Raw genomic sequence first — 56,311 nt, forward strand, 5'->3', positions numbered from 1 at the left:
CGGCAGGCCCTAACCAGCCCGAACACAAAAAAACTGATACTCCCTTTAGAAACCTCAACCCCGAGAATTCTGCGCGCCAACGCAGGCCTGCCCTCCTCCCCTTACAAGATAAATAATGCGAAATCGAAGCTTCGGCGGCCTGGGCTGTAGGTCGTTCGCTCTCTCGCACAATATTTGACTACTCCTTGCCTACTGCGCAGATACTCCCTCGATCAAATAGACGTCTGTCTTGGCCGAACGCTGTCGGATTTTTCTCAATTCGGTGTACTCGGCAGAGTTGTACCAGGCTTGAGCTTTTTCTACGCTCGCAAACTCAATGACAACGCGTCGACGTTTTGGCGCCGTACCTTCGAGTGAAATAGTCTTGCCGCCACGTACGATGAAGTGACCTCCGTAGGGTTTGAAGGTTGACTCGACCTGAGCACTGTAAGGCTTCATTCCCTCTGCATCGGTAATCTCAAATTCCGCAACATAATAGGCCGGGGGCGTTGCCGCCTTTGCTTCTGATGCGATCACCAGGTCACTACCTGGCGCAAAAAAAACCAGGCCCGCCACTGCAAACGCTACACCCATCAAGTTTCTCATCACTTCTCTCCATTAAAAATCGGACTGATCGGTCGGTTAGTCCCTGCCAACCAGCCTCCAACATAAAATCGATTATCTTCCGGTATGAGTGCTGAGTTGAACCGGTTCGGTTTGAATCAACACTCTGGACATGAGCAGATCAGATAACTTTTATGAACCATCAGCACGTCGTGAGCAAGGTCATCCTGATTGGCATCGGGGCTGTAAAAGTGCGTCATTGCAGCGCGGTGACGAAACTCCGGGGGCATTGCTGAGCCCCACTCATGGCTTCATCCTGAAAAACCCGGTTATCAGCCGGAGCCCAGTGCCATAGGCTCCAACCTTAAGAGGTCCAACAAAAAATTTTCAAGCAGTGCATTGGCAGTTAGAGCGATGCGCCAGGAAGAAATCATGCGATTGCATCCGGCTTCAGCCATCCGAGCCGTTAATGGAGACGTTGATGAACCCTAGAAAGCCCACTACACCCGACGCTGGAATAGAGCTGTCCCGGCGACAAGTTCTGATCGGTACTGCGGGTACCGCAGTTACAGCAGTATTCGCGAAGGTCGATGATGTTCAAGCGGTTGCCAGGATAGAGTCTGCACCTCAGAGCCCGCCGGGAAGTCATGTAACGTTCACCCTCAACGGCCGCCGATTCGCTCTGGATGTCGACAACCGCACCACTCTTCTGGACGTTCTTCGAGAAAAGCTCCATTTGACCGGCACCAAGAAGGGCTGCGACCACGGCCAGTGCGGCGCCTGTACGGTGATCGTAGAAGGTAGAAGAATCAACTCATGCCTTACGCTTGCGGTGATGCACGAAGGCGACAGCATCACCACCATTGAAGGGCTTGGCACGCCGGACAATCTGCATCCGCTGCAATCTGCCTTCATTAAACATGACGGCTATCAATGCGGTTACTGCACGTCTGGCCAGATTTGCTCGGCAGTTGCAATGCTTGAAGAGATAACGGCCGGAATACCCAGTCACGTAAGCAGCGACTTGATCGCCAAGAGCCCGGTAAGCGCTGCTGAAATCCGGGAACGCATGAGTGGCAATATCTGCCGATGCGGCGCGTACTCCAACATCGTCGATGCCATTTATGAAGTGGCCGGAGGTCAGGCATGAAATCCTTCACTTACGAGCGGGTGACATCTGTTCAACATGCGGTTAACGCCGCCGCCAGTAATCCGGGGTATCGATTCATCGCCGGCGGTACCAACTTGCTAGATCTGATGAAATTGGAAATCGAGACCCCTGCGCACCTGATTGATGTGAACGGGCTGGCGCTCGACAAAATCACGCAGACCGAGGACGGCGGGCTAAGGATCGGCGCGATGGTGCGCAACACAGACCTGGCCGCTGCGCCTCAGGTTCGTCGAGACTACGCCATATTATCTAAAGCGCTGCTCGCGGGAGCATCAGGGCAACTGCGTAACAAAGCCACAACGGCAGGCAATTTATTGCAACGTACCCGGTGCGCTTACTTTTACGATACCAATCAGCCGTGCAACAAGCGGCGCCCGGGTGCTGGCTGTGCCGCGATTGGCGGCGCCAGTCGGCAGCAAGCGATCATCGGCGTCAGCAATGCCTGCATTGCCAGCCATCCCAGTGATATGGCCGTGGCGATGCGCGCATTGGGCGCGTCGGTGGAGACGCTTAACTCGGAAGGCCAGGTCAGGACGATTGCAATCGACGATCTTTACCGTGCTCCCGGAAATACTCCGCATATAGAAAATACTTTAGGTAACGCCGAACTGATTACTGCTGTGACCCTGCCTAAACCTATAGGAGGCAAGCATATCTACTACAAGGTTCGTGACCGTGCGTCCTACGCATTTGCGCTGGTTTCTATCGCAGCGATCGTGCTGCCAGAGCAGGCGGGGCGGCTAGCCCTGGGGGGAGTGGCCTATAAGCCTTGGCGAAGCGAAGATGCCGAAGTGTACTTCCCTGACGGTGCGAAGGCCGTAGCGACACGTTTGCTGGCCGGCGCTAATCCTACCGCGCAGAACGCTTTCAAAATCAAACTGGCAGAACGGACGATTGGTCTTGCTCTTTCCAGTGCGTCTTCTTAAGAAATCACCGGCAGTGCACGGCTGCGGTCGACTGACCAGGAGTAAGCCTCATGAAGTTTGATACGCCTGCGAGCACAAATCCAATCGATCAAATGAAGGTGATTGGTCAATCCAAAGATCGCGTTGAAGGCAGACTGAAAACAACCGGCACGGCAATCTATGCTTACGAACAACAGGCCACTGTCAGCCCCCCTGCTTACGGCTATATAGTAGGTTCTTCAATCAGCAAAGGACGCATCTCCTCCATTGATTTGAGCGAAGCGCACCAAGCCAGCGGCGTCATCGCAATCGTCACCCACGAGAATGCAGGTCAACTGAACAGGGGCGAATTCTACGTTGATCGTGCACTTGCCGGCCCTCAGGTGGACCATTATCACCAGGCAGTAGCAATCGTCGTCGCGCAGACGTTCGAACAAGCCAGGGCCGCTTCGGCTTTGCTGCGTGTCTATTACGTCAGAGAGCCTGGCACCTACGACCTGGCAGCACAGCGAGAGTCTGCCACAACACCCCCGCCGGGTGCATTTGGCCCTCCTCCGCATACCGCCATCGGCGATTTTGAGGGCGCATTCAAGCAGGCAGCGTTCACGCTCGACGGCCACTACACCACCCCGGACCATGCGCACGCGATGATGGAGCCCCACGCGACCATCGCTCAGTGGCAGGGAGAGAAACTGACGTTATGGACGTCTATTCAGCAAATGAACTGGGGCGTCAGAGACCTTGCCAAGACACTGGGTATCCCCAAAGACAACATTCACTTGATCTCGCCTTACATCGGTGGCGGCTTTGGCGGCAAAGGCACCATTTTGTGTGACGCCGTATTGGCGGCTCTTGCGGCTAGAGCCGCCGGGCGGCCGGTTAAAGTCGCACTTCCCCGCCCGCTCATGTTTAACAACCTGACGCACAGGCCCGCGACGATTCAAAGAATACGGCTCGGTGCCAATCCGGACGGCACACTGACTGCCATCGGCCACGAGAGTTGGTCGGGCAACCTGCGCGGTGGTCGCACTGAGGCGGCTACCGCATCGACCCGAACGTTGTATGCGGGCGCGAACCGTATGACACGTTTGTACCTTGCCGAACTCGACCTTGCTGAAGGCAGCGCCATGCGTGCGCCAGGTGAAGCGCCGGGCATGATGGCGCTGGAAATTGCCATGGACGAAATGGCTGAAAAACTGGATATGGATCCCGTGAAGTTTCGCGTTATCAACGACACCCAGGTAGACCCGGAGCAGCCTGACCGCACCTTTTCCAAACGCCAATTGGTCGAATGTCTGAACACTGGAGCTGATCGTTTCGGCTGGGCTCGTCGCAATCCCCTTCCCGGTAAGAAACTGCATGACGGCTGGTGGATAGGAGTCGGAATGGCCTCCGCGATTCGAGGCGCACCCACGACGAAATCTGCGGCCCGCGTCCGGCTTGACCGCAAAGGCCGGGTCACCGTCGAAACAGATATGACCGATATTGGAACCGGCTCATACACGATCATTGCCCAGACTGCTGCTGAGATGATGGGCGTTGAAATGGATAAGGTGAACGTCTATCTGGGGGATTCAAGATTTCCTGAGTCTTCAGGTTCCGGCGGCCAATGGGGTGCAGCCTCATCCACGGCGGGCGTCTATGCTGCCTGCGTGAAACTCAGGGAACTCATCGCTGCGAAGTTGGGCCTTGATCCAACAAAAACAGAATTTATCGCTGGCCACGTTCGTGAAGGTTCGAAAAACCTGCCATTGGAAGAGGCGACAAAGGATGCCGACCTGTCGGCCGAAGACGTCATGGAGTACGGCGACTTGGCAAAGCGGTATGCCCAACAAACCTTTGGCGCTCACTTCGTCGAGGTTGGCGTAAACGCCGCAACAGGGGAAATTCGCATTCGGCGTCAGTTGGCGGTGTGCGCAGCAGGTAGAATCCTCAACCCCAAAACAGCTCGCAGTCAGATCATCGGGGGAATGACCATGGGCGCAGGTGCAGCGCTTATGGAGGAAATGATAGTGGATCATCGTTTGGGTTTTTTTGTTAACCACGATCTGGCGGGCTACGAAGTACCGGTGCATGCCGACATCCCTCATCAGGAGGTCATTTTTCTGGATGAAGTAGACCCCTATGCGACGCCTCTCAAAGCTAAAGGCGTCGGCGAGCTCGGGATTTCCGGCGCAGCAGCGGCAATTGCCAACGCTGTTTACAATGCTACCGGCATCAGGGTTCGCGATTATCCCATCACGCTCGATAAGCTCATAGACCATTTGCCCGCTCTGGGCTGACCTTCCTCACAACTGTATTGGCTTCGGAGCAACAGATGCAGCTAAGCCGCACGAATCTGGCAGATATTGTTTATTTCCTCGCCATCGCTCGGCATCAAAGCTTCAGAAAGGCAGGTCTGGAGGTGGGTATCAGTGCATCAGCGCTGAGCCATGCGATGAAAGGACTTGAGACGCGGCTTGGCGTTCGATTGCTCAATCGCACAACTCGAAGCGTGACCCTGACGGCCGCTGGCGAGGAGTTGCAGGGCCTCATCAGCGCTCCGGTCAATGATATCGGCCAAGCGCTAGAGACTCTGAACCGGCTACGCGATGAGCCCGCCGGGCGCATCCGTCTGAATGTTTTGAGCGACGGCGCAAAACTGCTGTTAGGCCCCGTTCTCCCGGTTTTTATTGATCGCTATCCGGACATAGAGGTCGACCTCACCGTGACCAATAAAATGGTCGATATTATCGGTGACGGTCATGATGCAGGCATTCGTTTTGGTGGGACGGTTCCCGAAGACATGATCGCTCAACGACTCTCTCCCGATGTAGCCTGGGCAGTCGTTGGCGCGCCAGATTACCTTCAGCGATTCGGTACGCCTGAACACCCGGAAGATCTGCACCAACATCGTTGTTTACGCGTGCGCCTGGGTAATGCGCACATCTACCATTGGCAATTCTCGAAAGATGGTCAACAGATTGAGATTGACGTTCCCGGAGCCATCACGATCGATGAAGCACGCGTTGGTGTAACGATGGCGATGCGCGGCGCTGGATTGATGTACGTTCTTGCCTCTGTAGTCGAACGACAGATTAGGGAAGGCTCACTGCAGCGAGTGCTTGAAGACTGGACTCACTACGACCCGGGGTTTCACATCTATTATTCAAGCTTCAGACAGGTTCCTGTAGGCTTGCGCCTGCTCATTGACCTCATCCGCGAACTTGAACCTCTAGGGCCACTCCCATAACGAATCTAGCTAGCTCGCCTGCCGCTTGGTGAAAACATCGCTAAAGACCGGCACTGCCGAAAATGCGTTAGGCCAGCCAGCGTAGAAAGCGAGGTGTGACAGCAGCTCGGATGCCTCGGTCTGCGTCAGGCCATTGTCCATCGCACGATTGAGGTGGTAACCGATCTGAGCAACCTGACCATTGGCCACTAACGCCGTGACCGTGATCAGGCTACGGTCTCTGGGCGCAAGACCAGGTCGCAGCCACAGATCATTGAATAACGCGCTGGTGGTGTACTTCACTAAACTAGGCGAAACCGGGCCAACCGATTTGTCGACACTCGCTACGCGTGCATCTTCGGCGGCCTGATCAATAGGCAGAAAAACGGGCGATACTGGAGCCAATTGATCAGGTGATATGCCGTTCCTGCTAAAGACCTCCTTGGCGATCGGAGCTGCTCCAGCGGCATTGCCCCAACCCGAGTAAAACGCGAGATGGTTGATTGCCTCGGACACCTCCAAAGGGGTCACACCATTCTTCAGCGCTAGGTCGAGGTGATTGGCCAGCTCTGCTGTCTGACCTCGCGCAATCAGCACGGTCACGGTCGCCAGGCTTCGATCACGGGGAGACAATTCTGAACGTTTCCAGACCTCACCAAGGAGTAATGTCTCGGTGTTGTGAGCCATTACCGGTGAAATGGCGCGCATATCGGCTGAAGTGGGCATATGGGAAGTTTCCTTGGTCATTGCCGCTTTGGGGGCGGTGCACGCAGACAAGCATATCGTCAGGCTTGTTACTGCAAACAGGCGAATAATCATAATGAAGCGCCATACTGGGCTTCGGTGACAGGCTCAAGCCACTCGACGCTTTTGCCATCAAGCATCTCTTGAATAGCCATATGCGTCACACCAGTCGTGCTCGTTGCGCCATGCCAGTGCTTGACGCCGGGGGCCGTCCATATCACGTCTCCAGGCTTGATAACCTGTTTGTCGGCACCCTCTTGTTGAACCCATCCAGTACCCGCTGTGACCACCAGCATTTGTCCCAGCGGGTGCGCGTGCCAATTGGATCGCGCGCCTAGCTGAAAGGTTACATAACCTGCAGAGACCTTCGACGGTGTTCGTGCTGCAAAGAGAGGATCTATTCGTGCGTTGCCCACGAAATGAGCGGGTGCGCCTATTATTGATGCCTGCTCGCCATTTCTAACGATCGTCATGGTTTGCGCAGAGGTGCCATCAGTAGCGTGGGCGTCGAATGCGATGGTTGCCAACAGACCGATTACAGGCATGGCTGCTCTTTGACGCATCGGTAGCTCCTTGCTGAGTGAATAGAGTTGCGACCAACCTAATTCATGTCTCTGCATTCAACTACCGGCGTTTTGATTCATGCACCGATGAGCAGCGCTCAATAATGCGCATCTGCTGAGGAAGAACTGTCCCTTTGGGCAGTTCTTCCTCTGGGCTCATTCACGCTTATTCATAATCTCGAACATGGCGTCTCCCATCTGGCGGGTTTTAACGGAAACGCCAACCAGAATCTCATCTTTACCCGCCACGAGCTGCTCAATGGTTTCATTGGCAAAGTCATCGGCTGACACCATCATTTGTCTTGCTGTGCCCGCACTACGAGTACCGCCACCGAGTCCGGTATCGACCAATGGCGGAGCAATTTCAATGACGCGGATATTAGAAGATTTCAGTTGGTGCCTCAGGCTCAGCGTAAAGGAGTGAATAGCTGCCTTGGTTGCGCAATACACCGGCACGTCAGCCATAGGCGAGAATGCTAGGCCAGAGCTGACGTTTATAATGTAAGCTTTTTCTTGCTGCTTCAGGCTTGGCAGCAGCTCCGCAATCAGGTGGACAGGTGCCGTGAAGTTAACAGCGACTTCTGTATCGAGCGTATCCATATTCGGGTCGCTGTTGAAATCACGTTGGTGTTGAACACCTGCATTGTTGATCACAACGTTGAGGCTTGGGTGGTTGCCCTTCAGCCATCTCACCAGCGCACGACGACTGTCCGTATCGGTCACATCGCAAGCATGTGTGATCAACGTTGAAACATCGTTTTTAGCGCGATCCAACATGGCCTCATTGCGGCCACAAATGATCACATCATTGTTTTCAGCGAGGCGCTTGGCGAGAGAGAAACCGATGCCGGTGGCACCGCCTGTGATCAGAATGGTATTGCCATTGAGTTTCATGAGGGCTTCCTACTTTTAGTAAGAAGGTGCGCTGCACAAAGAGAGGAATCCGCAGACACACCTTCACAACCGGCAAGCCGGGCAAGGTGTCGCGGATACCCTTTCGGGAAGAGTTGACGTTCCAGTGGACGCTGGCCGGGCTACCATCCGGCCTGCACTCTTTCGACAGGCAATTTTTAACAAGCTTTCGTGCGGATCACAACCCGTTTCGCAGCCACTGGCGAAATATCAACGATCAGGAAGATGGGGCTGGATTTTCTCAAGCTTGATCCGCTCGTTCAGGGTCACTCGCCTGCGTTGGTATCTGGCTGTTCGGCGCCTGGCTTTGGAGGATCTTTGGAAGTTCGGCTGCCAGCAAATCGATAACCAGGCGCGATCGTAATGGAAGGTGCTGAGCGTCAGGCCACACGACGTTACACTCCATCTCTGCACGAGGTCGGTCACCCCACATCTCGATTAGCTCACCGCGTTGAATACGTGCGCGGACCAACCAGTACGGAAGCCACGCAATCCCCATGTCTGCGACGGCCGCCTCGGCGACCATTTCGAGATCATCCAAACGCACGCGGGGAGACACGGAAACCTCGACCAATGCACCATTTGCCTCGGGAAGCCGCCAGGGAAGCGCCTGACCGTTGCGGCAGTAAGGCAGTAGTTCATGGCTCGACAGATCTGCCACTGACTCCGGAGTACCACGCTGATCAAGGTATGAAGGGGATGCACACAGTAGCTTGGGCTGGCTGACCAATCGGCGCGCACGCAGAGTGGCCCCATTACCAAGGGCGCCACTGCGCACTGCCAGGTCGAACCCGTCAGATACTAGATCTATCTGACGATCACTAAAGCTGAGTTCGAGCTCCAGCCCGGGGTGGTCACGAGCAAACTTCAGCAAAATCGGCGCAACGCAGTACCGCCCAAACAGCACTGGAAGCGACACTCTTAACTTGCCGACAACCTCCCGACGGCCTGTCTCCAGCATGATCTCGCCGGCACGCAATTCATCTATGGCTCGAAGGCACCGCTCGTAATACTGTTGGCCATCTTCGGTAATGCATTGCGTCCTTGTGGTGCGCTTGAAAAGCTGGACACCCAAGCGCTCCTCCAGGCGCGCAATTGATTTTCCGACGGCTGATCGTGTCAGCGACAACCGATCGCCAGCTTTGGCAAATCCACCGGCTTCGACAACCTCAACAAATAGCTGAACACCATCGAACATATCCCGCATCGCCCACCCTCACCCCGACTCGAACTGTAGAATTTTTGGAACCACTGATGAGAAAAACAGCCGCCAATGGTTATTAAAACTCTACTTTATAGTAACTGAAGACGAGCGAAACATGGGTTTTGATAGAGACGCGCCGCCGGTGCGCTTGTCGGGCTGTGCGTGTCGTGCGAGCAAGGGCGGCAGATGATTATTACAATTGTGTATGACAGCGGTTATGGACATACCCAACGCGTGGCGGAGTGCATTGCTCAAGGCGCGATGGAAGTAGAAGGGAGTGATGTCAAGGCCATGCCTGTCGGCGATGGCTTCACCGACTGGGAGCGTCTCGAAAAAAGTGATGCAATTATCTTTGGCTCTCCGACTTACAACGGCCTTATCAGCGCAAAGCTGAAACAGTTTTTCGAAGACTCCACCAAAACAGCATGGGCGCAACAGACGTGGCGTAACAAGATCGCCGCCGGCTTTACAAACTCTGGTGCCCAGCATGGGGACAAACTCAACTCTTTGGTATCGATGGCTCTGTTTGCCGCGCAGCACGGGATGATCTGGGTTGGACTCGACCTCATGCCAGGCAATAGCAGCAGCACAGGCTCCGATTCCGACTTGAATAGGCTAGGGAGTTGGTTGGGCGTGATGACCCAGGCCAATACAGACGAGCCACCCGAACTCTCTCCACCCGACAGCGACCTGCGTACGGCCAAATACTTCGGGCAACGTGTTGCGCAAATCGCCGCTCGATTTCTACCCGCTTGATTCCTCCCTATCGCTAAAGGAAAAAGATCATGAAATTACTCTGTCTAGACGTTCCCCAGCCTGGGGTCACCTTGGCTCACTATGCGCCCTATATGAAAGACGAAGTCCGTCACAGTTGGGAGCTTTACAAGAACGGTGCTATCCGTGACATCTATTTCCGCCAGGATCGACCAGGGGTTGCGATCATTGCCGAATTTGAAACCATCGAGGCAGCCAAGGCTGCGCTCGCCGAGTTTCCTCTTGTGCTCGCTGGTTTGATTGACTGGGAAGTGATACCGCTGGGCCCGTTCACGAATTGGGAAACGTTGTTCGCCCCGACACTCGATTGATTGCCTACCGAACAGGATTATCAACATGAACGTATTGGGCTTCGCAGCTCACTCGGCCACCGCTTCGCTTGAGCCGTTTTCCTTTGAAAGACGCGCCCCGCGAGAAGACGATGTTGTCATCGACATTTTATATTGCGGCGTGTGCCACACCGACTTGCATCTGGCACGCGATCATGGCGGCTATACAACCTATCCCATCGTCCCAGGTCACGAAATAATTGGTCGTATACGGCAAGTCGGCGCGCAGGTAACGCGCTTTCGCACCGATCAGTTGGTCGGCGTTGGATGCATGGTCGACTCGTGCCAACAATGCCAGCACTGCCAGCACGGGTGGGAACAGAATTGCCTGAAGCGATCTACCTTCACTTACAACAGTAAAGACAGACGCGACGGTAGCGTGACCTTTGGAGGCTATTCGCAAACCATCGTAGTACGGGAGGAGTTCGTGCTCTCCCTTCCCGTCGGCCTTGACCCTGCCGGGGCGGCACCACTGCTTTGTGCTGGCGTCACCACGTGGTCACCGCTGCTGCATTGGGGTGTCGGTGCTGGCAGCAAGGTCGCTGTCATTGGCCTTGGCGGTCTCGGTCATATGGCATTGAAGCTGGCAAAAGCATTGGGTGCAGATGTCAGCCTGTTCACACGGTCTGAGGGGAAATCGGAAGATGCACTTCGACTGGGCGCCGACCATGTGGTGATATCGAGCGATTCGCAACAGATGAGCGCTGTGAACGGCCAATTCGATGTGATCATCGATACCGTGCCTTACGATCACGACATCAATCCTTACGTGCCTACACTCGCGCTGGAAGGTGTGCTGGTTCTAGTGGGTTACATGGGGCCACTTTCTACACCGGTAAACGCGGGCCTGCTGGTAAGCGGTCGAAAGGCTGTCACAGGTTCCTTCATCGGAGGGATAAAAGAAACCCAGCAAATGCTCGATTTCTGCGGTGAAAAAGGCATCGTCTCCGACGTCGAAATAATCTCGATTCAAGAGATAAATGAGGCCTACGACAGGATGTCGAGGAGCGACGTCAAATATCGCTTCGTCATCGACATGGCTTCCTTGAGCGCTTGAGAAACATGCACCTGGGTAATGCCACGCGCATACCCAGGCAGCCTGGATAGGGTGCGGTCAACGGAAGCCGCACCGTCAGGTCAAAGGTTTAATGGCTTCGTCGCAATCGCCACAACGTTTACATCAATCAGCTCCAGAGACTGGACGATACCTCCGACCGTCGTTTTGTAGCGCCGGAACGACTCGGTCTCTAGATGTGACTGATAGGCTTGATCATCGCGATAAATCTCGACAACGAAGAAACTACCCGGCAGATCGCGTCGCTCCAATGCGTAAAAGGCCAGAACGCCCGGCTCTTGGGTGACCGACTCTTCTACAATATGCTTTGAAGCATCCCGGTACTGCTCCAACTGATTGGGATCTACCTGAATTTGCGCAATACGAATAAGCGGCGTCCGTCTTTTGTTGCCAGGACCCGCTTGAGACATTGGTTCTGTGGCATACGATTTGTCAGGCATTTTGAACCTCGATGATTTCGGGCGCTGGTTTGCACTTGGACAATTCCGGATTCAAATCCTGAATAACCTCTCGGCATTGCCGTGGGCAATCAACGCTTTCTCGGCGTCATTGATTGGCAGGTTTTCAATAAATGTTCGCGCCCCGTCCAGGCTCTGATACGGATAGTCGATGGAATACAGGATGCGCTCTGCTCCCATTAGCGAATAAATAAACTGAAAATGTGGGGCGGTCAGCATTCCGCTCGGCGAAACATAGACATGTTCACGATAGGTCTGGACGATAGGCCGGCGAAGACCCGACGCTTCCTGCGGAATCGAATCCTCAAGTCGCTGCAGGAAAAAGGGCACCATTTCCCCCCAATGCCCACTGATCACTTGCAGTGAGGGATAGCGATCAAATACCCCCGCCAAGAGCATACGCACTACCTGGATTCCCGCTTCGTTATGCCAGCCCCATGCAAACATGGATAGCCGAGCACTCAGTTCATGATCGAAGCCACCATAGTAAGGGGCTTGTACGGCAGGCAGAGGTAAACCTGGATGCACATACAACGCAACATTCAGCTCATTCAAAGCATTCAGTATCGGGGAATATTGCGCGTCGTCCAGAAAGGTATCGCCAGGGCGGCCGTTAATCAAAGCGCCCTTCAGGCCCAACTGCGTAACTGCCCTATCCAACTCGATAGCTGCCGCCTCCGGAACTTGCCACGGCAGAGTGGCAAACCCTGAAAAACGAGCGGGATAGGCATGTGCCGCTTCGGCCAGTCTATCGTTCGCTGCGCGGCACAAATCGACGGCTTTCTCCGCTGAAAGCATTTGAGGGAAACCACCATAGGAGAGCACTTGCATACTGATGCCTGCAGCGTCCATATCAGCAAGCCGTGATGTACCTAGGTCCAGGCCTTTGCGAGCTGATTCAGCAGGAGCAATGACATGCGGTCTACTCGTATCAGTCCTCGCCCTTACGCCATCTACAACACGGCTGCCCCAGCCTGAAAGGTAAGGAGCTTCCATACCCACAAGCGCTTGACCTGCCGCACCCATAGCGGGATCCAGAACGTGTTCTTCGACACAAATCAGTTTCATGTGTACCGTCCTCTGTTGCCATTGATGCTTATGACGCCAGCAATGCGTCTCTGAGGGCTTCTCCCAGGCTTGCAGCAGACTGCGGGTTCTGACCGGTGATAAGTCGACCATCCACAACTACGTTATCTGCCCAGTTGGGAGCACTTTGATGAAGCGCACCTCGCGAAGTCAGCGTGGCAGTCAGCAAGAAAGGTACGACGTGAGTGGACTGCACCTCATCTTCCTCGGCGTCAGTAAATGCAGCCAGGCGTTTGCCTGCCACCAGCAAGGTGCCGTCTGCGCGACGCGCGTTTACCAAAGCCGCCGGGCCATGGCACACCGCAGAAACAATACCGCCCGCCTCGTCAATCTCGCGTATGACTTTTTGTATCGTCAGGTTGTCGGGGAAATCCCACATGGTGCCGTGTCCGCCGGCGAAAAAGACGGCGCAGTAGCGCGAAGGATCTACGTCTTCGATACTCAAGGTATTGGCCAGTGCATGCCGAAAATCACTGTCAGCCCAGTATCGAGCAATTACCGGATCAGCCATATCCTCCATGCCGTCCAGAGGCGCGGTGCCTCCCGATACCGACGCAAGTTCAACGCTGATACCTGCTGCCTGTAGCTTCTCCAATGGGTGAGTGACCTCAGCCAAATTGAACCCGGTAGGAATACCAGTGGTGCCCTTCACCGAATTACTGGTGACCACAAAAAGTACCGGTTTGAGATATGTCGTTTGCTGGGTCATATCCTTAAAGCCTCAAGATAATGATTTGAACACTCTGTCCGCTGGGTACTGCGGACTAACACTCCCACTATCTTAATGTGGAAACAACGACGACATTGAATAATAATAATCCCGTCTGTGTATCCTGTAGGGAATCAATAGTATTGTTAATGCGGCTGAAATGTTGGATGTAAAAACCTCGACCGAAAGGCGGCACAGACATCGGCGTAGATACAACTTACTTTCTCTGCGCGTTAACCAGCGTGTTGCCTACTGCATAGACTGTACAAGGCAACCCTTTTTTTGCGAGTGCCATCTTCTCGCAGCGAGTTAGCGCTTTTTTGCCTGCTTGATCCTGACTGCGATGACCCCCGCTCCAGGCCCAGACACCTGCTCCATTGGTCGCGAAAGCTTTTTCATACACCTGGCTGTTCAGATATTTTTGAAAAGACGCTTTCCCTGATGTGGCCAAGCCCCCGGGCGGTTCCAGATCCGAGACAGGTGCAGAAATGATCTCATCACTCGGCAGCCTGTTCTTATCCAGAAAATCAGCCACCCTGCCCCACCATATTTCTTCAGGCGCCCATTCAAAGAACGTGTGACCATCCTCACCAAATGCCGGAGCCTGGAAAAACTCCCCACGTCCTCCATGATCGATGTAGCTTGCAAAAAACTCTTCGCCGAGTGGCAGTGGAAATACTTTATCGTTGGTGGCGTACATCCATAAGGTAGGCAGTCGCGAGAGGCTCCCGTAAGTTTTAATAGCCGTTAGAAGTTGCTCCTTGCCGCAAACATTGCCGTCTCCCTTGGCCCCGCGCCCACCGTCGAAATTTATTATCGCCCGTACGCCCGGTGGGTTGGACGCGCCCGCCGCCAGCACCGAGAATCCTCCGGACGATACGCCAATCAATACGGCCTCATCCGGTAACGACCATGATGCCCGCTGAATGGCTTGCAATGCTGCAATGAGATCATCAGCTGCAATCCTGCCGGCCCTGGCATGATGGGGACTGAGGCATGTTCCATCACGCTTTTCGCTGACACCTGACGATTGTCCATATCCCTGACGCATTACCACTACCGCAGCATAACCATGACGGGCAAATACGGTCGCCGCGGACGAAAAAAGATTGGGGCTTTTGGTGCGGTCGCTCGAATCACCGTTAGTGCCATGAGTGATCAGAGCAACTGGCCAGCGCCCGGGCCTCTCCGGTCGTGTGACAAAAGCATCGAGAAGCGCACTTGAACCATCGGGCAAGCGGACGCTGAGCAGCAAAGGCTCCCTGATCAAACCATCAATGTGCGCATTGGCTATTAATGATAACGCTTCCCCTTGTTGCACTTCATTCACCAGGAGGAAAGTTCCGACGCCAGCCGCCAATACCAGTAACAGCAAAGCGATCGATGCATTTTTCAACGCCATGCCAGAATCTCCCCGCAGAATGCGCGCCTCACTGGCGCACTATGCCCGCATTGATGCAAAAAAAAACGCCCCCTTCGCAAAATTGGTTCACAGACCTGCGAACCAATCCTCTTCCATGCCTGCAACCGATCAGCCGAACCTTTGAACATTGGCGCGCCAGGCTTGATCGCCTGCAATTGGGAGGCGTCCTGCAACTGGAAGTTGGTCGAACCAATTTTCATTGGCATCGCTCTTGCACCGGTCCCTTTGCCCTGAATGTCTGCTTATAAGCAGCTCAGGGCATCTTTTTCTGGTCTGGTGTGAGTACCACGATGCAAAGGTTCGATCCTGACGTCTCTATCGACAACTCTTCGAAACTGGCACTGGATGCCTTGCGGCAGATCGTTGCTCAGCATGCAGCCTTCCCCCAGCGGGCATTGCCTACCGAGCGGGATCTGGCGGCCGATTTCGGGGTTAGCCGACGCGCAGTTCGTCGCGCCCTGTCGGTGCTGGAAGCCGAAGGCCAAGTCTGGCGGCGGCAAGGTAAAGGAACCTTTGTCGGACCTACACCACCCAGCGCCGCCATGAGTTTCGCCCGGCTTTCTGGCCGGACCAATTTCAGCGAGGTCATGGAAGCGCGTCTGCATCTGGAACCGGCACTTGCCTCATTGGCAGCGGTGCGGGCCAATGGTGAGCAGATGGCAATTTTACGCCGCCTTGCCGAGCGCACCACTCGCCAGCAGGTCGCCGAGCAGACTGATGCTGAAGGTATTGAACTGTGGGACAGCGCCCTGCACCGCGCCATTGCCGAAGCCGCGGGTAATCGGCTGATGCTGGACATCTTCGAAATGCTCGATGCGATCCGTCTGGACACCGCTTGGCGCGACTTGCGTCACCGGGCGCGCAATGCCGACCGCCTCGACACTTACAGCCACGATCACGACGACATTGTCAGCGCCATTGAAAGCCGAGATCCGATCAAAGCCGCCACGGCCATGCGCGGCCATTTACGTGCGCTGCAACAGGCCCTGAACACCGTCATCAACCAAGACCTGGAGGCCAGCCTATGAGCGCCACTGCCCACCTCACAGAAAACGGCGACGGCACGGTGCTCAGCATCAGCGACCTGACCGTCCGCTTTGCCGGTGCGCCCGCCAATGTTGTCGACGGCGTGTCGTTTTCCGTCAAGCGCGGCAAGACGCTGGCCATCGTCGGCGAGTCCGGCTGCGGCAAGAGCGTGACCTCAATGGGCCTGATGGGCCTGTTGCCGACGACGGCCAGGGTAGACGCCAGCGACTCGCTGCTGATCGATGAAGCCTTGCTGGGCATGTCCGAAGAGCGCCTGCTCGACGTGCGCGGCAACCGCATGGCGATGATCTTCCAGGAGCCGATGACCTCCCTCAATCCGGTCTTCACCATCGGTGAGCAGATCGCTGAAAGCGTGATGCGTCATCAGGGCCTTTCAGACAAGGCTGCCCGCCAGCGGGCTCTGGACATGCTGGAAAAGGTCCGCGTGCCGGACGCTCGCCAGCGGCTGGACGCCTACCCACATGAACTCTCGGGTGGCATGCGGCAACGGGCCATGATTGCCATGGCGCTGGCCAATGACCCGGCGCTGATCATCGCGGATGAACCGACGACTGCGCTGGACGTGACCATTCAAGCACAAATCCTCTCGCTGATCGCCAACCTGCAGACCGAGACCGGCACAGCGATGATTCTGATCACCCACGATCTGGGTGTAGTCGCCGAAGTCGCCGATGACGTCATGGTCATGTACGCCGGGCGTGTCGTGGAAAGCGGCCCGGTGAAAACCCTGTTCGACGATCCGCAGCATCCGTACACCATCGGCCTGATGGGTTCGATGCCCTCTATCGGCCCTCGTGAAGGTCGTTTGGCGACCATTAACGGCCGGGTGCCGACGCCGGCAGAAATGCCGGGCGGTTGCCGTTTCGCCGGGCGTTGCCCGTTCGTGATCCAGCAATGCCGAGACGAACGCCCGCCGCTGCTTGAGTTGTCTCCCGGACACTTCGCCGCGTGCATCCGTGCGCCTTTGGAACAGCATGTGGGAGTCAGTGCGTGAACCTTTCCAGACCAGATATCGCCGGGCGCGTCAGCCCCGACAGCAACGCGCAGAAACCCATTCTGGAAGGCATCGGCCTGAGCAAGCACTTTGCCGTGGAAAGCGGCCTTTTGCAGCCGAAGAAGCCACCGGTACAGGCCGTCAATCAGGTCAACCTGTCAGTCCGCAAGGGCGAGACACTGGCGTTGGTAGGCGAGTCCGGCTCGGGTAAATCCACTCTTGGCCGCTTGCTGCTCAACCTGCTGCAACCGACTGCGGGTGACGTGATTTACGAGGGCCGCAACCTGGCCAACCTGACACCGGAAAAGCTGCGTCAGGTACGCCGTGACTTACAGATCATCTTTCAGGACCCGTTCGCCTCGCTGAACCCACGCATGACCGTGGAATCCATCGTTGGCGAACCGATCTGGCTGCACAGCCAGGCCAGTCGCAGCGACCGTCAGGCTAAAGTCGCCGAGTTGTTGCGCACGGTAGGTCTTGCTCCGGAACACGGAGGTCGGCATCCCCATGAATTCTCCGGTGGTCAGCGCCAGCGCATCGGCATTGCCCGCGCACTGGCTTCCGAGCCGCGCTTGATCCTCGGTGACGAGCCGGTCTCGGCGCTGGACGTTTCAGTGCAGGCGCAAGTGGTCAACCTGCTCGAAGACCTCAAGCATCAATTCGGCCTGACCCTGGTGATTGTTGCCCATGGCCTGGCCGTGATTCGCCATATGAGCGACCGCGTGGCGGTGATGTACCTGGGTGAAATCGTCGAACTGGCGTCGGTCGACGCGCTGTTCGAAAACCCTTTGCACCCTTATACCCAGGCGCTGATGGCCGCTGTGCCGGTCAGCCACCCTGACCTGCGCCAGCCGCGTCCGCTGCTCGGCGGCGATATGCCCAGCCCCAGCCGCCCGCCTTCGGGTTGCCGCTTTCATACCCGTTGCCCGCACGCCCGTGCGCTGTGCAAGGACGCTGCGCCGGTCATGGAAACAGTCGAGGCCGAACGCCAGGTCGCCTGCCACTTCTGGCGTGAAATCGCCAACGCAGGCAGCGCCACGCTGATCCTTCCAACACCCAGCGCTGCTTACACGCAGCGCCTGAATCTGTTCAAGCACCATCAATCCCTTGCAGTGGAGAGCCAGCCATGAAAATCGCACGCGTCGTGACAGGAACATTGTTATTGCTGGCCGCCAACGCTGCCTTTGCCGAATCGACGTTGCGCATCGGCATTCAGGACGATCCCGATGTGCTTGATCCGCATCGTTCGCGCACCTACTCAGGGCGCCTGGTCTACACCGCGCTGTGCGACAAACTGGTGGACGTCAATCCGGACCTGACTTACTCGCCGCAACTGGCCACCGCCTGGAACTGGAGCGAAGACGGTAAAACCCTGACCATGACGTTGCGCGAAGGCGTGACGTACCACGATGGCGAGCCTTTTGATGCGGCCTCGGTGAAGTTCAACCTCGACCGCGCCCGCACTCTCCCAGACTCCCTGCGCAAAAGCGAGCTGGCCTCGGTGGACAGCGTCGAGGTGATAGACGCAAAAACCGTCGCCATCAAGCTCAAGCAGGCCGATGCCACGCTGGTTTCACAGCTGTCGGACCGCGCCGGAATGATGCTCGCGCCGAAAGCTGCGCAAGGCGAATTCGCCGCCAACCCGGTCTGCTCCGGCCCTTACAAATTCGTGCAGCGCGTGCAGCAGGATCGAATCGTGCTGGAGCGTTTTGACAAGTACTGGAATAAACAGGCGTATCACTTCGACAAAGTGGTGTTCCTGCCGATTCCGGATACCTCGGTGCGCCTGGCCAACCTGCGCTCCGGCGACCTGGACATTATCGAACGGGTTGCGCCAACCGATGTGAAGACCGTCAAGGGTGACAGCAAGCTGGCGATCTACAACACGCCAGGCCTGGGCTACATGCAACTGATGTTCAACATCGGCAACGGTGAAAAAGCCAACTCGCCGATCGGCAAGGACAAGCGCGTACGCAAGGCATTTGAGCTGTCTATCGACCGCGATGCCATTAACCAGGTGGTGTTTGAGGGGCTGTACGCCCCTAGCGCTCAGCCGTTTCCGAAAAACAGCCCGTATTACGACAAGGACCTGCCGATCCCGGCTCGCGATGTCGAGAAAAGCAAGGCGCTGCTGGCGCAGGCCGGTGTGAAACTGCCGTTGGCGGTTGACCTGAAAGTGGCCAACAACCCTATCGCGCAACAGGTCGGGCAGATCATTCAGGCCATGGCTGAAGAAGCGGGCTTCAAGGTCAACCTGATTGCCACTGAATACGCCACGATGCTCAGCGAACAGGCGAGCGGCAATTTCCAGATCGGCATGAGCGCCTGGTCGGGCCGCCCTGATCCGGATGGCGATATCCATCAGTTCGTGACCTGCAAGGGTGGCCAGAACGACGGTAAATACTGTAACGCCAGGCTCGACGAACTGCTCAACAAGGCGCGCACCGTGAACGACGTTGCACAACGCCAGGCGCTGTACAACGAAGCGCTGCGTTTGCTGGCCGATGAAGTACCGACCGCCTACCTGTATTTCGACCCGCGAATCATTGCCATGCGTAACAACGTGACCGGTTTCGTCCCTAACCCGGACGGTCTGATTCGTCTGAACAATGTCGCGTTCAAGCCATGACTGACGGGCGCACCTGCGAGGTTCCGGTATGCTGATGTTCATCCTGCGACGCCTGCTCAGCTCGATACCGACGCTGATTCTGGTTTCGCTGTTCGTCTTCACCCTGCAGAAGCTGCTGCCGGGTGACCCGGTGCTGGCCATGGCCGGGGAAGAACGCGATCCAGCGGTCATGGAATACCTACGCGACAAATACCGACTCGATGACCCGATCCCGTTGCAGTACCTCAACTGGGTCGGCAACGTGCTGACCGGCGACCTGGGAACATCGCTGCGCACCGAGCAACCGGTGACCACGCTGCTGGCGTCGAAACTGCCGGTGACTATCGAACTGGCCGTGCTGGCCCTGCTGATTGCGCTGTTGATAGGCATTCCAACCGGGATCATTTCGGCGGTGCGCAAAGGCACTGCGGTGGATTACGGCGCCAACGTGGTGGCGCTGTCGGGGATTTCCATCCCGCACTTCTGGCTGGGCATTCTGCTGATCATGATCTTTGCAGTGAAACTGCAGTGGCTGCCCGCCTCCGGCTTCGTGCCTATGGGCGAGGATTTCGGGCAAAACCTGAAGACCTTGATTCTGCCAGCCTTCGTACTGGGTGCCGGGCTTTCCGGGATTCTCATGCGTCACACCCGCAGCGCCATGCTGGAAGTATTGCGCACTGACTACGTCCGCACCGCTCGTGCCAAAGGACTGTTCCCGCGCACGGTGATTCTCAAGCATGCGTTGCGTAACGCGCTGATGCCCATCGTCACCCTCACGACACTGCTGTTTGGTGAATTGCTTGGCGGCGCGGTGCTGACCGAGCAAGTGTTCAGCATTCCGGGTTTCGGCAAGATGATCGTCGACGCTGTGTTCAACCGCGACTACGCCGTGGTGCAAGGCGTGGTGTTGTGTGTCGCGATTGGCTTTCTGCTGTTGAACCTGCTGGCCGACGTGCTCTACCGCTTGATCAACCCACGCCTGAGGAGTGCCTGATGACCGCCATTGCCAGCCTGCCGCATAGCGCGATCCTGCCGCGCAGTCGCTCGCCTTTTCTGAAGAAGTTCCTCGCCAACAAAGGCGCAGTGATTGGCGCGGCGGTGTTGCTGCTGTTTGTCCTCGCGGCCATTCTGGCCCCCTGGATTGCGCCCCATGATCCGCTCAAGGCCAATTTTCTCGCGGTACGCAAGGCTCCCTCGTTGATCTACTGGATGGGCACCGACGAACTGGGGCGCGATCTGTTTTCACGCTTGCTGTATGGCGCACGCAGTTCGCTGCTGGCCGGTGGTGTTTCGGTAGCCATCGCCATGCTCATCGGCGTTCCGCTGGGCCTGCTGGCCGGGTACTTCGGTGGCAAGCTGGACATGATCATCTCGCAGGTCATGGAAGCGCTGTTGTCCTGTCCGTTCCTGGTGCTGGCCATCGCTTTGGGCGCCTTTCTCGGCCCCAGCCTGACCAACGCGATGATCGCCATCGGCCTGTCCGCGATGCCGATCTTTGCCCGGCTGACCCGTGGCCAGGTGCTGTCGATCAAACACGAGGATTACCTCGAAGGTGCCCGGGCCATCGGCCTGCCGGATCGCTGGATTATCCTGCGTTACGTGCTGCCCAACGTGATGTCGCCGCTGGTGGTGCAAGCGACGCTGACCATCGCCTCGGCAATTCTGGCCGAAGCCAGCCTGTCGTTCCTCGGCCTGGGCCAGCAACCGCCTTCGCCGTCCTGGGGCTCGATGCTCAATACAGCGAAGAATTTCATGGAGCAGGCTCCGTGGATGTCGATTGCGCCAGGTGTGGCGATCTACATCACGGTCCTGTGTTTCAACCTGCTGGGTGACGGCCTGCGCGATGCGCTGGACCCCAAGGGCTAAACCTTTCGTCTTCTGCCAAGAGAAACGCTTATGTTCGATGATCTGGATTACAGCCAACCTTACGCTTCGGCGCGCTCGCCGGTAATGGGCAATAACATGGTCGCCTGCTCTCAGCCATTGGCCGCTCAGGCCGGGCTGGACATGCTGCGCCGTGGCGGTAATGCGGTCGACGCCGCCATCGCCGCGGCCATGGTGCTGACTGTGGTAGAGCCCACCGGCTGCGGCATCGGCAGCGATGCCTTTGCCATCGTCTGGGACGGCAGCAAGCTGCAAGGCTTGAACGCTTCCGGCCGCGCGCCACAGGCCTGGACACCGGAATACTTCGAAGGCCAGAGCCAGATGCCGCAACGCGGCTGGCCTGCGGTCAGCGTGCCGGGTGCAGTGTCGGCCTGGGTGGAGCTTTCGGCACGCTACGGCAAACTGCCCTTCGCGACCCTGGCCGAACCGGCGATCGGCTACGCCCGCGATGGCTATCAGGTCACACCGATTATCGCCGAGCTGTGGAAACGCGGCTCGCACCTGCTCAAGGATCAACCGGGCTTTGCCGAATGCTTCATGCCGGGTGGCAAAGCCCCCTTGGCCGGAGAAAAAATCCAGCTCAAGGACCACGCTCGCACGCTGGAACTGATCGCCCAGACCAAAGGCGAAGCGTTCTATCGCGGCGAACTGGCACAGGCGATCATCGCCCATGCCAACGCCAATGGCAGCGTGATGAGTCTCGACGACCTGGCGACGCACACTGTGGACTGGATCGACACGCTGTCGGTGCCATACGCAGGAGCTGTGGTGCATGAACTCCCGCCGAATGGCCAGGGCATCGCCACCCTCGCCGGCCTGACCATGCTTGAAGCGCTGGGCGTCGGCGAGCACCCGGTGGACAGTCTTGAAACGGTTCACCCGGTGCTGGAAGCAATGAAACTGGCCTTGGCGGACCTCGACGAACATGTCGCCGACAGCGAGCACATGCGCGTCCCTTCAGCGGATTTACTGAGTAAGGCCTACCTGATGGAGCGCGCGGGACTGGTCACTGATCAGGCCGCCAATCCCGGGCACGGCTCGCCGAAACCGGGCGGCACGGTGTACCTGTCAGCGGCGGATGAAAGCGGCATGATGATCTCGTTCATCCAGTCCAACTACATGGGTTTCGGCTCGGGTGTCGTTGTACCCGGCACCGGCATCAGCATGCAGAACCGTGGCGCAGGCTTTTCCCTGGACCCGCAGCACGTTAATTATGTTGCACCGCGCAAGCGTCCGTTTCACACCATCATCCCTGGCTTTGTCATGAACGCCGACGGCACACCGCTGATGTCATTCGGGCTGATGGGCGGCCCGATGCAGGCGCAGGGCCACTTGCAGATGATGATGCGCATCCTGCGCTACAAGCAAAACCCGCAAGCTGCTGCCGATGCGCCGCGCTGGAGGATCGAAACCGGCCTGAAAGTCGCGGTGGAGCGTGCGTTTGACCCTGACGTGGTGAAAGCACTGCGCGCCAAAGGTCACGATATCGATGTCGAAGAGCCGAGCGGCGTGTTTGCCTTCGGCGGTGCGCAGATTATCCAGCGAACGGCGCATGGCTATGTGGGCGGGACCGATCCCAGGAAGGATGGAATGGTCGCGGCTTATTGACCAAACGCAACGGTTCGGCCAGCGCAGCAGAGCATTGACTGTTCAATCAGCTTCGCTGGCCTCACCTTGCCACTCAAAAGATCGGACCTTTCCAGCGCGCAGGCGTCCAAGCTTGAGATTGCCACTCATCTCAAGCCCTATAGCGTTTCGACCCAGGAAAAGCCATGACCTTTTTGATCTTCCTTCTAGCCTGCAGCGCCGCCGCAGCAACCGGCATCATCTTTAAACCAGGAGCATGGTACGAATCCCTTCAGAAACCGAGCTTCACCCCGCCAAACTGGGCATTTCCGGTAGCGTGGACCGTGATCTACCTGCTCCTCGCCTGGGCAGGGTATCGCCTGACGCTGCTCCCCGGCAGCCAGATCGTGCTTGCCCTGTGGGCTGCTCAGATTGCACTGAACACGTTGTGGACACCGGTATTTTTTGGTGCGAACCGCATTGTCGCGGCGATGGTGATTCTTGCTTTGCTGTGGATCGTTGTCGCCACAATGATCGTAATGGCCTTGCAGCTGGACATCATTACTGGGCTGATTTTGTTTCCCTATCTGGTGTGGCTCTCGGTGGCAGCGGCGCTGAACTTTTCCATTCTGCGCCACAATAGATAATCGTCCCGGCTTTGCCGTCTATTGGCTCTGCGGCGAAACCGCTACAGCGCGTAACGGCGGCAATGCTCAAGGTAGCCTTGCTCGTGACTACCGACCAGTTGAACGACGCTCGACCATAGCCAGGAGGGAGCGTCCAGGGTATCGGATCGATTGCTTTGCAGGTCCCTGATCCACGCCGCACGTGTGGCCAGATCCATCTGTCTGGCGTGGGCTTTACCCACAACTTTGGCGAGATAAGCTGCGGCCTGCATGGCCTCCTGCTCAGTGAGCTCATCAAGTTCCAGCTTCATGTCCTGAGGAAGTAGCTCACGAATGAAGAACGAATGATCCAGCATTCGCACGGCAACCATTCGGCTACCCAGACCGGGCGACAGGTTCCTGGCGCCCTCCACTACCCGTTTACCATTGTCTCTGGGCATCCGCGCCCTCGCAGTACGTGGGGCCGCCGCGGCGACGGCTTCCTTGACGTCGAGCAGGCAGAACTCTTCATCTTCTTCATCGCCAACACCCATCAGCACCGCGTAGCGAAGCAGCCCCAGAGAGCTGCAGCCTTTTACCCAGTAGGCGGAGTCGAGTAGACGCACTCGGTCATCCTGGGACCTGCCTTTAAGCGATGTCACCAGCGCATGAATCTCCGGCGTCTCACAAAGCGCCTTGATTGCATCGCGTTCCGCACGTGACAGTTGCCAGAAATGTTTGCCCAACGGAATGGTCGGTTGCGTACCTTCGAAACGCTCCTTTGCCAGATGCTTCCACGTGCGTTGTACCGCGCTGCGCATCCCCGCTTTCACTTGCGCAGGACGATCCGGCTCTTCATCGTCGTTGCCGATAAAAGCCTCTTCGTAGCCCTGCATCATCTCTTCCAGCATTCTTGCCGTGGTCACTCCGGGTAGATCCGAGCCACGAGCAGCCGTCGCCAACGACAGCCCCAGCCTCACCAGGTCATGGGCCGGATTACCGATGACGGCTTGATCGAGGTCGCGGATATGCATATCGATGCGCCCTCTCGAATCCCCTGTGGGCCCCAGATTACCGGCATGGCAATCCCCGCAGATCCAGACCGGCGGACCGCTGGGCAGACGCCTGCCCGACTGACTGTGAAGCCACTCATAGAACTGCGCGGTATTGCCGCGAACGAACGCGTGCGCAGACCTCGCCATTTTCAGGTTGCGCAGGTTGATGAGGGATTTGAGGCGTGTGTCGGGACGAGGCGTTTTCATCGGAAAACCTTGAAGAGGGTTATTCCATTGACTCGTGATGTGACAGGAATGTTTCAAGATATTTCACGTCTGATCGCTGTTTGTCTTCAGCGTTTAAACCAGACTCAAATTACCTCAAGCGCTTTGCCCCCGCAAACTGGCGAGGTGAACCCGTAGAAAGGACAAGAACAAGGTATGCAGCATGTATTTCCGGTCCAGACGACCAGACCGGAAATACACCTGCACAAGCCCGTTAAAGCTTGAACTGCGCAACCATGGTGTTGAACGAAGTCGCCAGCCGTGACAGTTCCTGACTGGACGCGCTCGTCTGATTGGCGCCTGCTGCGGACTGGGCGCTCAGCTCCTGAATATTGACCAGGTTGCGATCCACTTCGCGTGCGACCTGGGCCTGTTCTTCGGACGCCGAGGCAATCACCATGTTGCGCTCGTTGATGGTGCCTACGCCGCTGGTGATTTTTTCCAGGGCGCTGCCGGCACGCTGAGCGAGTTCCTGGGTGTTTGTGGCCGTCGCCAGGCTTTTGCTCATTGCAGCGACCGCACCGTCGGCACCGGACTGCACGGTACCGATCATGCCTTCGATTTCCACCGTTGAAGCCTGGGTGCGGTGCGCCAGAGCGCGCACTTCGTCGGCTACCACAGCAAACCCTCTGCCTTGCTCACCGGCGCGTGCAGCCTCGATGGCGGCGTTCAGCGCAAGCAGGTTGGTCTGTTCCGCAATGCTGCGGATGACCTCAAGCACTTTGCTGATGTCCCGGACGTGGCCGGCAAGCGTGGTCACTGACCCCGTCGACTCGGTAATCTCCCTGACCATCGTGCCGATGCCCTTGACGGTGTTATCCACCTGGCCACGACCGTTCGCGGCGTCGGTTGCCAGTGCTTTGGACTCCTCTGAGGTAGACACTGCATTGCGGGCTACCTCTTCAACAGCAGCCGTCATTTCGTTTACCGCCGTTGCAGCCTGTTGAATCTCGTCATTTTGTCGAGTAAGGCCGCGTGTGCTTTCTTCGGTGACCGCGCCAAGCTCTTCGGCTGCGGAGGCAAGCTGATCGGACGCGCTGGAAATCTCCTGAATCGTGCGTTTCAAATTGCCCTGCATCGTGCCGATCGCATTGAGCAGGTGCCCCGCTTCATCGCCTCGGGTGCTGGAAACGCTCTGGGTCAAGTCACCCGATGCAATACGCTGTGCAACTTCGATAGCGCTTCTCAGTGGTCCTGTAATCATGCGAGTGATCAAAATACCCAACATGATCGCCACCACAAACGCGATGACAATACCCGCCGTCAACATGAATACCGAGTTGCTTTGCAGCCTGTCAGCGGCCTCTGCACCTTCTTTGATCTGGCGCTTGTTGGAGTCGATCATGATCTGCAGGTAGCCGCGAGCCTTGTTGAACTCCCCGTCCGCCAGCGCGTTGAGGCGATTGCGCGCGTCTTCCAGTTTGCCCGCCTGCTGCAGGTCAAAGATGTTCTGGGAAGCAGAGATGTAGGCTGACATCAAGGCGTCGTACTGGTCGCCCGCTGCGCGTTCATCGTCCTCCAATGGGGTGGCGCGGTAGATGGCATAGACTTTCTGCGCACGCTCCAGCTCGGCATTGATACTTTGGCGCATTTTCTCCGCCGTGGCCTTGTCCTTGGCGTCGAGCAAACGGTAAAGCCCGCGGTTATGAGTGGTCAGGGCGGTCATCGTCTCGTTGGTGTTGGCCACTGAAACCAGGTTATTCGAGAACGTCAGCTCAAGGGCATCGGAGAGCCGGTTGATACCGAGCATACCCAACCCACCCACAGCCAAGGTGATCATGGCGCAAACGATGAACGCGGCCATGAGTTTTTTAGCGAAACTGGTGCGATTTATCAGGTTCATTGATTATCCATCATCGTTAAGTAAGGGGGCACTTCTGTCCGAGAGCCCTACTGCACTAGAGGCGAGTAGTTGAACGTGGGTTTTGCGCACTTTTGCGATAAGCGATTTTTCGGACTACAGAAGTAGTCATCCAATTTCTGTGCCAGAGCAGGACCTGCTTGTTCACTGCATCCTGACTTTTCGCGATCCCTGTTGTTATCGGCATGAACCGGATTTTATGAATAGACACTGCGGTGTTACTGGATAAAAAGATGGCGACTAAATAAAAAACGGGCACTGCTGCGCAGGGTTTGCCAAGTAGAACCCAAGGAGGAAAACGTCTCGGCATGCCAAGTATTCCAAGGCGTTGGCCCACGTCAGCGAGCCTGCGACGATAGCGGATTACACGGTTTTATCGAGGCCTGCGAAACCATCCTTTAAGTGTCTCGTGGCCATCATCGATATAAGTGAAAATAACGGGCACTACCAACAGACTTAGTACGGTTGAGGCCAACAGTCCGCCAATGACGACCACTGCCATCGGTTGGCGGAAGCCCGATTCTCCGCCCCATCCCAATGCTGTCGGCAACATGCCCGCACCCATTGCAATAGTAGTCATCAGAATTGGCCGGGCACGTTTGTGGCAGGCGTCGATCAACGCCTCATAACGGCTCACGGCTGGCTCACGACGAGCCATGATCGCGTACTCCACCAACAGGATCGAGTTCTTGGTCACGATCCCCATCAGCATCAGCAAACCGATGACCGATGCCATGGAAAAGCTCATCCCGCCTATCAACAGTGCCAACAGTGCGCCGCCGAGCGATAAAGGCAGTGCCGAGAGGATGGTCAGCGGCTGCATGAAATCATGGAACAGCAGCACCAGCACCGCGTAGATACAGAACACGCCGACGGCCATCGCCAGGCTGAAGTTGCCAAACAGCTCGCTCATCAACTGCAACTCGCCCTGCTCTACCAGTTTCACTTGTGCTGGCAGGTTCTGCATGACCGGCGCCTGCCTGGCCTGCTCCATTACTTCGCCCAGATTGCGCCCATTGAGCTCGATGGAAAGAGTGATATTGCGCAAGCGATCGATACGATTAATCTGCGCGGGGCCGCTGCCCATGCTGATTTCTCCCAGAGACGCCAGCGCGATCTGGCCATCACGCCCCGTGACCCGTAACTGAGCGAGACTCTGCAGGTCGGTGCGTACTTGCGGCTGCATACGCACCCGCACATTGACCTGGCGCTGGGACAGATTGATCTTGCCCAGGGACGAGCTGTATTCGCCGTAGGTGGCCATGCGCAGTGTGTCGGCGATGTCCTGGCTACTGACGCCCAGCTCTGCCGCGCGGACAACATCCGGGCGCATCTGGATTTCCGGCCTTTGCACCGCAGCACTGGAGGTGATGTTGCCGACGCCTTTTATCTGGCGCAGCTGCGGTTCAAGAGCGGCTGCGGTACGCTCCAGCAAATCACCATCATCGCTGGCGAGGACGATGTCCAGCCGTTCGCCGCTGGCGTCACCACCGACATTGACCCGCACACCGGGCAAACTGCGCAGACTTTCACGCATGCTCGCTTCCACCTGGGACTGTTTCAGTGCGCGCTGGTTACGTGGTAGCAGATCGACGGTCAGCGCCGCCTTGCGATCACCCGCACTGCCCACATCGCCGCTGCCCGCCGCGATGAAAACGTGGGCCACTTCTGGAATCTCGCGTAAACGCTTCTCAGCCTGCAAGGCAATCTCGCCGGTCTGGGCCAAGCTGCTGCCGGGCGGCAACTCCAGGCTGACGGTGCTGCTGGCAATATCCTGCGCAGGCAAGAAGCTGGTCGGCAGCAAGGGAATAAGTGCCAGCGAGCCGATGAACAAGACACCAACAATGGCCATGGTGGTCTTGCGGCGGCTCAGGCTGGAGTGAATCCAGCTCAGGTAACGTCTCATCAAACCGCTGTCGTGCTCACCATGCGCGCGAGCCTTGAGAAAATATGCTGCCATCATTGGCGTCAGCAGCCGGGCGACCAACAACGAAAACATCAACGCAGCGCTGGCAGTCACACCGAACTGGCGAAACAGTTTGCCGGAAACCCCGCCCATGAAAGCGGTTGGCAGGAACACCGCGACCAGAGTCACAGTGGTCGCCAATACCGCAAGGCCGATCTCGTCGGACGCCTCAATCGCCGCCTGACGCGGGGTTTTGCCCATACGCAGGTGTCGCGCAATGTTTTCGACCTCAACAATTGCATCATCGACCAGAACGCCGATCACCAGGGCCAGCGCCAGCAGTGAAACTGTATTGAGGCTAAAACCGGCAAAATACATCACGCCAAATGTCGGGATGATCGACAAAGGCAGTGCTGTGGCCACGATAATCGTCGCCCGCCAGTCACGCAGGAACCACCAGACCACCAACACCGCCAGCAACATTCCTTCGTATAGCAGCATCATGGAGCCGCGATAGTTTTCCATCACCGGGTCGACGGCATTACTCGCTTCTTCAATACGCACATCAGGATGTTGCCTGGCGAACTCACTGACTGCCTGGCGCACATCCCTGGTCACTCCGATGTCGGAAAAACCCAGAGAGCGCATGACCTGAAAGCCAATCACCGGTTTGCCGTCGCGATACGCCAGGGTGGTGCGCTGGGCATGGGTATCACGCACGGTGGCCAACTGCTGCACGGCGAGCATTCGCCCTTCGCTGACGGGAATGCGGATAGCGCCCAGCGCCGCCGGGTCGTCAATGCCGCCGAGGACACGCAGCGCCTGCTGACCGCTGCCCAGATCGCCCTGACCGCCGGAATTGTCTTTCTGCATCGTCCGCAAACGATCCGCGATGTCCGTCACGCTCAAACCCAGACCAGCCATCAGCGCGGGATCAAGGTCCACCTGAACTTCGCGGTCCACACCGCCCACGCGGCCGATGTTCGCGACACCACGCACGGTCAGAAGCTTTTTGCTCAGCTCATTGTCGACAAACCAGGACAACGCTTCTTCGTCCATGCGTGGCGCATCGACCATATAGGTCAGCAACGCCGTGGTATTGGTGGTCAGGCGGGTTACCGATGGCGTGTCGAGGTTGGCTGGCAACTCGGCGGCAGCGCTGTCCACCGCATTGCGCACCTCGTTGAGCGCTTCATTGCCATCCTTGTCGATGTCGAATATCACATTGATGATGACGCTGCCTTCGGCAATTTGCGTGCTGACATGCTTGAGCAGGCGCAGCGAGGTCAGCTTGTCTTCGAGCTTGCGCGCGACTTCGGTTTCCAGTTGCTCGGGGGCGGCCCCTTCCAGTGAGGCACTGATGACCACTGCGGGCAGATCGGTGTCGGGAAAGTCCTGGATACCGAGACGATCGAATCCAAGGGCACCAAACAGGGTCAGCAGTAAAAACAGCATGACCGCCGGAACCGGGTAACGAATCGACAGCGCGGAGATATTCATTGCATGCGCGCCTCGGCGTTGACCAGCGTCACGCTGGCCCCGTCGTTGAGAAAGGCCCCACCGCTACGGACGATCTGTGCCTGCTCTGTCAGACCTCCGAGGATTTCCAGCGCCGATCCACGCCGCCGCCCGACCTCTACGACTTGTTGGCTGACATGCATATCCTTGCCCAGCACGAACACATAAGAGCGTCCGTCACGCAGGATCACACTGGTATCCGGGACAGTCAGCGCTGCAGTGGATGGCAGTTCGATGCGACCGCTGGCGTACATGCCGGCGCGCGCCATCGACCCAGTGGGCAGGGAAACATAGACCAGCGCCCTGCTGGTCTTGCTGTCGAGTATTGGCGAGACCAGCCGCACGCGACCTTCGACCTGAATACCGCCTGGCAACGTCACGCGAGCGAGCTGTCCGACCTGCACACCTGGCAGTTGCTGTGCATCCAGTTCTGCCTGCCACTCGATGCGGCCATCCCGGATCATCCTGAACATTTCGCTGCCCGCCGACACCACATCGCCGAGCAAGGCCTTGCGCCCGGATATGACCCCGTCATCCACCGCGACAATGCGTGTCTGCGTGAGTTTGATCCGGATACTGCGCAGGTCGGCATTTGCCGAGGCCAGGTTGGCTTCAGCGGTCTGCACCTTGACCCGGTATTCTTCCAGTTGCTGCTCGGACAAGGCCCCGCTCTGTCCGACCAACGCCGCACGTCGCGCATTGGAGCGGGCTTCCTGCAATTGCGCCGTGGCCTGGGCTGCCGCTGACTTCTGCTTGTTTTCCTCGGCCAGCACGCTGTCATCGGCCAGGGTCGCCAAGACCTGGCCTTTCTTCACCTGATCGCCGATATCAGCCTTCAGGCTGGCGATCCGCAAGCTTCCGGTTTCGGCACTGATAACAGCTTCCTGCCACGGCGCGAGCGCACCGCTGGCCACTCGTTCCTGTGGCCATTCTTCGTGGTGCGGTTGAACCGCCTCGACGGTGAGGCTGGTTGACGGCGCAACAGCAGCAGCCGGGGTCGGCTCTGCACGGCCAAACACTAACCAGCCTGAAACGCCCAATACCGCCAGCGTCAACAGCCCATACATGCGTATCTTCCTCATACGCCGCCCCGTTTCGCTGTCTCACTGGCCAAACCTTCGCGACTGCCCTGCCATCCACCGCCCAGGGCCTTGTACAGGGCAATCCAGTAGCGCACTTGATTTTGTTGCACGGTGATCAGTTCGATTTGCGCCGAAAGGGCCGAGCGTCGCGCCACTTCGCGGTCCAGCAGGCTGGCGTTACCGGCCTGCCAGTTGCGGTCTGTGGCCTCGAACGACGCTTCATAACCGTCGCTGGCCCGCTGCGTACTGGCTTGCGAACGCCGCGCCGCGTCCAGACGCACCAGTGCCTGCTCAACTTCCATCACCGACGTGCGCAAGGTCTGCCGATAGGTCGCCAGCGCCGCGTCATAATCTGCCCGTGCCGAGTCCACTGCCGCCCGGCGCTTGCCTGCGTCGAACAGCGGAACAGTCAGTTGCGGGCCGAGGCTCCAGTTACGGCTGAATACTCCAGTGGTGGTCCCCACCTCGAACGAGCCGATCAGACTCAGGCTGGGCAGACGATCCGCCTGAGCAGCGCCAATCTTCGCATTCGCTGCGGCCAGTTCACGTTCGCTGGACGCCAGGTCCGGGCGCTGTCGCACCAAGTCGGCGGGTATTTCCCGTACATCCAGCGACGCAGGCTGCGGCAGTCGCGCGGGGTTATGGCCGAGCACTTCCCGCACCTGCTCCTCGTCGCTACCGGTCAGGGCCACCAGGCTTTTGAGCAGCACGTCGCACTCGCTTTGTTGTTTGATGAGGGTCGCATTACTGGCCGCCGCACTGGCGTCGCTCAACGATGAATCAGCGGCTGCGGTAAACCCGGCCTGAAACGACACGCGAGTCAGACGTGCGGTCTGTTCCTGGGATTGCGCCTGATCACGGTAAGCGTTCACCAGCATCTGGCAGCCGCGGTACTGCACGAAGTCATCACCGACCTCGGCCGCCAGCGACACACGAGCGTCATGCCAGTCATTGACACGAGCTTCAAGCAGATTGCGCGAAGCTTCGTCGGTGCGTCGTAATTTGCCGAACAGGTCCAATTCCCAGGACGCATCGAGGGTTGCGCCGGAAGTCGTACCGCTCTGGCGCGCCCCGCTCTGCCTGATGCCCGCGCGTGACTTGCTCGCGCCGCCGCTCACTTGCGGCAGCCTGTCGGCAAAGCTGCCGTCCAGCGTCGCGCGTGCCTGGGCGATGCGCGCCAGAGCCTGATCGAGAGACGGGCTGTCTGCTTGCGCCAGACGCAACAGGGTTGCCAGTGCAGGGTCATTGAACTGTTGCCACCAATCCTGCAGCCCCACCATCGACGCGTCATGGGGCAGCGGCGCATGCCACTTGCCGGCAACCGCCACCGCAGGCAACTGGTAGTCCGGCCCCAGCGTGCAGCCGCTGAGCAGTGACACCACAAACATCGACAACAGGAATCGGCCAGCAGGTTTGCCAATAGACATAAAGCTCTCGAAAATTCCGGAACAGTGGTGTCTGGAGAAAAGAAGCAACGGGGCAGGAATCCGGACGATCAGGAGCGTTGTCGCGAGGTTTCCTGCTGCGCCACAAATCCCTTTCGTAGCATGCATTTAACGCTGGAGGCCGCGGTATGTATGTCGTGGAATACGGGGACAGTCCCACGGCGATAAGTTGGCGATCGCCCTGAGGTTCTTACAGAATCGGGCCCTGCTCGAACCGAGTAGCAATGAATCCGTACCTGTGCCAACAAGGGATCGACTATGGAAGAGTTAAGTAATCTCAAGAAACTGGAGTCGAATGCGCGCACCTACGCAGCGACCTTCCAGCAGCTGTTTGTCAGTGGCAAGGGCATGCGGGTCAAGGACGCCAACGGCCAGGAGTACCTCGACTGCCTGTCGAACGCTGGCACGCTGGCACTGGGTCATAACCCTCCGGTGGTCCGCGAGGCGGTGATCGAATTCCTCAACAGTGATCATCTGCAGCAGGCCCTTGACCTGGCCACACCGGCCAAGCACGCCTTCGTCGAAGAGCTGTTCGCGACGTTGCCCGCCAGAATGCGCGACAACAGCAAAATTCTGTTCTGCGGCCCCAGCGGTTCTGACGCGGTCGAAGCCGCAATCAAGCTGGCCCGCCATTACACCCAGCGCTCGCCGCTGATGTCCTTTCACGGTGGTTATCACGGCATGACCGCTGGCGCCTTGTCGGCCATGGGCAACCTCAACCCCAAGGCCGGGCTGCTGGCCCAGGGCACCCACTTCCTGCCCTTCCCCTATCGTTTCCGCTGCCCGTTCGGCACCGACGGCGAAAACACCGACCGCCTCTCCATCGAGTACATCCGCACGGTACTCAGCGACCCGGAAAGCGGTGTGTCCAAACCGGCTGCGGTGGTGGTCGAAGTGATTCAGGGCGAAGGCGGCTGCATTGCGGCGTCGGCAGAATGGCTGCGCGCTGTGCGTGATATCACTCGCGAGTTGGGAATCCTGCTGATTGTCGACGAAGTGCAAACCGGACTCGGACGTACCGGCAACCTGTTTGCTATCGAACATTCCGGGATAACGCCGGATATTCTGGTGCTGTCCAAGGCCATCGGTGGCGGCTACCCGATGTCAGTGATCGTCTATGCCGAGCACCTCGATACATGGGGCCCAGGCATGCACGCAGGGACGTTTCGTGGCAATCAGGTGGCGATGGTGGCCGGGGCTGCGACCATGCGTCATATCAAGGAGCACGATCTGGTCGGCAATGCTGTGCTGCGCGGTGAGCAGTTGCACAGCGGGCTGGAGAACATCGCTCGACAGTTCCCGTTTATCGGCGATGTCCGTGGCCGTGGCTTGATGCTCGGGGTAGAAATCGTCAAACCGGCTACAGGATCACGTCCAGGGGTTGGCGATGGCGCACGTGCGCGGGCGATCAAGCTGGAGTGCTTCAACAACGGCATGATCATCGAGACAGGTGGACGCAACAGCGCAGTCGTGCGCTTCCTGCCACCGTTGAATATCACCGAGTCGGAAGTGGGCATGGTCCTCGACCGCTTCGAACAGGCCCTGATGAGCAGCAGCGCAGCACGGGTTTCCAGCGTCAGCGCGGTAGGCTGAATCCTCGCAACAGCCTGCTCGAGAGGCTGATACAGCGACAGATAGCCGTCGGCTGCATCAGCCTCTCGTGAGCAGGATCCCTTCCACACTGCCCACGTCAGCGGGCCGTCGATATCGTCATGCAGAACATCCCTGTCCTGCAATCCTCTCGTCAATCCCGTGCCAGCGCCTCGATCGGATCGAGCTGTGCCGCATTACGTGCGGGTACGAAGCCGAACACAATGCCGATCAATGTCGAGCAGATGAACGCAGTGACAATCGAGCTCACGGAGAACACCATCTGCCATTCCTTGACCAGCAGTGAAAACACATAGCCGATCACGAACGACAGGCCGATGCCGATGACCCCGCCAATCAGGCAAACCATCACCGCCTCCACCAGAAACTGCTGACGGATATCCGACTGGCGTGCCCCGACTGCCATGCGAATGCCGATCTCGCGCGTCCGCTCCGTGACCGACACCAGCATGATGTTCATCACCCCGATACCGCCGACCGCCAGCGAGATCACCGCAATCAACGACAGCAACAGGGCCAGCGACTGGCTGGTCTTCTGCACCGTTTGCATCACGCTGTCGAGGTTGTAGGTGAAGAAGTCCTTGGTCCCGTGACGCTTTTGCAGCAGTTTGTTGACGTTGTCCTCGACCACCTTGCTCGGCTGCCCTTCCTTGACCCGCACGGTGATGCCGTCCAGGTAGGTCTGACCCAGCAGGCGGCCAGAGGCGGTTTCGTAGGGCATCCAGATATTCAGGTTCTTGCTGGTGTCGAAGATGTTTTTCTTGTTCTCGGTCACGCCGATTACTGTACAGGGCAGGTTGCCCACCAGGATCACCTGGCCCAGCGGGTCGACCTTGGGGCCGAATAGGCGAATCCGTGTGTTGTAATCGATCACCACCACTTGCGCTTGCCGCCTGGCGTCATCCTTGTTGAACCCCACCCCCAAGCCCATTTTGGTGCCACGCACCTGGAAGTAACTCGGGCTGACCCCGCTCACCGTCGCCGATACGTCGATGTTGCGGTAGCGCACCAGCAGGTTGCGGCCGATATTCGGTGTGGCGCTGTCGATGTAGTACTCACTGCTCAACGCCGCCACATCGGACAGCGCCAGGGTCTGGATATCCATGGACTTGGTGTCGCCAAAGTCACTGCCTGGGAACACCTCGATGGTGTTGCTGCCGATGGCCTCAATGTCCTTGAGCACATAGCGCTTGGCCCCTTCGCCGATCGCAACGATCGACACCACCGAGGTAATGCCGATGATGATCCCGAGCATGGTCAGCAGCGTGCGCATGCGGTGCGAGATCAGCGCCACCCAGGCCATGACGAAGGCCTCCTGGAACAGGCCGAGGTTGGCCATCAGCCGGTTGCCCTGCCTGGGTTTGGTGGGCAGGCGCTCGGTGGTTTTTTCGTTGATGATCGGGCGATCAGGGTTTACCCGGTCGGCGATGATCTCGCCGTCACGCATCTCGATGATGCGCTCGGCGTGCGCTGCAACCTTCTCATCGTGGGTCACCAGAATCACTGTGTGCCCGGCGCTGTTGAGCTCTAGGAGGATGTTCATCACCTCCTTGCCGCTGACGCTGTCGAGGGCCCCGGTAGGTTCGTCGGCCAGAATGATCTCGCCGCCGTTCATCAAGGCCCTGGCAATACTGACCCGCTGTTGCTGGCCGCCTGAAAGCTGGCTTGGCCGATGCTCCAGATGTCCGGGCAGGCCCAGCCGCTCAAGCAGCTTCTGCGCGCGCTCCACGCGCACGCCCTTGCCGGTGCCTGCGTAGATGGCAGGCATTTCGACATTCTGTATCGCTGGCAGGTGCGGCAACAGGTGATAACGTTGAAAAATGAAACCGAAGTGATCGCGGCGCAGCTCTGCCAGCTCATCATCGGTCAGCGTACCGGTTTCACGCCCGTCGACCTTGTAACTGCCGCTGTTGGCGTGATCCAGACAACCCAGCACGTTCATCAGCGTTGACTTGCCGGAGCCCGAGGCCCCGGTAATGGCAACCAGTTCGCCGGCATTGATCGTGAGGTTGATGTCATTGAGCGCGATGAAGTCCTTCTCGCCAGCGACAAAACGACGGGTTATCCCCTTGAGTTCCAGAAGAGCTCGACTCATGGTCAGGCCCCCGCTGTCGCTGGTGTGGCCGACGGTTCACCGATCACCACCTGGTCGCCCTCGGCAAGGCCGCTCTTGATCTCGACCCGCACGTTGTTGTTGATGCCGGTCTGCACGTTACGGCTCTGGGCCTGGCCCTGATTGTCCATCACGCGCACCGGGAAGGTGCCGTCGCCGTTCTTGTCGCCCAAAGCTGCAACAGGCACAGTCAGTACGCCCTTGGCCTTTTCACGCACGATATGCACCTGGGCGGTCATCGAAATACGCAGACGGTGATCAGGGTTGGGGACGTCGAACAATGCGTTATAGAACACCGCACTGTTCGGCTTGCCGGCGTTGCTGGACTGCGCGTCAAGAAAGTTTTGCGGCGCCGGTTCCGTGCCTTTCAGTTTGGCGTAATAGCGTTTTTCGGCATCGCCGAGGATGGTGAAATACACCTCTTGGCCTGGGGTGATATGAATCACGTCGGCCTCGGAGACCTGCGCCTTGACGGTCATGGTGTCCAGGTCTGCCAGCTTGAGGATCACCGGCGTCAGTTGGCTGGCGATCACGGTCTGGCCTTCCTGGGTCACGATACCCACCACATCACCGCTGATCGGCGCGACGATGCGGGTGTAGCCCAGGTTGATCCTGGCGGTCTCGATCTGGATCCCTGCGTCGCGTACCTGTGCTTCCAGCGAGCGAAGGTTGGCACTCCGGACTTCGAAGTCCGATTGCGCCGTATCGAAGTCCTTTTGCGAGATCGCGTCATCCGCACGCAGTTGCTTGTAGCGTTGGTAAATGGCTTTGGCGTCCTTGAGCTGCGCGGCAGCCGCGTCCTTCTGGGCGATCAGGTTCTGTTCGTTGACCTGCGACTGGCGCAGGGTGTTCTGCAGCACCACAGGATCGATTTCCGCCAGCCACTGACCTTGTTTGACCTTGTCACCCAGATTGACCTTCAGTGACTTGAGCTGGCCTGAGACCTGCGCACCGACATCAACCTGCTTGATGCCTTGCAGCACTCCGCTGGCCAGCACCGAGTTTTCGATATCGGTGCGTTCGACCTTGGCGGTCAGATACTCCGGTGCCTTTTCCGGGGATTGGATGCCGTAGGCAATACCTGCTGCCAGAACCAACAGCACAACAACAATGAGCACTTTGCGAAACTTCAACTTTTTCATAGAAAGCCACGAATGTGTTGAGGATTGGCCCGGCGATCAACCGCCGGGCTTGAAGAAACGATGTTATTGACGGGGTAGCCACCAGTTCGCCAGATGCTGTACATGCTGCGCCTTGAGAATGGTGAAATGGTTGCCCGGCCCACGCCAGACAGTGAGATCCGGGGCACACCGGCGCCAGCCGCTGACCATCGCCTGTTGTTCGCGCTGATTGCCCGCCGCATCCAGCACCGGGTCATCGGCCAGCACCAGACGCACCGGCCCGGTGTATATCTGCGACGGTTGATAACGTGTGCGCAACGCCGTACCGAAAGCCCGTGCAGGCCCACGCATCGCGTCCGGCGACGAACGCTGCGGCAACATCCCTGCCCGCACCATCCCGGCATGCAACAAGCGCATCTGGCCGACATCGTCCTGGGCCCGGAAGGCCGTACGATCGATGCCCAACGGCTTGCCCGCAGCCAGCTCCATGGTCTCGATCAAACGTTCCAGTACGCCTATCGCGGTGTAAGGTTTGCCCACCACGCCGTTGCCGCCCGGTGACTCACTGTCGATCAGTGTCAGCGAAGCCACCTCCCTGCCGCTTGCCGTCAGGCGCTGAGCCATTTCAAAGGCCACCCAGCCGCCGAACGAATGACCGAGCAGATGCACCGGTCCTTCTGGATGGGTGCTGTCGAGTGCTTGCAGATAAGCCTCGGCGGCGGTTTCCACCAGACTGTAAGGCACCGTGCGGCCATCCAGCCCGCGTGGTTGCAGCCCGTGGATCGGCCAGTGCGGCCCCAGAGCATCGGCCAGGCTGATGAAGCCAGTCACACTGTCCCCTGCCCCCGGTACACAGAACACTGGCGCGTGATCGCGACGTCCACCCTGAATCGTCAACAACGGCCGGTGGGCGCTGTCAGCCCCTCGTGGCCGATTGGGCAGATCAGCCAACGCTTGGCTGATCGCCTGACCCAGGCCCTCGATATGTGGCGGCTTCATCATGCTCAAGTGATCGCCAGCGACCTTGATACTGCGCAACTGACTGACGGGCAGTACGCTATCCCAACCCAGGTAACCGCTGTGTTTCTGCGAGTTGGGTTCCCACTCACTGGCAGTGAACAGGTGCAGCGGCACGCTGTTGGGGTAAACCGTGTAATTGGCCTGCGCATGACCGTGAGCCACCTCTCGGTCGAGGTACTGGCAAAGACCCTCGTTCGTGTAGATGTCCAGCTCCGGCGGCAGCGCACCCTGCTCGCGGCAGTGCTGCAGGAGCCCGGCGAAATCAAAGGCATGCCGGTTTGCACGCACTTGCTCAAGGGCCTCCAGAGCCTGCGTGCATTCGCCTCGGGCCCTCCAGAACTGCTCGCAGTGTTCCAGCAGATGCTGACTGTGGGCGGTCTGCAGGTCCCAGCGCTCGCGACCCAGATCCACCAGACGCGGCATGTAGGTGTCGAGCAGGCCGATAAACTCCACCTCCTCGTCCATGCCCTCCAGCTGGATGGCAATTTCGTAGGCCAGAAGCCCACCGAACGACCAGCCCGCCAGACGATAAGGCCCATGCGGCTGAACACTGCGCATCACATTCAACAAGCGCGTTGCCAGGCATTCCATGGTCAGCAACTGTTCCTGACCGAGCGGGATGCCGCTCAACCCGTAGACCGGAATCTCGCTGTCGATGTGTACCGCCAGCGCCGGGAAATGCGCGTCCTGGCCGGTGAACTCGTGGACCAGGAACAACGGACGCTGGCTACCTGTGGTACGCACCGGCACCAGTTGCTCATGAAGCTTCGGTGCAACCTCTTCGCTGCGGCTGCCCAGCAGACTTGCCAAGGCCGCGACGCTGGCGTGCTGGAACACGTCGGCCAGGGACACCGACAAGCCACTCTGCACCAATTGGCTGACCAGTCGTACCGCCATCAGCGAGTGACCGCCGAGACTGAAGAAGCTGTCATGACGTCCCACCTGCTGCACCTCGAGTACCTCCGTCCAGGCTTTCGCCAGACGAATCTCCAGCTCGCCTGCCGGGGCTTCGAAGGCACTGCTCGCGAACTGATCCGCTGTCGGTGCTGGCAGTGCGTGGACATCCACCTTGCCATTGAGCGTCAGCGGCAAGTCGGGCAGGCAGATGAATACGCTCGGTACCATGTATTCCGGCAAGCCGGCGCTCAGCTGTGCACGCAGGGCCTCCACTTCGGGTGCTTCAGCGCCCGCATGCACGGTGTAGTAAGCCACCAGACGCGTGTCGCCCGGGCTGTCTTCGCGTGCCACCACAACGGAGTTGCGCACGCCATCGCACCCATGCAGGCTGCTTTCGACCTCACCAAGTTCGACGCGGAAGCCGCGGACCTTCACCTGACCATCGTTACGCGCCAGGTATTCGAGGTTACCGTCCGGCAACCAGCGCGCCAGGTCGCCGGTGCGGTAGAGCCGCGCCCCCGCCTGCTGACTGAACGGATCGTCGCTGAAGCGTTCGGCGGTCAGTTCCGGGCGATTCAGGTAGCCAAGCGCGACCCCGACCCCGCCGATGTAGATCTCGCCGACGCTGCCCATCGGCACCGGCTCGCCGCACGCGTCGAGCAGATAGATGCGCACGTTGGCGTTGGGTTTACCGATCGGCAGGCTCAGGGTACCCGGCTGCACATCAAACACTTCGTAACGAGTGGCGCACGTCGTGCCCTCGGTCGGGCCGTAGCCGTTGAACAGGCGTACTTGGGACGAGTGTTCACGGACCCGGCGGAACGAGGCCGGATCTGCCCGTTCGCCACCGCACTCCAGCATGCGCAAGCCTGCCAGGGCCTCGGGAATCAACCCGGCATACAGGTTGAACAAGGCGGTCGAACTGAACATCACCGTCACTTCGTGGCGTTTGAGCAAGGCGGCAAAGTCTGCTGGCTCAAGCAACACGGAAGGCTCGACAATTACCGACTGGCCACCATTGAGCAAGGCACCCCAGATCTCCGGGCTACTGGCGTCGAATGCCGGGTTGGAGGAAAACGCCACGCGGTCATCGGCCCGGAAGTCGTAGTTGTCCCGCACCAGCCGCACAATGCCGTTGTGGGTCACGATCACGCCCTTGGGCATGCCGGTGGAGCCGGAGGTGTAGATGATGCACGCCGGGGTCTGCCCTGCGACTTCATCTGCAAGCGCTACTGGCCCATCGTTAGCCGCTGATAGATCCAGTGTGTCCAGATCCAGTCTTTGCGTCATGTCAGGTGCGTTCAGGTCGCTACGGCTCAGCAACAGGGTTGCTTCGCTGTCCTCGAGCATGAAGCGCACACGCTCTTCGGGGGCCAGGCGATCCAGCGCCAGGTAAGCAGCGCCGCATTTGAGGGTGGCCAGCATACTGGTCAGCAGCTCCACCGAGCGATCCAGCAGGATCGCCACTCGGGTTCCCGCTGCCACGCCGCGTTGGCGCAGTTGCTGAGCCAGGGCGTTGGCGCGGCTGTCGAGTTCGGCGTAGGTCAGCGTCTGCTCACCCTGACGGGCCGCAAGCGCCTGAGGTCGAGACGCTGCATGCGCCTCGAAAAGGCGATGCATCAACTGACCCTGAGGGTAAGCTCGGTCGGTTGCATTAAGACTGCTCAACAGATGCTGACGCTCGGCCGCGTCCACCAACGGCACGTGTTCCAGTATGCGTTGCTCATTGGCGACCATGGCTTCCAGCAAGCGCTGGAAATAGCCCAGGTAACGGTCCATGGTGCTTTCATCGAAAAGCGCCGTGGCGTATTCCAGCGTACCGATCAATTGATCGCCGACCTCGGTCATGTCCAGCACCAGATCGAACTTGGCCGTGTGGTCGTTTACCGCCACGCCTTGCAGGTTCATGTTGCCCAGCGACAGATCGGATGTTTCGTTGTTCTGCCACGACAACATGGCCTGGAAGATCGGGCTGTAGGACAGGCTGCGTTGCGGGCGAACCACCTCGACCACCTGTTCGAACGGCAGGTCCTGATGAGTCTGCGCTGCCAGCGTCTGCCGCTTGACCTGCTGCATCAACGCTTCGACGCTGGGTGCGCCGGACAGATCGACGCGTATCGCCAGGGTGTTGACGAAGAACCCGATCAGGTCCTCCACTTCGGCACGCAGGCGGTTGGCCACCGGTGTACCGATCACCACATCGTCCTGGCCGGCCAGACGCCCCAGCAGCGAGGCCCATGCGACCATTACGGTCATGAACAGGGTGCTGCCATGCCGCTGGCTCAGGGCTTTGAGGCCACGGGTCAGCTCCGCATCGAGCACCAGGCCGCGAACGTTGCCGCTGTAGTCCTGTTGTGCCGGGCGTGGCCGGTCGGTCGGCAAGGTCAGCAAGGCTGGCGCGCCACCCAGGGTCTGCTGCCAGTACTGACGCTGTTGCTGCAGCACTTCGCCGCTCAGCCAGTTGCGCTGCCACACGGCATAGTCGGCGTATTGCACCGGCAAAGCGGGCAACGGATCCTCGGCACCGGCACTGAACGCCGCATAGAGCGCACTCAGCTCACGGGTCAGTACATCCGCGGACCAGCCGTCGGAGACGATATGGTGCATCGTCACCAGCAACACATGATCGTCCTCGGCCATGCGCACCAGGTGTCCCCGTACCAGCGGACCGTTGAGCAGATCGAAGCCCTCGTTGGCCTCTGCAGCGGTGATGGCGAGCAGTTGCTGTTCAGCATCCGCCTGCCCGGTCAACACGTGCAGTTGCAGGCTGAAACCGATATCGGCAGGAGCTATGCGCTGCACCGGATCCTGGTCCTGCTCTTGCACAAAGGTCGTACGCAGCACTTCGTGGCGGGCGACGATACGGTCCAGCGCTCGCTCCAGCGCAGGGTTATCCAGAGCGCCACGCAGACGCAGCCCTGCCGGAATGTGGTAAGCCGCGCTGCCGCCTTCCAGCTGCGCCAGGAACCACAGACGCTGCTGGGAAAACGACAACGGCAAGTTCTGGTCGCGAGGCACCGGCACGATCGGCGGCTGAACGCTGCCTTTGGCTTCGGCGAGTATCCGTGCCATGGCGGCGAGTTCAGGCTGGGCAAAGATATCCGCCAGGCCCAGCTCGACGCTCAGCTGCTGACGCACCTGGGAAATCAGACGCATCGCCAGCAGCGAGTGTCCGCCCAGCTCGAAGAACTGGTCATGACGGCCTACCTGTTCCAGATCGAGCAGGTTTTGCCAGATATGCGCCAGCGCCACCTCGGTGTCACCTTGCGGTTCCACGTGTTCGCGGCTGGCAAAGGCATCGGCCTGCGGAGCCGGCAAGGCATTGCGATCCAGCTTGCGGTTCGGCGTCAGCGGCAAGGCGTCGAGGATCACGAATGCACTCGGCAGCATGTATTCAGCCAGTTGCGGTGCCAGTTCGGTACGCAGGCTGGCGGCCGTGAGGTGCATATCCGGCTGTGCGACTACGTAGGCCACCAGACGTTTATCTCCCGGATTGTCCTCCCGAGCGATCACCACCGCTTCCTTGACCCCGGCGCAATTACCCAGGTGGGCTTCGATTTCGCCCAGTTCTATACGGAAACCACGCACCTTGACCTGGAAGTCGTTACGGCCCAGGTACTCGATACGGCCGTCGGCCATGTAGCGTGCCAGGTCGCCGGTTTTGTACATCCTCGCGTCAGGGCTGTTGCTGAACGGATCCGCGAGGAAACGCTCGGCGTTGACCTCGGCAAGGTTCAGGTAGCCCCGCGCAACGCCATCACCACCGATGAAGATCTCACCAGCCACGCCGTATGGCACTGGCTGCTGATGGGCATCGAGCAGGTAGATACGGGTATTGGCCATCGGTTTGCCGATGGTTGCGTTGCCACTGCCTTCGCTGCCGGCGACGGCGTCATGGCTGACGTAAGCCGCGGTGCAAGACACCGTCGCTTCGGTCGGGCCATAGGTGTTGATCAGGCGAGTGTGCGCCGGGCGCACCTCATCCCAGAGCTTGAGTTTCTGTGCCGACAATGCGTCACCTGTGACGTTGATCAGGCGCACCTCAGCCAGCCGTTGCGCAGCAGCCTGCGGCTGGTTGTGCCATTCGGCCGCCAGCGTATGCCAATGCGCAGCAGTCAGGTGCAGGACAGTCGGATGAATGCCGTGAGTTTCAGCCCCTTCGCTGCCGAATATCTCGCGGCTCGGTGCCAGAGTGGCGCCAGCCAGCAATGCCGGGAAGATTTCCTCCACCGAGAGGTCGAAGTTGAGGGTGTTCTGTTGCAGCACGGTGTCGGTTGGGGACAGGGCAAACAGACGCGCCGCATCGACGCTGTAGTTGACCAGGCCACGGTGTTCGATCATCACCCCCTTCGGATTGCCGGTGGAACCGGAGGTGTAGATCACATACGCCAGGTTGCGCACACCGAGGGCTTCCACCACCGGGTTGTCGTCACGCTCGGTAAAGGTTGTGCGCTGATCATCGTCGAGCAGCACCAGTGGCAAGGTCAGGGGCGGCAAGCGTTTCTGCAGATCACGCTGGGTCAGCAATGCCGTTGGCTGGCTGTCGTTGATCATGTAAGCCAGGCGCTCGGCCGGATACGCCGGGTCCAGCGGCACATAGGCGGCACCGGCTTTGAGCACACCGAGCAGGCCGATCATCATTTCCACGCCGCGCTCGACGCAGATCGCCACTCGATAGTCCGGGCCGATGCCCATGCCGATCAGGTGATGAGCCAGACGGTTGGCCTGACGGTTCAACTCGGCATAGCTCAGGCGCTGCGCCTCGTAGACCACGGCGATGGCGTCGGGCTGTGTCTGAACCTTTTCTTCGAACAGCTGGTGAATGGTGCTGTGCTGCGGGTAAGGCACATCGGTAGCATTAAGGTCGACCAGCAAATGCTGGCGTTCCACCGTATCAAGCAACGACACCTGCTCCAGCAACTGGCGGTCGTCGGCGACCATCGCTTCCAGCAAGCGCTGGAAGTAGCCCATGTAGCGCTGCATGGTGCTCTCGTCGAACAACGCCTTGGCGTACTCCAGCGTGCCGATCAATTGATCGCCAACCTCGGTCATGTCCAGCGTCAGGTCGAACTTGGCCGTATGGCCAGCCACCGCGACGCCCTGCAGGGTCATGTCGCCAAGCGCCAGATCGGACGCTTCGTTGTTCTGCCACGACAACATGGCCTGGAAAATCGGACTGTGGGACAGGCTGCGTTGTGGGCGAACCACCTCAACCACCTGTTCGAACGGCAGGTCCTGATTCGCCTGGGCGGCCAGCGTCTGCTGTTTGACCTGCTGCAACAGGGTTTGCACGCTCGGCGTACCCGAGAGGTCGACGCGTACGGCCAGGGTGTTGACGAAGAACCCGATCAGGTCCTCCACCTCGGCGCGCATGCGGTTGGCCACCGGCGTACCGATGACCACGTCGTCCTGACCGGACAAACGTCCCAGCAGCGCAGCCCATGCGGCCATGACCGTCATGAACAGGCTGCTGCCATGCCGCTGGCTCAGCGCCTTGAGGCCGCGGGTCAGATCGGCATCGAGCACCAGCCCGAGCAGTTGACCGCTGTAGTCCTGTTGCGCCGGACGTGGCCTGTCGCTTGGCAAGGTCAGCAAGGCCGGCGCACCGCCCAGAGTCTGCTGCCAGTACTGACGCTGTTGTTGCAGCACGTCACCGCTCAGCCAGTTGCGCTGCCACAGCGCGTAGTCGGCGTATTGCACCGGCAACGCTGGCAACGGATCTTCGGCACCCTCGCTGAACGCTGCATAGAGCACGCCCAGCTCACGGGTCAACACACCCGCGGACCAGCCGTCAGAGACGATGTGGTGCATGGTCACCAGCAACACATGGTCGTCATCGGCCAGGCATACCAGGCGTCCGCGCACCAGCGGGCCATTGAGCAGATCAAAGCCCTGTTCGGCCTCTTCTGCGGCGATGGCGAGCAGTTGTTGTTCTGCATCATCCTGCCCGCTCAGCACTTGCAATTGCAGGCTCAAGCCGACATCGGCCGGGGCGATGCGCTGCAGCGGATCCTGATCCTGTTCCTGCACAAAGGTCGTACGCAACGCCTCGTGACGCGCAACGATACGGTCCAGTGCCCGTTTCAGGGCGACTTTATCGAGGCTGCCGCGCAGACGCAGACCGGCTGGAATGTGATAAGCCGCGCTGCCGCCGTCCAGCTGCGCCAGGAACCACAGGCGTTGCTGGGCAAACGACAGCGGCAAGGACTGGTCGCGGGACACCGGCACGATGGGCTGCTGGCTGCTGCCAGCCGCGTGCGCCACTACCTGAGCCAGCGGCGCGAGTTCCGGCTGGGCGAAGATGTCCGCCAGGCTCAGCTCGACGCCCATGCGCTGACGCACCTGGGAAATCAGACGCATCGCCAGCAGCGAGTGCCCGCCCAGTTCGAAGAAGTGGTCATGGCGCCCTACTGCTTCCAGGTTGAGCAGGTTCTGCCAGATCTGCGCCAGGGCTTTTTCGCTGGTGCCTTGCGGTGCGACATGTTCGCGACTGGCAAAGGCGTTGTCCGCCGGAGCAGGCAGGGCCTTGCGATCGAGTTTGCGATTCGGTGTCAGCGGCAGTGCATCAAGCAGCACGAAAGCACTCGGCAGCATGTACTCGGCCAATTGCGGTGCCAGTTCGGCGCGCAGGCTGGCGGCGTCCAGATTCACTTGTGGCTGGGCGATCACGTAGGCCACAAGACGTTTTTCACCGGGATTGTCTTCCCGAGCGATCACTACCGCTTCCTTGACCCCTTTGCAATTACCGAGACGCGCTTCGATTTCGCCCAGCTCGATACGGAAACCGCGCACTTTGACCTGGAAGTCGTTACGACCCAGGTACTCGATACGACCGTCAGCCATGTAGCGCGCCAGGTCGCCGGTCTTGTACATCCTGGCATCAGGGCTATTGCTGAACGGATCCGAGAGGAAGCGTTCGGCGTTGACCTCTTCAAGGTTCAGGTAACCGCGTGCCACGCCGTCGCCACCGATGAAAATCTCACCGGCCACGCCGTATGGCACTGGCTGCTGATGAGCATCGAGCAGGTAGATGCGGGTGTTTGCCATCGGCTTGCCGATGGTCGCGTTACCGCTGCCTTCGCTGCCAGCCGCTGCGTCGTGACTCACGTAAGCCGCAGTGCAGGACACTGTCGCTTCGGTCGGGCCATAGGTGTTGATCAGGCGGGTATGCGCTGGGCGCACCTCATCCCAGAGCTTGAGTTTCTGCGCCGACAATGCGTCACCTGTGACGTTGATCAGGCGCACCTCGGCAAGGCGTTGTTCAGCAGCCTGAGGCTGGTTGTGCCATTCGGCCACCAGTGTGTGCCAATGCGCGGCGGTCAAGTGCAGAACGGTCGGGTAGATGCCGTGATTTTCAATGCCCTCACTGCCGAAGATCTCGCGGCTCGGCGCCAGGGTGGCACCGGCCAACAGTGCCGGGAAGATCTCCTCCACCGACAGGTCGAAGTTAAGGGTGTTTTGTTGCAGCACAGTGTCGGTTGGGGACAGGCCAAACAAGCGTGCAGCATCGACGCTGTAGTTGACCAGGCCACGGTGTTCGATCATTACCCCTTTCGGATTGCCGGTGGAGCCCGAGGTGTAGATCACATAGGCCAGGTTACGCACGCCGAGAGTCGCTACGACCGGGTTGTCATCGCACTCGATGAAGCCCTGGCAATGATCGTCGTCGAGCAATACCAGCGGCATGGACAGTGCGGGCAAACGCTCCTGCAAGCCGCGCTGGGTAAGCAACGCCGCTGGCTGGCTGTCGTTGATCATGTACGCCAGGCGCTCGGCCGGGTAAGCCGGGTCCAGCGGTACATAGGCGGCACCGGCTTTGAGCACGCCGAGCAGGCCGACGATCATTTTCACTCCACGTTCGACGCAGATCGCCACACGATCATCCGGACCGATGCCCAGGCTGATCAGGTGATGAGCCAGACGGTTGGCCTGACGGTTCAATTCGGCATAGCTCAAGCGCTGCGCCTGGAAAGCCACGGCGATGGCGTCGGGCTGCGCCTTGACCTTTTCTTCGAACAGCTGATGAATCGTGCAGTCTTGCGGGTACGGCACGTCGGTAGCGTTAAGGTCGACCAGCAGTCGCTTGCGCTCCACCGTATCAAGCAGTGGCACATGCTCCAGTACCTGACTGTCATCGGCGACCATGGCGTGCAGCAAACGCTGCAGGTAGCCCAGATAACGGGCGATGGTGCTTTCATCGAATAACGCGGTGGCGTACTCAAGTGAACCGAACAGCAGACCCTGGGCTTCGCCGATGTCCAGCGAGAGATCGAACTTGGACAGCGTATGTTCCGCGCTCAGGTTTTCCAGTTGCAGATCGCCGAGGGCGAAATCCCCGCCGCCCATGTCCTGCCAGCTGAGCATGGCCTGGAACACCGGGCTGTGCGAAAGGCTGCGCACCGGCTTGATCACTTCCACCACTTGCTCGAACGGCAGGTCCTGATGGTCCTGGGCGCCTAGCGTGCTGGTCTTGACCTGCGCCAGCAGAGTCTTTGCCGTGGGCTTGTCACTGAGGTTGACGCGGATGGCCAGGGTATTGACGAACAGGCCCACCAATCCTTCGGTCTCACTGCGTGTGCGGTTGGCCACTGGCGTGCCGATGACCACGTCGTCCTGACCGGACAGACGCCCCAGCAGCGCAGCCCAGGCGGCCATGACGGTCATGAACAGTGTGCTGCCGTGACGTTGGCTCAATGCCTTCAGGCCGCGAGTCAGGTCTTCGTCGAAAACGATGGGCAGCACTGCGCCGGTATAGTCCTGCTGCGCCGGACGTACCCGGTCGGTGGGCAACATCAGCAGCGCCGGAGCGTCTGCCAGGTTTTGCTGCCAGTAGTCGCTTTGTTGCTGCAGCAGATCGCCGCTCAACCAGCGACGCTGCCACACCGCGTAGTCCAGGTATTGCAGCGCCAGTGGCGCCAATGGGTCGTCCTGGCCCTGAATGAATGCTGCATAAAGCGCGGCCAGTTCACGGGTCAGCACGCCAATCGACCAACCATCGGAAACGATGTGGTGCATGGTCAGCAGCAGGACGTGATGGTCCTCGGCCATACGAATCAGGCGGCCCCGGATCAATGGGCCCTGTTCCAGATCGAAGCCTTGCAGCGACTCTTCGCTGGCCAGTGCCTGAAGCTTCTCTTTGGCATCCACCAGCCCTTGCAGATCGTGCAGTTGCAGGTTGAAGCCGGCATCCGCCGGGCTGATCCGTTGTAATGGCTGTTCGTCATCGCCCTGAATGAAGGTAGTGCGCAAGCCCTCATGGCGCGCCACGATACGCTCCAGCGCTCGTTGCATCGCCGCGCGATCCAGCTCGCCACGCAGGCTCAGGCCGGCAGGCATGTGGTAGGCCGCGCTGGCACCTTCCATCTGGGCGAGGAACCACAGGCGTTGCTGGCCGAACGACAATGGCCAGGCCTGATCGCGTGCCACCGGCACGATATCCGGCAGGATGCTGCGTCCGGCTTGGGCGATGGCCTGCGCCAGCGCGCTCAGTTCCGGGTGGGCAAACAGCGCGGCCAGGCTCAGTTCGACGCCCAGTTGTTGACGAATCTGCGAAATCAGGCGCATCGCCAGCAAGGAGTGACCGCCCAGCTCGAAGAACTGGTCGTGACGGCTGACGCGTTCAACCTGGAGCAGGTCGCTCCAGATTTGCGCCAGCAGGGTTTCGGTTTCGCCTTGGGGGGCTTCGTAACCACGGCGGATCAGTGCATCGGCTTCCGGTGCTGGCAGTGCCTTGCGGTCCAGCTTGCCGTTAGGCGTCAGCGGCAGTGCGTCGAGCAGCACATAGGCTACCGGGATCATATGGGCCGGCAATTGCTCCTGCAGCCAGCCGCGCAGGCTGTCGATGTCCACTGACGCGTGCCCTGCGCTCAGGGTGTAATAAGCCACCAGACGCTTGTCACCCGGAACATCTTCGCGGGCGTTGACCACCGCTTCTTGTACGGCCGGGTGTTTGGCCAGGCGTGCATCGATCTCGCCGAGCTCGATACGGAAGCCGCGGATTTTCACCTGATCATCGTTACGACCGAGGTATTCGATATTGCCGTCTGGCAGGTAGCGACCCAGGTCGCCGGTACGGTACATGCGTGCCGCTGGCTGTTCGCTGAACGGGTCCTTGAGGAAGCGTTCTGCGGTCAGGTCTTCGCGGTTCAGATAACCCCGGGCTACACCGGCACCACCGATGTAGATTTCACCTGCAATACCCAACGGAACAGGCTGCTGTTGCTCGTCCAGCAGGTAAAACCGGGTATTGCCAACCGGTTTGCCGATGTGCGCTGCGAAGCCATCTTCACGATCCATCGCTACCCAGCTTGAGTAGGTGGTCGTTTCGGACGGGCCATAAAGGTTGCACAGGCGCTGCACACCAGTCTTCTCGAACAGCGATTCGACCAGGCTGCGCTTGAGCGCTTCACCTGCGACGTTGACCGTATGGACCGATTTCGGCAGTCCATCGACTTCCAGCAAGGCCTTGAGCGCCGACGGTACGGTGTTGATCAGGCCGATATTGTGCTCGCCGTGTTGCAGTTCCAGCACGTTTTTGACCACTTCGATGCTGCCGCCCGACGTCAGTGGCGCGAAGCACTCGTAAACCGCGAGGTCGAAGTTCAGCGAGGTGGAGAACAGTGTTTTTTCCAGCGCAGAGCCATCGAAAGCCGTGTGCGCCCAGCTCAGGAAGTTAACGGTGTTGCGGTGTTCGATCATCACGCCTTTCGGCAGGCCGGTGGAGCCCGAGGTGTATATCAGGTAGGCCAAATGCGCCGAAGTCAGCCCAGGCACCTGCGGATTCTGGACGGATTGGTCCTGCCAGTTGCTCAGATCAAGGTTGATCACAGGTACTGAAACGTCGGCCAGCAAGTCCTGAGTCGCGTTTTGCGCCAGTACTGCGGCCGGAGTGCTGTCCTGCAACATGTAGGCAATTCGTTCTACCGGATACGCCGGGTCGAGCGGCACGTAACCGCCGCCCGCCTTGAGGATCGCCAGCAACCCTACAACCATCTCCACGCCGCGCTCTACACAGATGCCGACGCGAGAATCCGGCTGCACGCCCTGCTTGCGCAAGGCATGGGCCAGGCGGTTGGCCTGCTCGTTAAGCTCGCGATAGGTCAGGCGTTGTTCGCCATGGACGACTGCTACCGCTTCCGGCGTGCGCTCGACCTGCGCTTCGAACATCCCGTGAATGGTTTGCTGCTGCGGGTAATCCAGCGCGGTGTCGTTGAACGCCACCAGTAACTGCTCACGCTCGACAGCCGCCAGAACCGGCAAGCCTGCCAGCGGCACCTCGCCGGACTGCTCCAGTGCGCTGACCACATTCTCCAGAGTGGTCTGCACATAAGCGCAGACGCGTTGCGCGTCGATGCTGGCACTGGCCTGGATCGTTAAACTGAAGCCCGTTCCCTCATCGTTTACTGAAAGGGTCAGCGGATAGTTGGTGCGCTCTTCGCCGCGCAGGCTTTCGATGCCTTGCCAGGCGTCCAGTGTCTGTTGGTTGACCTCAGCGGCGATATGTCGGTAGTTGAGCAAGGCGCTGAACAGCGGCGTCGAAGCGGACACGCCACTGCAACGCTGTGCCAGTACCAGCGAGGCGTGTTCATGGGCAAGCAGCCCGCTGAGTCTTGCGTGGGTAGCCTTCAGACCGCTGCGCACGTCCTGCTCGCCCAGCGTGACACGCAACGGCAAGGTGTTGATGAACATCCCCAGCGCCCGGTCGGACCCGGCACCACCTTGCAGGCGGCCGAGCAATACGGTGCCGAACACCACATCCTTTTTGCCTGACAAAGCGCCCAGAACACGAGCCCATGCCAGGTGATACAGGCTGGCGGAGCTGACCCCGAACTGACGGGCCTGCAAACGCAGGCGGCGGCTCAGGTCCATGTCGACCTGTAGGCGCGCTTCCTCGATACCGCGCCCGTCGCCCTGCACGTCCTGCAGGCCGAACGGCAGCGTCGGTTCATCGATGTCACCGAGCATGTCACGGAAAAACGCTTCGTGCTCCTCGCGGCTCACGCCGAGCATGGCTTGTGCCACGTAATTGCGGTAAGGCACGGACGGTGGCAGCGAGGCTTGCTGCCCGAGCATGTACGACTCGATTTCGCTGGTGAGAATGCGCAGCGACGTGGCGTCGTCCACCAGATGATGGAACAGCAGCATGCCCAGCCAGCGGTCGTTCTCCGCGTCATGTGCATAACCGATGCGTAGCATCGGTGCCTGACGAATGTCCAGGCGGGTGTGACGAGGGTCCAGACGTTCCAGCAGTTGTTCGGCGATATCGCCATCGGCAGGGTTCAGTATCAGCTCATCCAGGCCCAAGGGCGCTTCACGCCAGACCACCTGCACCGGAGAGTCGAGACGCTCCCAAAGCACGGCGGTGCGCAGGATATCGTGCCGCGCGATCACGCCTTGCAGTGCCTGGGCGAAACCGTGCAGACGCTCGAGGCTATCAAAGGCAAACAACGCGTATTGCAGGTACGGGTCTCCCTCGGTCGCGGCAAGGTGGTGATACAAAATACCTTCCTGCAGCGGTGCCAGAGCATAGATGTCCTGCACGTTGGCCAGGCCGCCGGGTACGCTTGCCACCACACGGTCGATATCATTCTGACTCAGGACTGTCAGAGGCAGCATGTCCGGGGTGATGCGCTCGCAGTTGGCGTTAATAAGGTTGGCGGGTACTTCCAGTGCACCCTTGCCGCCTACCGCTGCTGCCAGGGCAGACAGGGTCGGCTGACTGAACAGCACGCGCACGTCGGCAACCAGATCGATCTGGCGCATGCGCTCGATCAGTTTGACAGCCAGCAGTGAGTGGCCGCCCAGCTCGAAGAAGTTGTCATGACGACCAACCTGCTCCAGTTGCAGCAGGTCTTGCCAGATACGTGCAATGGCCATCTCGGTGTCGTTTTCAGGTGCTGCGTAGCCACGACTGACCACCGCCGAGCGGTCGGGCACCGGCAAAGCCTTGCGGTCGAGCTTGCCGTTGGCCGTCAGTGGCAACTCATCGAGTTGCACGTAGGCCGCGGGCACCATGTGCTCCGGCAATGCACCGTGCAGATGCTCGCGCAGGCTTTCGATGTCCAGCAGGCTTTCCGGCTGCTGCGTCGTGACATAGGCCACCAGGCGCTTGTCGCCGGGCACATCCTCACGGCACAGCACCACCGCATCGCGGACGTCCGGATATTCAGCCAGACGCGCTTCGATCTCGCCCAGTTCGATACGGAAACCACGAATCTTGACCTGTTCGTCGTTGCGGCCCAGGTATTCCAGGCTGCCATCGGCCAGCCAGCGTCCCAGGTCGCCGGTACGGTAAGCGGCCCAGGTATTCCAGGCTGCCATCGGCCAGCCAGCGTCCCAGGTCGCCGGTACGGTACAGGCGCGCACCCGGTGCAGTGCTGAACGGGTTATCGAGGAAACGCTCTGCCGTCAGTGCTTCACGGTTAAGGTAGCCACGAGCAACACCGGCACCGCCCACGTACAACTCGCCGATCACGCCTGTCGGCACGGGTTCGCCATGGGCGTCGAGCAGATAAAGGCGCAGGTCCGGGATGCGCTTGCCGATCGGGCTGGCACCGACGCGCTGGGCAGTCGAGCAGATAAAGGCGCAGGTCCGGGATGCGCTTGCCGATCGGGCTGGCACCGACGCGCTGGGCGTCTTCGGGCTGCAACGGGTAATAGGTCACATGCACTGTGGTTTCAGTGATGCCGTACATGTTCACCAGTTGCGTGCCAGCGTTCGCGCTGCGGGCGTACCACGGCTTGAGCATCGCCGTTTCCAGTGCTTCACCGCCGAAAATCACCTGGCGCAGCGAATGTGCCTGAGTGTTTTCAGCCTGGGCAGCAATCAGCTGGCGGAACGCACTTGGCGTCTGGTTAAGCACCGTCACCCCGGCACTGCACAGCAGGTTGTAGAAGTCTTCCGGCGAGCGGCTGACCAGTTGCGGCACGATCAACAAACGTCCGCCGTGCAGCAGTGCGCCCCAGATTTCCCAGACCGAGAAGTCGAAGGCGAACGAGTGGAACAATGCCCAGACATCCTGTTCATTGAAACCGAACCAGTCTTCGGTGGCCGAGAACAGTCGTGCAACGTTGCGATGCTCGACCATCACGCCCTTGGGCAGACCGGTGGAGCCGGAGGTGTAGATGACGTAGGCAAGGTCAGCGGGCTTGACCGGTACTTGCGGATTACAGACGGATTCGTCCTGCAGGTCGGCATCGTCGAGATAGATCAGCGGCACTTCGCAGGCAGGCAACGTCTGCTGCACCGACTGCTGGCTCAACAACGCGACCGGCGCACTGTCGCCGAGGGTGTAGACCAGGCGCTCCAGCGGATAAGCCGGATCCAGTGGCACGTAACCGGCGCCGGATTTGAGAATACCCAGCAAGCCAATGATCATCGCCGGGCCGCGTTCGACGCAGATCGCTACCCGATCATCCGGGCGAACGCCGTGGGCCAGCAGGCGATGTGCAACCTGGTTGGCACGGGCGTTGAGTTCGCCGTAGCTCAGGGTCTGCTCTTCGAACACCAGCGCCACGGCATTCGGCCGCTCTGCTGCGCGGGCTTCAAATTGCAGATGAATCGGTGTCTCGCTCGTACAGGTATTGCCAGGTTCGTTCCACTGTTCGAGCAACTGCTGCCGCTCGCTGTCCGGCAGGATCGAAATAGCGTGCAACGGTGTCTGCGGCGCCTGCTCAAGCGCGTTGACCAGATTGCTCAATGTTTGCAGCATGTAGGCGCAAATCCGGGCGCCGTCGATCAGCGGTATGGTCTGTACGGTCAACAGGAAGTCTTCGCCGCGGTCATCGACGTTGAGGGTCAGTGGATAGTTGGTGCGTTCTTCATCGCCCAGTGCTATTGCCTGCATGCCATTCCAGGCCGTCAGCGTTTCATCGGTCACAGCAACGCTGGTGTGGCGATAGTTGAGCAAGGCGCTGAACAACGGCGCCGGTGCGACCACGCCACTGCAACGTTGGGCCAGCGCCAGAGACGCGTGTTCATGCCCGAGTAATGCGGTCAAGCGCCGGTGCGTGGCCTTGACCCCGTCACGCACGCCCTGGTCGCCCAGGCCCACACGTAGCGGCAAGGTGTTGATAAACACGCCCAGCGCTCGGTCCGAGCCTTCGCCACCTTGCATCCGGCCCAGCAGCACGGTGCCGAACACTACGTCGTCACGCCCCGAGGCCTTACTCAACAGCTGCGCCCAGGCCAGGTGGACCAGGCTCGCGGCACTTACTCCCAGTTGACGGGCCTGGGCCCGCAAACGACGGCTGAGCTCCAGATCCACCGGCAGAAAGCCTTCTTCGATGTCATGACCGTCACCTTGCACCTCCTGCAAACCAAACGGCAGCGTCGCCTCGTCAACATCGCTCAACATGTCACGGAAGAACACCTCATGTTCCTCCTGACTCATGCCCAGGCGGACCTGAGCAATATAATTGCGATATGCCGCCGCCAGGCCCAGTTGAGCCCCCTGCCCCAGCAGGTAGGCCTGCATCTCATGGCGCACTACTTCCAGCGTTGTATGGTCCATGACCAGGTGATGGAACTGTAACCAGCCCAGCCAGCGCTGGTTTGACTCATCCCAGGCATGTACAAGACGCATCATCGGCGCCCGACGAATGTCCAGGCGGTGGCGGCGGGAGTCGAAACGCTGGTGCAACTGTGTCGCGACATCGCCGCCTTGCGGATCCGGGTCGAAGCTTTCGCGCATCAGCAACGCCTGACGCCAGACCACTTGCATCGGTTCGTCCAGTCCCTCCCAGACCAGTGCAGTGCGCAGAATGTCATGGCGCTGGATCACGAACTGCAAGGCGCGGGCAAAGTCGTCGACATGCTCCTGGCTGTCGAAGGCGAACAGCGATTGCAGCAAATACGGATCTCCGCGCTCAGCGCTGAGGTGGTGATAGAGGATGCCTTCCTGCAACGGCGCCAATGGGTAGATGTCCTGCACATTTGTCACGCCGCCCGGCACGCTGTCGACTACCTTATCGATCTGTGCCTGGGTCAGGTCGGCCAGTGGCAGCAATTCAGGCGTAATGCGTTGGCAATCCTCGGTAATCAGATTGGCTGGCACCACGATGTCCGTATTACCGCCGACTGCGGCCGCCAAGGCAGATAACGTCGGCTGGCCGAACAGCACGCGCACGTCAGCGCTCAAACCCAACTGGCGCATACGGCCGATAAGGCTCACCGCCAGCAGCGAATGACCGCCCAGCTCGAAGAAGTTGTCGTGACGGCCGACCTGAGCAACGCCCAGCAGGTCTTGCCAGATGGCTGCGATCTGCGCTTCGGTTTCACCTAGTGGGGCTTCATAACCACGGCTGATCAGTGCATCGGCTTCAGGTGCTGGCAAGGCCTTGCGGTCCAGCTTGCCGTTCGGGGTGAGTGGCAGTGCATCGAGACGTACGTAGGCTACCGGGATCATATGGGTCGGCAATTGCTCCTGCAGCCAGCCGCGCAGGCTGTCGATGTCGATCACGGTTTCCTTGGCCGCCAGGGTGTAATAAGCCACCAGACGCTTGTCACCCGGAATATCTTCACGGGCATTCACTACCGCTTCGTGTACGGCCGGGTGTTTGGCCAGGCGTGCATCGATCTCGCCCAGCTCGATACGGAAGCCGCGGATTTTCACCTGATCGTCGTTACGGCCGAGGTATTCGATATT

General features: G+C 59.3%; 32 protein-coding genes and 2 pseudogenes. 16 read left to right on the top strand and 18 right to left on the bottom strand.

The genetic code is table 11. The features are described 5' to 3' along the window. Window positions 1–189: 189 nt before the first annotated feature. The gene (locus AO068_RS18730; protein WP_058409123.1) at window positions 190–585 is read right to left on the bottom strand and encodes a DUF1330 domain-containing protein; all 396 of its coding nucleotides are present in this window, start codon (window positions 583–585) and stop codon (window positions 190–192) included. Window positions 586–1,024: 439 nt separating this feature from the next. Here AO068_RS18730 and paoA point away from each other — a divergent pair, with 439 nt between their 5' ends. From paoA to AO068_RS18750, 4 genes are read left to right on the top strand one after another with little or no spacing between them, the layout of a single operon-like run. After that, window positions 1,025–1,693: an aldehyde dehydrogenase iron-sulfur subunit PaoA gene (gene paoA / locus AO068_RS18735; RefSeq protein WP_058409124.1), complete on the top strand. Its 669-nt coding sequence runs from the start codon at window positions 1,025–1,027 to the stop codon at window positions 1,691–1,693. Continuing rightward, a complete protein-coding gene (locus tag AO068_RS18740) occupies window positions 1,690–2,640 on the top strand; it encodes an FAD binding domain-containing protein (protein ID WP_058409125.1) in 951 nt (316 codons plus the stop codon). The genes paoA and AO068_RS18740 overlap by 4 nt, the downstream gene beginning before the upstream one ends. A 50-nt stretch (window positions 2,641–2,690) precedes the next feature. Beyond that, the gene (gene paoC / locus AO068_RS18745) at window positions 2,691–4,901 is read left to right on the top strand and encodes an aldehyde oxidoreductase molybdenum-binding subunit PaoC (RefSeq protein ID WP_058409126.1); all 2,211 of its coding nucleotides are present in this window, start codon (window positions 2,691–2,693) and stop codon (window positions 4,899–4,901) included. A gap of 35 nt (window positions 4,902–4,936) precedes the next feature. Further along, window positions 4,937–5,851, top strand: a complete 915-nt coding sequence (locus AO068_RS18750) for a LysR family transcriptional regulator (RefSeq protein WP_058409127.1) — start codon at window positions 4,937–4,939, stop codon at window positions 5,849–5,851. A gap of 9 nt (window positions 5,852–5,860) precedes the next feature. Here AO068_RS18750 and AO068_RS18755 read toward each other — a convergent pair whose 3' ends face one another. The 4 genes from AO068_RS18755 to AO068_RS18770 all read right to left on the bottom strand — a co-directional run bounded on the left by AO068_RS18755 (window position 5,861) and on the right by AO068_RS18770 (window position 9,247). Beyond that, the gene (locus tag AO068_RS18755) at window positions 5,861–6,649 is read right to left on the bottom strand and encodes a carboxymuconolactone decarboxylase family protein (protein ID WP_058409128.1); all 789 of its coding nucleotides are present in this window, start codon (window positions 6,647–6,649) and stop codon (window positions 5,861–5,863) included. Then, window positions 6,646–7,137 carry a (R)-mandelonitrile lyase gene (locus AO068_RS18760; protein WP_177342385.1) on the bottom strand — a complete coding sequence of 164 codons (492 nt, stop codon included), beginning with the start codon at window positions 7,135–7,137 and terminating at the stop codon, window positions 6,646–6,648. Before AO068_RS18760 ends, AO068_RS18755 begins: the two co-directional genes overlap by 4 nt. A gap of 156 nt (window positions 7,138–7,293) precedes the next feature. After that, window positions 7,294–8,031 carry an SDR family oxidoreductase gene (locus tag AO068_RS18765; protein ID WP_058409129.1) on the bottom strand — a complete coding sequence of 246 codons (738 nt, stop codon included), beginning with the start codon at window positions 8,029–8,031 and terminating at the stop codon, window positions 7,294–7,296. 259 nt (window positions 8,032–8,290) lie between these two features. After that, complete coding sequence (locus AO068_RS18770) at window positions 8,291–9,247, bottom strand: LysR family transcriptional regulator (protein WP_227449415.1); 957 nt, start codon at window positions 9,245–9,247, stop codon at window positions 8,291–8,293. 192 nt (window positions 9,248–9,439) lie between these two features. On the opposite strand from AO068_RS18770, the gene AO068_RS18775 reads away from it, so the two are divergent. Genes AO068_RS18775 through AO068_RS18785 form a run of 3 tightly spaced genes read left to right on the top strand, consistent with a single transcriptional unit; the run spans window position 9,440 to window position 11,413 of the window. Then, the gene (locus tag AO068_RS18775) at window positions 9,440–10,009 is read left to right on the top strand and encodes a flavodoxin family protein (protein ID WP_058409130.1); all 570 of its coding nucleotides are present in this window, start codon (window positions 9,440–9,442) and stop codon (window positions 10,007–10,009) included. A 29-nt stretch (window positions 10,010–10,038) separates the two neighbouring features. Continuing rightward, on the top strand, window positions 10,039–10,338 hold the full coding sequence (locus tag AO068_RS18780; protein ID WP_058409131.1) for a hypothetical protein: 300 nt from the start codon (window positions 10,039–10,041) through the stop codon (window positions 10,336–10,338). 25 nt (window positions 10,339–10,363) lie between these two features. Further along, complete coding sequence (locus tag AO068_RS18785) at window positions 10,364–11,413, top strand: NAD(P)-dependent alcohol dehydrogenase (RefSeq protein ID WP_058409132.1); 1,050 nt, start codon at window positions 10,364–10,366, stop codon at window positions 11,411–11,413. Between the two features lie 80 nt (window positions 11,414–11,493). On the opposite strand, the gene AO068_RS18790 is transcribed toward AO068_RS18785, so the two are convergent. The 4 genes from AO068_RS18790 to AO068_RS18805 all read right to left on the bottom strand — a co-directional run bounded on the left by AO068_RS18790 (window position 11,494) and on the right by AO068_RS18805 (window position 15,086). Beyond that, entirely contained in the window at window positions 11,494–11,871 is a 378-nt protein-coding gene (locus AO068_RS18790; RefSeq protein WP_058409133.1) for a putative quinol monooxygenase, read from the bottom strand. A 51-nt stretch (window positions 11,872–11,922) separates the two neighbouring features. Continuing rightward, entirely contained in the window at window positions 11,923–12,957 is a 1,035-nt protein-coding gene (locus tag AO068_RS18795) for an amidohydrolase family protein (RefSeq protein ID WP_058409134.1), read from the bottom strand. 28 nt (window positions 12,958–12,985) lie between these two features. After that, a complete protein-coding gene (locus tag AO068_RS18800) occupies window positions 12,986–13,684 on the bottom strand; it encodes a type 1 glutamine amidotransferase domain-containing protein (RefSeq protein ID WP_058409135.1) in 699 nt (232 codons plus the stop codon). Between the two features lie 217 nt (window positions 13,685–13,901). Then, window positions 13,902–15,086: a dienelactone hydrolase family protein gene (locus AO068_RS18805; RefSeq protein WP_058409136.1), complete on the bottom strand. Its 1,185-nt coding sequence runs from the start codon at window positions 15,084–15,086 to the stop codon at window positions 13,902–13,904. A gap of 311 nt (window positions 15,087–15,397) precedes the next feature. Between AO068_RS18805 and AO068_RS18815 the strand changes: the two genes are divergently transcribed. From AO068_RS18815 to tspO, 8 genes are all read left to right on the top strand, one after another. After that, window positions 15,398–16,135: a FadR/GntR family transcriptional regulator gene (locus AO068_RS18815; protein WP_058409138.1), complete on the top strand. Its 738-nt coding sequence runs from the start codon at window positions 15,398–15,400 to the stop codon at window positions 16,133–16,135. Beyond that, window positions 16,132–17,148, top strand: coding sequence for an ABC transporter ATP-binding protein (locus AO068_RS18820; protein ID WP_058409139.1), 1,017 nt, complete (start codon window positions 16,132–16,134; stop codon window positions 17,146–17,148). The genes AO068_RS18815 and AO068_RS18820 overlap by 4 nt, the downstream gene beginning before the upstream one ends. Beyond that, the gene (locus AO068_RS18825) at window positions 17,145–18,278 is read left to right on the top strand and encodes an ABC transporter ATP-binding protein (RefSeq protein ID WP_058409140.1); all 1,134 of its coding nucleotides are present in this window, start codon (window positions 17,145–17,147) and stop codon (window positions 18,276–18,278) included. Before AO068_RS18820 ends, AO068_RS18825 begins: the two co-directional genes overlap by 4 nt. Then, window positions 18,275–19,777, top strand: a complete 1,503-nt coding sequence (locus AO068_RS18830) for an ABC transporter substrate-binding protein (RefSeq protein WP_058409141.1) — start codon at window positions 18,275–18,277, stop codon at window positions 19,775–19,777. Before AO068_RS18825 ends, AO068_RS18830 begins: the two co-directional genes overlap by 4 nt. Window positions 19,778–19,805: 28 nt before the next feature. Further along, on the top strand, window positions 19,806–20,750 hold the full coding sequence (locus AO068_RS18835; protein ID WP_057424401.1) for an ABC transporter permease: 945 nt from the start codon (window positions 19,806–19,808) through the stop codon (window positions 20,748–20,750). Then, entirely contained in the window at window positions 20,750–21,622 is an 873-nt protein-coding gene (locus tag AO068_RS18840) for an ABC transporter permease (protein WP_058409142.1), read from the top strand. The genes AO068_RS18835 and AO068_RS18840 overlap by 1 nt, the downstream gene beginning before the upstream one ends. Before the next feature lie 30 nt (window positions 21,623–21,652). After that, complete coding sequence (locus tag AO068_RS18845) at window positions 21,653–23,248, top strand: gamma-glutamyltransferase family protein (protein WP_058409143.1); 1,596 nt, start codon at window positions 21,653–21,655, stop codon at window positions 23,246–23,248. A 164-nt stretch (window positions 23,249–23,412) separates the two neighbouring features. Further along, window positions 23,413–23,853: a tryptophan-rich sensory protein TspO gene (gene tspO / locus AO068_RS18850; RefSeq protein ID WP_005777309.1), complete on the top strand. Its 441-nt coding sequence runs from the start codon at window positions 23,413–23,415 to the stop codon at window positions 23,851–23,853. Between the two features lie 41 nt (window positions 23,854–23,894). Here the strand turns inward: tspO and AO068_RS18855 are convergent, their stop codons facing one another. The 6 genes and pseudogenes from AO068_RS18855 to AO068_RS18875 form a co-directional block, all read right to left on the bottom strand. After that, the gene (locus AO068_RS18855; RefSeq protein WP_005777311.1) at window positions 23,895–25,073 is read right to left on the bottom strand and encodes a DUF2252 domain-containing protein; all 1,179 of its coding nucleotides are present in this window, start codon (window positions 25,071–25,073) and stop codon (window positions 23,895–23,897) included. Window positions 25,074–25,305: 232 nt separating this feature from the next. Further along, the gene (locus AO068_RS29750; RefSeq protein ID WP_404944472.1) at window positions 25,306–26,169 is read right to left on the bottom strand and encodes a methyl-accepting chemotaxis protein; all 864 of its coding nucleotides are present in this window, start codon (window positions 26,167–26,169) and stop codon (window positions 25,306–25,308) included. Then, window positions 26,164–26,934: pseudogene (locus AO068_RS29755) on the bottom strand (MCP four helix bundle domain-containing protein); the annotation flags it as partial. The gene AO068_RS29750 and the pseudogene AO068_RS29755, both read right to left, overlap by 6 nt. Window positions 26,935–27,325: 391 nt before the next feature. Beyond that, entirely contained in the window at window positions 27,326–30,358 is a 3,033-nt protein-coding gene (locus tag AO068_RS18865; protein ID WP_058409145.1) for an efflux RND transporter permease subunit, read from the bottom strand. Beyond that, the gene (locus AO068_RS18870; protein WP_058409146.1) at window positions 30,355–31,458 is read right to left on the bottom strand and encodes an efflux RND transporter periplasmic adaptor subunit; all 1,104 of its coding nucleotides are present in this window, start codon (window positions 31,456–31,458) and stop codon (window positions 30,355–30,357) included. Before AO068_RS18870 ends, AO068_RS18865 begins: the two co-directional genes overlap by 4 nt. After that, window positions 31,455–32,885, bottom strand: a complete 1,431-nt coding sequence (locus AO068_RS18875) for an efflux transporter outer membrane subunit (protein WP_058409147.1) — start codon at window positions 32,883–32,885, stop codon at window positions 31,455–31,457. Before AO068_RS18875 ends, AO068_RS18870 begins: the two co-directional genes overlap by 4 nt. A 276-nt stretch (window positions 32,886–33,161) precedes the next feature. Here AO068_RS18875 and AO068_RS18880 point away from each other — a divergent pair, with 276 nt between their 5' ends. Continuing rightward, complete coding sequence (locus AO068_RS18880; RefSeq protein ID WP_058409148.1) at window positions 33,162–34,496, top strand: diaminobutyrate--2-oxoglutarate transaminase family protein; 1,335 nt, start codon at window positions 33,162–33,164, stop codon at window positions 34,494–34,496. A 151-nt stretch (window positions 34,497–34,647) separates the two neighbouring features. On the opposite strand, the gene AO068_RS18885 is transcribed toward AO068_RS18880, so the two are convergent. From AO068_RS18885 to sypC, 3 genes and pseudogenes are all read right to left on the bottom strand, one after another. Then, window positions 34,648–36,609, bottom strand: coding sequence for a MacB family efflux pump subunit (locus tag AO068_RS18885; protein WP_058409149.1), 1,962 nt, complete (start codon window positions 36,607–36,609; stop codon window positions 34,648–34,650). A gap of 2 nt (window positions 36,610–36,611) precedes the next feature. Then, on the bottom strand, window positions 36,612–37,769 hold the full coding sequence (gene macA / locus AO068_RS18890) for a macrolide transporter subunit MacA (RefSeq protein ID WP_058409150.1): 1,158 nt from the start codon (window positions 37,767–37,769) through the stop codon (window positions 36,612–36,614). Between the two features lie 63 nt (window positions 37,770–37,832). Beyond that, a pseudogene (gene sypC / locus AO068_RS18895) lies at window positions 37,833–56,311 on the bottom strand (syringopeptin non-ribosomal peptide synthetase SypC); the annotation flags it as partial.

Origin of the sequence: Pseudomonas sp. ICMP 3272, from assembly GCF_001466905.1 — a bacterium.
Taxonomy (GTDB): domain Bacteria; phylum Pseudomonadota; class Gammaproteobacteria; order Pseudomonadales; family Pseudomonadaceae; genus Aquipseudomonas; species Aquipseudomonas amygdali.

What these genes read in the sequence shown, in the direction of transcription:
- AO068_RS18730 (WP_058409123.1), bottom strand. Translation starts at nt 585, where the DNA reads ATGAGAAACTTGATGGGTGTAGCGTTTGCAGTGGCGGGCCTGGTTTTT.
- paoA (WP_058409124.1), top strand. Translation starts at nt 1,025, where the DNA reads ATGAACCCTAGAAAGCCCACTACACCCGACGCTGGAATAGAGCTGTCC.
- AO068_RS18740 (WP_058409125.1), top strand. Translation starts at nt 1,690, where the DNA reads ATGAAATCCTTCACTTACGAGCGGGTGACATCTGTTCAACATGCGGTT.
- paoC (WP_058409126.1), top strand. Translation starts at nt 2,691, where the DNA reads ATGAAGTTTGATACGCCTGCGAGCACAAATCCAATCGATCAAATGAAG.
- AO068_RS18750 (WP_058409127.1), top strand. Translation starts at nt 4,937, where the DNA reads ATGCAGCTAAGCCGCACGAATCTGGCAGATATTGTTTATTTCCTCGCC.
- AO068_RS18755 (WP_058409128.1), bottom strand. Translation starts at nt 6,649, where the DNA reads ATGATTATTCGCCTGTTTGCAGTAACAAGCCTGACGATATGCTTGTCT.
- AO068_RS18760 (WP_177342385.1), bottom strand. Translation starts at nt 7,137, where the DNA reads ATGCGTCAAAGAGCAGCCATGCCTGTAATCGGTCTGTTGGCAACCATC.
- AO068_RS18765 (WP_058409129.1), bottom strand. Translation starts at nt 8,031, where the DNA reads ATGAAACTCAATGGCAATACCATTCTGATCACAGGCGGTGCCACCGGC.
- AO068_RS18770 (WP_227449415.1), bottom strand. Translation starts at nt 9,247, where the DNA reads ATGTTCGATGGTGTTCAGCTATTTGTTGAGGTTGTCGAAGCCGGTGGA.
- AO068_RS18775 (WP_058409130.1), top strand. Translation starts at nt 9,440, where the DNA reads ATGATTATTACAATTGTGTATGACAGCGGTTATGGACATACCCAACGC.
- AO068_RS18780 (WP_058409131.1), top strand. Translation starts at nt 10,039, where the DNA reads ATGAAATTACTCTGTCTAGACGTTCCCCAGCCTGGGGTCACCTTGGCT.
- AO068_RS18785 (WP_058409132.1), top strand. Translation starts at nt 10,364, where the DNA reads ATGAACGTATTGGGCTTCGCAGCTCACTCGGCCACCGCTTCGCTTGAG.
- AO068_RS18790 (WP_058409133.1), bottom strand. Translation starts at nt 11,871, where the DNA reads ATGCCTGACAAATCGTATGCCACAGAACCAATGTCTCAAGCGGGTCCT.
- AO068_RS18795 (WP_058409134.1), bottom strand. Translation starts at nt 12,957, where the DNA reads ATGAAACTGATTTGTGTCGAAGAACACGTTCTGGATCCCGCTATGGGT.
- AO068_RS18800 (WP_058409135.1), bottom strand. Translation starts at nt 13,684, where the DNA reads ATGACCCAGCAAACGACATATCTCAAACCGGTACTTTTTGTGGTCACC.
- AO068_RS18805 (WP_058409136.1), bottom strand. Translation starts at nt 15,086, where the DNA reads ATGGCGTTGAAAAATGCATCGATCGCTTTGCTGTTACTGGTATTGGCG.
- AO068_RS18815 (WP_058409138.1), top strand. Translation starts at nt 15,398, where the DNA reads ATGCAAAGGTTCGATCCTGACGTCTCTATCGACAACTCTTCGAAACTG.
- AO068_RS18820 (WP_058409139.1), top strand. Translation starts at nt 16,132, where the DNA reads ATGAGCGCCACTGCCCACCTCACAGAAAACGGCGACGGCACGGTGCTC.
- AO068_RS18830 (WP_058409141.1), top strand. Translation starts at nt 18,275, where the DNA reads ATGAAAATCGCACGCGTCGTGACAGGAACATTGTTATTGCTGGCCGCC.
- AO068_RS18835 (WP_057424401.1), top strand. Translation starts at nt 19,806, where the DNA reads ATGCTGATGTTCATCCTGCGACGCCTGCTCAGCTCGATACCGACGCTG.
- AO068_RS18840 (WP_058409142.1), top strand. Translation starts at nt 20,750, where the DNA reads ATGACCGCCATTGCCAGCCTGCCGCATAGCGCGATCCTGCCGCGCAGT.
- AO068_RS18845 (WP_058409143.1), top strand. Translation starts at nt 21,653, where the DNA reads ATGTTCGATGATCTGGATTACAGCCAACCTTACGCTTCGGCGCGCTCG.
- tspO (WP_005777309.1), top strand. Translation starts at nt 23,413, where the DNA reads ATGACCTTTTTGATCTTCCTTCTAGCCTGCAGCGCCGCCGCAGCAACC.
- AO068_RS18855 (WP_005777311.1), bottom strand. Translation starts at nt 25,073, where the DNA reads ATGAAAACGCCTCGTCCCGACACACGCCTCAAATCCCTCATCAACCTG.
- AO068_RS29750 (WP_404944472.1), bottom strand. Translation starts at nt 26,169, where the DNA reads ATGCAGGGCAATTTGAAACGCACGATTCAGGAGATTTCCAGCGCGTCC.
- AO068_RS18865 (WP_058409145.1), bottom strand. Translation starts at nt 30,358, where the DNA reads ATGAATATCTCCGCGCTGTCGATTCGTTACCCGGTTCCGGCGGTCATG.
- AO068_RS18870 (WP_058409146.1), bottom strand. Translation starts at nt 31,458, where the DNA reads ATGAGGAAGATACGCATGTATGGGCTGTTGACGCTGGCGGTATTGGGC.
- AO068_RS18875 (WP_058409147.1), bottom strand. Translation starts at nt 32,885, where the DNA reads ATGTCTATTGGCAAACCTGCTGGCCGATTCCTGTTGTCGATGTTTGTG.
- AO068_RS18880 (WP_058409148.1), top strand. Translation starts at nt 33,162, where the DNA reads ATGGAAGAGTTAAGTAATCTCAAGAAACTGGAGTCGAATGCGCGCACC.
- AO068_RS18885 (WP_058409149.1), bottom strand. Translation starts at nt 36,609, where the DNA reads ATGAGTCGAGCTCTTCTGGAACTCAAGGGGATAACCCGTCGTTTTGTC.
- macA (WP_058409150.1), bottom strand. Translation starts at nt 37,769, where the DNA reads ATGAAAAAGTTGAAGTTTCGCAAAGTGCTCATTGTTGTTGTGCTGTTG.